The organism is Microbacterium sp. NC79 (assembly GCF_019061125.1).
Lineage (GTDB): Bacteria > Actinomycetota > Actinomycetes > Actinomycetales > Microbacteriaceae > Microbacterium.
In genome coordinates, this window is sequence record NZ_JAHQYI010000001.1 from 1,784,845 (window position 1) to 1,842,308 (window position 57,464).

Annotated in this window: 54 protein-coding genes and 1 pseudogene (2 of these 55 only partly in view); 15 read left to right on the plus strand and 40 right to left on the minus strand. The window is 62.4% G+C overall.

From position 1 onward, the window contains the following. The 5 genes from KTJ77_RS08070 to KTJ77_RS08090 all read right to left on the minus strand — a co-directional run. Positions 1-467: the beginning of a DNA translocase FtsK gene (locus KTJ77_RS08070; RefSeq protein ID WP_217337895.1), read on the minus strand. 2,326 nt of this gene lie to the left of the window's left edge; 467 of the gene's 2,793 nt are visible here — the first part of the coding sequence; it begins with the start codon at positions 465-467; the stop codon falls past the left edge of the window. Positions 468-586: 119 nt separating this feature from the next. Then, a complete protein-coding gene (locus tag KTJ77_RS08075) occupies positions 587-2,263 on the minus strand; it encodes a ribonuclease J (protein ID WP_217337896.1) in 1,677 nt (558 codons plus the stop codon). A 9-nt stretch (positions 2,264-2,272) separates the two neighbouring features. Beyond that, on the minus strand, positions 2,273-3,250 hold the full coding sequence (gene dapA / locus KTJ77_RS08080) for a 4-hydroxy-tetrahydrodipicolinate synthase (protein ID WP_217337897.1): 978 nt from the start codon (positions 3,248-3,250) through the stop codon (positions 2,273-2,275). A gap of 273 nt (positions 3,251-3,523) precedes the next feature. Next, positions 3,524-4,342 carry a DUF559 domain-containing protein gene (locus KTJ77_RS08085; protein ID WP_217337898.1) on the minus strand — a complete coding sequence of 273 codons (819 nt, stop codon included), beginning with the start codon at positions 4,340-4,342 and terminating at the stop codon, positions 3,524-3,526. 230 nt (positions 4,343-4,572) lie between these two features. Continuing rightward, the gene (locus tag KTJ77_RS08090; protein ID WP_217337899.1) at positions 4,573-5,325 is read right to left on the minus strand and encodes an SDR family oxidoreductase; all 753 of its coding nucleotides are present in this window, start codon (positions 5,323-5,325) and stop codon (positions 4,573-4,575) included. 76 nt (positions 5,326-5,401) lie between these two features. Between KTJ77_RS08090 and KTJ77_RS08095 the strand changes: the two genes are divergently transcribed. Genes KTJ77_RS08095 through KTJ77_RS08110 form a run of 4 tightly spaced genes read left to right on the plus strand, consistent with a single transcriptional unit; the run spans position 5,402 to position 7,781 of the window. Then, positions 5,402-5,857 (plus strand): thioredoxin domain-containing protein, encoded by a 456-nt coding sequence (locus tag KTJ77_RS08095; RefSeq protein WP_217337900.1) that lies wholly within the window; start codon positions 5,402-5,404, stop codon positions 5,855-5,857. Continuing rightward, complete coding sequence (locus KTJ77_RS08100) at positions 5,835-6,404, plus strand: DUF4395 domain-containing protein (RefSeq protein WP_217337901.1); 570 nt, start codon at positions 5,835-5,837, stop codon at positions 6,402-6,404. The genes KTJ77_RS08095 and KTJ77_RS08100 overlap by 23 nt, the downstream gene beginning before the upstream one ends. A 56-nt stretch (positions 6,405-6,460) precedes the next feature. Then, positions 6,461-6,886, plus strand: a complete 426-nt coding sequence (locus tag KTJ77_RS08105; RefSeq protein ID WP_217337902.1) for an OsmC family peroxiredoxin — start codon at positions 6,461-6,463, stop codon at positions 6,884-6,886. Further along, complete coding sequence (locus KTJ77_RS08110; protein ID WP_217337903.1) at positions 6,879-7,781, plus strand: DUF1731 domain-containing protein; 903 nt, start codon at positions 6,879-6,881, stop codon at positions 7,779-7,781. Before KTJ77_RS08105 ends, KTJ77_RS08110 begins: the two co-directional genes overlap by 8 nt. 21 nt (positions 7,782-7,802) lie before the next feature. Here the strand turns inward: KTJ77_RS08110 and KTJ77_RS08115 are convergent, their stop codons facing one another. The 5 genes from KTJ77_RS08115 to KTJ77_RS08135 form a co-directional block, all read right to left on the minus strand. After that, positions 7,803-8,249, minus strand: coding sequence for a hypothetical protein (locus KTJ77_RS08115; protein WP_217337904.1), 447 nt, complete (start codon positions 8,247-8,249; stop codon positions 7,803-7,805). Next, a complete protein-coding gene (dapB, locus tag KTJ77_RS08120; RefSeq protein ID WP_217337905.1) occupies positions 8,246-8,998 on the minus strand; it encodes a 4-hydroxy-tetrahydrodipicolinate reductase in 753 nt (250 codons plus the stop codon). The genes KTJ77_RS08115 and dapB overlap by 4 nt, the downstream gene beginning before the upstream one ends. Before the next feature lie 37 nt (positions 8,999-9,035). Continuing rightward, entirely contained in the window at positions 9,036-9,638 is a 603-nt protein-coding gene (locus KTJ77_RS08125; protein ID WP_217337906.1) for a histidine phosphatase family protein, read from the minus strand. 84 nt (positions 9,639-9,722) lie between these two features. Then, complete coding sequence (locus tag KTJ77_RS08130) at positions 9,723-10,769, minus strand: aldo/keto reductase (RefSeq protein ID WP_367948864.1); 1,047 nt, start codon at positions 10,767-10,769, stop codon at positions 9,723-9,725. Between the two features lie 150 nt (positions 10,770-10,919). Continuing rightward, on the minus strand, positions 10,920-13,184 hold the full coding sequence (locus KTJ77_RS08135) for a polyribonucleotide nucleotidyltransferase (protein ID WP_217337907.1): 2,265 nt from the start codon (positions 13,182-13,184) through the stop codon (positions 10,920-10,922). 340 nt (positions 13,185-13,524) lie between these two features. Between KTJ77_RS08135 and KTJ77_RS08140 the strand changes: the two genes are divergently transcribed. Then, positions 13,525-13,689, plus strand: a complete 165-nt coding sequence (locus tag KTJ77_RS08140; RefSeq protein WP_217337908.1) for a DUF5302 domain-containing protein — start codon at positions 13,525-13,527, stop codon at positions 13,687-13,689. A 77-nt stretch (positions 13,690-13,766) separates the two neighbouring features. Here the strand turns inward: KTJ77_RS08140 and KTJ77_RS08145 are convergent, their stop codons facing one another. From KTJ77_RS08145 to KTJ77_RS08155, 3 genes are all read right to left on the minus strand, one after another. Then, positions 13,767-14,219, minus strand: coding sequence for a hypothetical protein (locus KTJ77_RS08145; protein ID WP_217337909.1), 453 nt, complete (start codon positions 14,217-14,219; stop codon positions 13,767-13,769). A gap of 241 nt (positions 14,220-14,460) precedes the next feature. Next, positions 14,461-15,105, minus strand: a complete 645-nt coding sequence (locus KTJ77_RS08150; protein ID WP_217337910.1) for an FMN reductase — start codon at positions 15,103-15,105, stop codon at positions 14,461-14,463. A 3-nt stretch (positions 15,106-15,108) separates the two neighbouring features. Further along, positions 15,109-16,311, minus strand: coding sequence for an LLM class flavin-dependent oxidoreductase (locus KTJ77_RS08155; RefSeq protein WP_217338401.1), 1,203 nt, complete (start codon positions 16,309-16,311; stop codon positions 15,109-15,111). Between the two features lie 151 nt (positions 16,312-16,462). Here KTJ77_RS08155 and KTJ77_RS08160 point away from each other — a divergent pair, with 151 nt between their 5' ends. Then, the gene (locus KTJ77_RS08160) at positions 16,463-17,563 is read left to right on the plus strand and encodes an acyltransferase family protein (RefSeq protein WP_367948865.1); all 1,101 of its coding nucleotides are present in this window, start codon (positions 16,463-16,465) and stop codon (positions 17,561-17,563) included. A gap of 67 nt (positions 17,564-17,630) precedes the next feature. Further along, positions 17,631-18,842, plus strand: a complete 1,212-nt coding sequence (locus KTJ77_RS08165) for an amidohydrolase family protein (protein ID WP_217337911.1) — start codon at positions 17,631-17,633, stop codon at positions 18,840-18,842. An 88-nt stretch (positions 18,843-18,930) separates the two neighbouring features. Here the strand turns inward: KTJ77_RS08165 and rpsO are convergent, their stop codons facing one another. Further along, positions 18,931-19,200, minus strand: a complete 270-nt coding sequence (gene rpsO, locus KTJ77_RS08170) for a 30S ribosomal protein S15 (RefSeq protein WP_147825759.1) — start codon at positions 19,198-19,200, stop codon at positions 18,931-18,933. A gap of 192 nt (positions 19,201-19,392) precedes the next feature. Here rpsO and KTJ77_RS08175 point away from each other — a divergent pair, with 192 nt between their 5' ends. Together KTJ77_RS08175 and KTJ77_RS08180 are read left to right on the plus strand one after the other, a co-directional pair. After that, positions 19,393-20,505 (plus strand): LOG family protein, encoded by a 1,113-nt coding sequence (locus KTJ77_RS08175; RefSeq protein WP_367948866.1) that lies wholly within the window; start codon positions 19,393-19,395, stop codon positions 20,503-20,505. Continuing rightward, a complete protein-coding gene (locus KTJ77_RS08180; protein ID WP_217337912.1) occupies positions 20,502-21,806 on the plus strand; it encodes an MFS transporter in 1,305 nt (434 codons plus the stop codon). Before KTJ77_RS08175 ends, KTJ77_RS08180 begins: the two co-directional genes overlap by 4 nt. 76 nt (positions 21,807-21,882) lie before the next feature. Here KTJ77_RS08180 and KTJ77_RS08185 read toward each other — a convergent pair whose 3' ends face one another. Continuing rightward, entirely contained in the window at positions 21,883-22,251 is a 369-nt protein-coding gene (locus tag KTJ77_RS08185) for an FKBP-type peptidyl-prolyl cis-trans isomerase (protein ID WP_217337913.1), read from the minus strand. Positions 22,252-22,435: 184 nt separating this feature from the next. Then, entirely contained in the window at positions 22,436-23,665 is a 1,230-nt protein-coding gene (locus KTJ77_RS08190) for a PrsW family intramembrane metalloprotease (protein WP_217337914.1), read from the minus strand. Positions 23,666-23,715: 50 nt separating this feature from the next. Here KTJ77_RS08190 and KTJ77_RS08195 point away from each other — a divergent pair, with 50 nt between their 5' ends. Beyond that, a complete protein-coding gene (locus tag KTJ77_RS08195; protein ID WP_217337915.1) occupies positions 23,716-24,582 on the plus strand; it encodes a fumarylacetoacetate hydrolase family protein in 867 nt (288 codons plus the stop codon). A gap of 178 nt (positions 24,583-24,760) precedes the next feature. Here the strand turns inward: KTJ77_RS08195 and KTJ77_RS08200 are convergent, their stop codons facing one another. Then, a complete protein-coding gene (locus KTJ77_RS08200) occupies positions 24,761-25,312 on the minus strand; it encodes a TetR/AcrR family transcriptional regulator (protein WP_217337916.1) in 552 nt (183 codons plus the stop codon). Beyond that, positions 25,305-26,729, minus strand: a complete 1,425-nt coding sequence (locus KTJ77_RS08205; protein ID WP_367948867.1) for an MFS transporter — start codon at positions 26,727-26,729, stop codon at positions 25,305-25,307. The genes KTJ77_RS08200 and KTJ77_RS08205 overlap by 8 nt, the downstream gene beginning before the upstream one ends. A gap of 99 nt (positions 26,730-26,828) precedes the next feature. On the opposite strand from KTJ77_RS08205, the gene KTJ77_RS08210 reads away from it, so the two are divergent. Beyond that, positions 26,829-27,896: an MBL fold metallo-hydrolase gene (locus KTJ77_RS08210; protein WP_217337918.1), complete on the plus strand. Its 1,068-nt coding sequence runs from the start codon at positions 26,829-26,831 to the stop codon at positions 27,894-27,896. 124 nt (positions 27,897-28,020) lie between these two features. Here the strand turns inward: KTJ77_RS08210 and KTJ77_RS08215 are convergent, their stop codons facing one another. From KTJ77_RS08215 to KTJ77_RS08225, 3 genes are all read right to left on the minus strand, one after another. Continuing rightward, positions 28,021-29,535 (minus strand): aspartate ammonia-lyase, encoded by a 1,515-nt coding sequence (locus KTJ77_RS08215; RefSeq protein WP_217337919.1) that lies wholly within the window; start codon positions 29,533-29,535, stop codon positions 28,021-28,023. Between the two features lie 120 nt (positions 29,536-29,655). After that, entirely contained in the window at positions 29,656-29,991 is a 336-nt protein-coding gene (locus tag KTJ77_RS08220; protein WP_217337920.1) for a peptidase, read from the minus strand. Next, positions 29,988-31,370: an inorganic phosphate transporter gene (locus KTJ77_RS08225; RefSeq protein WP_217337921.1), complete on the minus strand. Its 1,383-nt coding sequence runs from the start codon at positions 31,368-31,370 to the stop codon at positions 29,988-29,990. The genes KTJ77_RS08220 and KTJ77_RS08225 overlap by 4 nt, the downstream gene beginning before the upstream one ends. Before the next feature lie 174 nt (positions 31,371-31,544). Here KTJ77_RS08225 and KTJ77_RS08230 point away from each other — a divergent pair, with 174 nt between their 5' ends. Continuing rightward, entirely contained in the window at positions 31,545-33,677 is a 2,133-nt protein-coding gene (locus KTJ77_RS08230; RefSeq protein ID WP_367948868.1) for a S9 family peptidase, read from the plus strand. Positions 33,678-34,094: 417 nt separating this feature from the next. Here KTJ77_RS08230 and KTJ77_RS08235 read toward each other — a convergent pair whose 3' ends face one another. The 14 genes from KTJ77_RS08235 to KTJ77_RS08300 all read right to left on the minus strand — a co-directional run bounded on the left by KTJ77_RS08235 (position 34,095) and on the right by KTJ77_RS08300 (position 49,313). Continuing rightward, positions 34,095-34,898, minus strand: coding sequence for an endonuclease domain-containing protein (locus KTJ77_RS08235; RefSeq protein ID WP_254367702.1), 804 nt, complete (start codon positions 34,896-34,898; stop codon positions 34,095-34,097). Positions 34,899-35,231: 333 nt separating this feature from the next. Next, entirely contained in the window at positions 35,232-36,260 is a 1,029-nt protein-coding gene (locus KTJ77_RS08240; RefSeq protein WP_217337923.1) for an ATP-dependent 6-phosphofructokinase, read from the minus strand. Between the two features lie 213 nt (positions 36,261-36,473). Further along, a complete protein-coding gene (locus tag KTJ77_RS08245; RefSeq protein WP_217337924.1) occupies positions 36,474-38,618 on the minus strand; it encodes a DEAD/DEAH box helicase in 2,145 nt (714 codons plus the stop codon). Between the two features lie 201 nt (positions 38,619-38,819). After that, positions 38,820-41,060 carry a cation-translocating P-type ATPase gene (locus KTJ77_RS08250; protein WP_217337925.1) on the minus strand — a complete coding sequence of 747 codons (2,241 nt, stop codon included), beginning with the start codon at positions 41,058-41,060 and terminating at the stop codon, positions 38,820-38,822. After that, entirely contained in the window at positions 41,057-41,263 is a 207-nt protein-coding gene (locus KTJ77_RS08255) for a heavy-metal-associated domain-containing protein (RefSeq protein ID WP_217337926.1), read from the minus strand. The genes KTJ77_RS08250 and KTJ77_RS08255 overlap by 4 nt, the downstream gene beginning before the upstream one ends. 186 nt (positions 41,264-41,449) lie before the next feature. Then, positions 41,450-42,313: an aldehyde dehydrogenase family protein gene (locus tag KTJ77_RS08260; protein ID WP_217337927.1), complete on the minus strand. Its 864-nt coding sequence runs from the start codon at positions 42,311-42,313 to the stop codon at positions 41,450-41,452. Continuing rightward, positions 42,310-43,752: an aldehyde dehydrogenase family protein gene (locus KTJ77_RS08265; protein WP_217337928.1), complete on the minus strand. Its 1,443-nt coding sequence runs from the start codon at positions 43,750-43,752 to the stop codon at positions 42,310-42,312. The genes KTJ77_RS08260 and KTJ77_RS08265 overlap by 4 nt, the downstream gene beginning before the upstream one ends. A 7-nt stretch (positions 43,753-43,759) precedes the next feature. After that, the gene (deoC, locus tag KTJ77_RS08270) at positions 43,760-44,767 is read right to left on the minus strand and encodes a deoxyribose-phosphate aldolase (protein WP_217337929.1); all 1,008 of its coding nucleotides are present in this window, start codon (positions 44,765-44,767) and stop codon (positions 43,760-43,762) included. Then, entirely contained in the window at positions 44,764-45,693 is a 930-nt protein-coding gene (locus KTJ77_RS08275; protein WP_217337930.1) for a sugar-binding transcriptional regulator, read from the minus strand. The genes deoC and KTJ77_RS08275 overlap by 4 nt, the downstream gene beginning before the upstream one ends. Before the next feature lie 329 nt (positions 45,694-46,022). Beyond that, positions 46,023-46,955, minus strand: a complete 933-nt coding sequence (locus KTJ77_RS08280; protein WP_217337931.1) for a bifunctional riboflavin kinase/FAD synthetase — start codon at positions 46,953-46,955, stop codon at positions 46,023-46,025. After that, a complete protein-coding gene (locus KTJ77_RS08285) occupies positions 46,952-47,365 on the minus strand; it encodes a hypothetical protein (protein WP_217338404.1) in 414 nt (137 codons plus the stop codon). The genes KTJ77_RS08280 and KTJ77_RS08285 overlap by 4 nt, the downstream gene beginning before the upstream one ends. 42 nt (positions 47,366-47,407) lie before the next feature. Further along, a complete protein-coding gene (locus KTJ77_RS08290; RefSeq protein WP_217337932.1) occupies positions 47,408-47,788 on the minus strand; it encodes a hypothetical protein in 381 nt (126 codons plus the stop codon). Further along, positions 47,785-48,684, minus strand: coding sequence for a tRNA pseudouridine(55) synthase TruB (gene truB / locus KTJ77_RS08295; protein WP_217337933.1), 900 nt, complete (start codon positions 48,682-48,684; stop codon positions 47,785-47,787). The genes KTJ77_RS08290 and truB overlap by 4 nt, the downstream gene beginning before the upstream one ends. Beyond that, complete coding sequence (locus KTJ77_RS08300; RefSeq protein ID WP_217337934.1) at positions 48,684-49,313, minus strand: uridine kinase; 630 nt, start codon at positions 49,311-49,313, stop codon at positions 48,684-48,686. Before KTJ77_RS08300 ends, truB begins: the two co-directional genes overlap by 1 nt. A 47-nt stretch (positions 49,314-49,360) precedes the next feature. On the opposite strand from KTJ77_RS08300, the gene KTJ77_RS08305 reads away from it, so the two are divergent. From KTJ77_RS08305 to KTJ77_RS08315, 3 genes and pseudogenes are all read left to right on the plus strand, one after another. Then, positions 49,361-50,272 (plus strand): A/G-specific adenine glycosylase, encoded by a 912-nt coding sequence (locus KTJ77_RS08305; RefSeq protein WP_367948869.1) that lies wholly within the window; start codon positions 49,361-49,363, stop codon positions 50,270-50,272. Positions 50,273-50,359: 87 nt separating this feature from the next. Next, on the plus strand, positions 50,360-51,697 hold the full coding sequence (locus KTJ77_RS08310) for an MFS transporter (protein ID WP_217337935.1): 1,338 nt from the start codon (positions 50,360-50,362) through the stop codon (positions 51,695-51,697). A gap of 223 nt (positions 51,698-51,920) precedes the next feature. Continuing rightward, positions 51,921-52,203, plus strand: a pseudogene (locus tag KTJ77_RS08315) (polyphosphate kinase 2); the annotation flags it as partial. Positions 52,204-52,344: 141 nt separating this feature from the next. Here the strand turns inward: KTJ77_RS08315 and rbfA are convergent. The 5 genes from rbfA to KTJ77_RS08340 form a co-directional block, all read right to left on the minus strand. After that, on the minus strand, positions 52,345-52,779 hold the full coding sequence (rbfA, locus tag KTJ77_RS08320) for a 30S ribosome-binding factor RbfA (RefSeq protein ID WP_217337936.1): 435 nt from the start codon (positions 52,777-52,779) through the stop codon (positions 52,345-52,347). A gap of 107 nt (positions 52,780-52,886) precedes the next feature. Continuing rightward, positions 52,887-55,664, minus strand: a complete 2,778-nt coding sequence (infB, locus tag KTJ77_RS08325) for a translation initiation factor IF-2 (protein ID WP_217338406.1) — start codon at positions 55,662-55,664, stop codon at positions 52,887-52,889. 72 nt (positions 55,665-55,736) lie between these two features. Continuing rightward, the gene (locus tag KTJ77_RS08330) at positions 55,737-56,009 is read right to left on the minus strand and encodes a YlxR family protein (protein ID WP_217337937.1); all 273 of its coding nucleotides are present in this window, start codon (positions 56,007-56,009) and stop codon (positions 55,737-55,739) included. Positions 56,010-56,079: 70 nt separating this feature from the next. Then, positions 56,080-57,069 carry a transcription termination factor NusA gene (gene nusA, locus KTJ77_RS08335; RefSeq protein WP_217338407.1) on the minus strand — a complete coding sequence of 330 codons (990 nt, stop codon included), beginning with the start codon at positions 57,067-57,069 and terminating at the stop codon, positions 56,080-56,082. A gap of 127 nt (positions 57,070-57,196) precedes the next feature. Beyond that, positions 57,197-57,464 carry the end of a TIGR00730 family Rossman fold protein gene (locus KTJ77_RS08340; protein WP_217337938.1) on the minus strand. The gene runs 785 nt beyond the window's last position, so the window shows 268 of its 1,053 coding nt (coding positions 786-1,053); the start codon falls outside the window, past its right edge; the stop codon is at positions 57,197-57,199.

Here is a 57,464-nt window from a genome sequence, read left to right on the forward strand (position 1 = left end):
CAGAACGCGGCAAGAGCGAGGGTAAAGATGCCGAAGCCGATGCCGATTCGACCGTTGTCGTGCACCGACGAGGGGTGCCGGAAAAGCCACCCAGCGAGCAGTACGAGCATGACGGGGAAGACGAACGCGACGCGACCGATCAAGCCGCCAAACGAGAAAGCGCTGATCGTCGCTGCGACATCGTTGCCAATGAAGAACCACTCGTTGACAGCGCCGGCGATCGCCAGGAGTACGAGCAGGAAAGGAAGCCCATCGCGGCGCTGATCCTTCTCAAGAGACTCGGGGCCAAATGCACGAAACAACCCGCCGACGCCGTGAGCGAGACTCGTGAATGCACGTGTCGAAGCCGCAGGCTTCACCGGCTCATCTGCATAGGTCTTCGGTGCGGGTGGTACCTTTTTTGCGCGCGTCGACGTGCTCTTTGTGGGCGCGTCCGCTTTCGCGGCTTGGCTGTTCGTCCTGGCCATGCCTCTACGGTACGTTGGGCCCCCGACATTCCGCGGGATTTCCCTCGGCTAGGCGTCAGAGTGGGTAAACCAGAACGTGCCGCCTTTCCGGGGAAAGACGGCACGTTCTGTGATGAAAACTATGCTTCGATGACGAGCGGAACAATCATCGGACGACGACGAAGTCGCTGGTTGACCCAGCGACCGATCGTGCGACGAACGACCTGGCTGAGTGCGTGCGAGTCCCGCACTCCCGACGCTGCAGCCTCGGCAAGCGCTGCCTCAATCTTCGGCTTGACGTCGTTGAAGACGGTGTCGTCCTCGGCGAAACCACGCGAGTGAATCTCCGGCCCCGAAATCACGGCGCCCGTAGACGAGTCCACGACGACGATAACGGAGATGAATCCCTCCTCCGCGAGGATGCGACGGTCTTTCAGGTCAGCATCGGTGATCGCACCGACGCTCGAACCGTCGACGTAGACCTTGCCGACATCAAGCTGACCGACGACCGTGACGTTGCCGTCTTTCAAGTCCATCACGGTTCCGTTTTCCGCCAGAATCGTGCGTTCCGCTGGAATGCCGGTCTGCTGTGCCAGCTTCGCATTCGCCACAAGGTGGCGGTACTCGCCGTGCACAGGCAGCACGTTCTTCGGCTTCAAGATGTTGTAGCAGTACAGCAACTCACCTGCGGCAGCGTGGCCGGAAACGTGCACCATGGCGTTCGACTTGTGCACCACGTTTGCGCCAAGCTTTGTGAGGCCATCAATCACCCGGTAAACCGCGTTTTCGTTGCCAGGAATGAGGCTTGACGCGAGAATCACGGTATCGCCTGGTCCCGGCTCAATCGCGTGGTCGAGGTTCGCCATACGGCTCAGCACGGCCATCGGTTCGCCCTGCGATCCCGTCGACATGTAAACGATCTGATCTTCGGGAAGATCGCGCGCCTTCTTGTAGTCGATGAGGATGTTATCTGGCACCTTGAGGTAGCCAAGTTCCTCGGCGATGGTCATGTTGCGCACCATCGAACGACCGAGCAACGCGACGCGACGACCGTGCACGGCAGCAGCGTCAAGAACCTGCTGAACGCGGTGGACGTGGCTCGAGAAGCTGGCCACGATCACGCGACGCGGCGACTTGCCAATGACCTGGTCCAAGACCGGGCCGATGCCTCGTTCCGTAGGCGTAAAGCCCGGAACATCAGCGTTCGTCGAGTCGACGAGGAACAGGTCAATGCCCTCTTCACCCAGGCGGGAGAACGCGCGCAGGTCGGTCAGACGGCCATCGAGCGGCAGCTGATCCATCTTGAAGTCACCGGTTGCCAGTGCCATACCGGCAGGCGTGCGGATAGCAACGGCCAGTGCATCAGGGATCGAGTGGTTGACCGCAACAAACTCCAGGTCAAACGGGCCAACCTTTTCCTGTTGCCCCTCCTTCACGACGAGCGTGTACGGGCGAATCTTGTGCTCCTTGAGCTTCGCCTCAACGAGAGCGAGCGTCAGCTGGGAGCCGATCAGGGGAATGTCGGGCTTCAACCGCAACAGGTAAGGAACAGCACCGATGTGGTCTTCGTGGCCGTGCGTCAGCACGACGCCCTCGACATCGTTCAGCCGGTCACGAATCGAGTCGATGTCAGGCAGAATCAGGTCGACACCGGGCTGGTGCTCTTCGGGGAAGAGCACGCCACAGTCCACAACGATGATTTTGCCTTCGTATTCGAAGGTCGTCATGTTGCGGCCGATCTCACCGAGACCGCCGAGAGGGGTTACGCGGAGAGTGCCGGGCTCAAGCGGCGGAGGCGAGTAAATCGTGGTGGGCATGAACGCCTTTCAGCGAGTCGTCCCGTGCACCTTCGGCAGCGCGCCGCCTGCAGCGGCGTTGCGGTCGGGGCGGAAGTTCGAGAAGTCAACGCCAGCGACGTTGCGCACAAGTGCCAGTTCGTCTTCAATCTTGGCGGCTTCCCACTCTTCCGGTCCGACGAGCGGAAGACGGACACGGGGGCTATTAATACGGCCGAGGCCGTGCAGGATGTACTTTGCCGCGACAGTGCCAGGTACGTGCGTCATTGCTGCGCGCACGAGGGGCTCCAAGCTGCGGTGCTGCTCGGTTGCCGCGTGGAGGTCGCCGCGGTTTACGGCGTCCACAATGGCCCGGTATGGAGCGGCGGCAATGTTCGCCGTCACACCGATCAGACCAGATGCACCAATCGACAGGTGCGGAAGAACGTTGGCGTCATCGCCAGAGAAGTACAGCAGGTCCGTCTGGTTGAGCACGCGGCTGACTTCGCTGAAGTCACCCTTAGCGTCCTTGACGGCCAGAATGTTGGGGTGCTTGGCCAGGCGCAGGATCGTCTCGTAGTTGATCGGAACGCCGGTGCGGCCAGGAATGTCGTAAAGAATGACGGGCAGGTCGGTCGCATCTGCCACGAGCCGGAAGTGCGTGAGGATGCCCGCCTGCGTCGGCTTGTTGTAGTACGGCGTGACGATCATGATGCCGTCAGCGCCCGCCTTCTCGCTTGCCTTGTACAGCTCAATCGCGTGCGCGGTCTCGTTGGAGCCACCGCCGGTAATGATCTTGGCGCGGCCAGCGGAGACGCTCTTTCCGACCTCAACAAGCTTCAGCTTTTCCGGGTCAGTCAGGGTCGAGGTCTCCCCCGTGGTTCCGGTGACGACGATGCCATCGGCGCCATCAGTGATGACGCGATCGATGTGCTTCTCAACTGCTGGCCAGTCAACTTCACCGTCGGCTGTCATCGGAGTGACGAGCGCAACAAGAACCTGTCCGAATGGATTGGGGGTAGCGGCCATGCTCCCAGAGTAGCGGTCTGACCAGGTCGCCGCGAAACTCCGCGTGTGCTGGCGTCGGAGATGTGACCTTGTGTTCCCCGACACGCCGCCGTTTTGCCACACCAGTCACAGAGCCTCCGACGCCAGGCAACCCTCACCCCCCTCCGGTTCTGAGGCGTCTGTCGCAACGCTGCTGATGGTTCCGGAACCACGAGAGCCAACGCTGCGAGAGCGGCGGAACCATGAGAGCCAACGCTGCGAGAGCGCCGGAACCATACAGTCACCGTGTTGAGATCACGGGGTGTTAGCCAGCACCGCGAGGATGGCAGCGACGACGCGCGGCCAGTCGTACATGACCATGGCGTAGTCGAATCGAAGCACACGGAATCCTCGCGCGGTTGCGTCTGCGTCACGGATGAGATCTTTATGCCTGCGCGAGTATCCGTCATGGTTGGCGCGGCCATCGACTTCAATAATGAGGTTTCCGATCAGGAAGTCCACACGCCCGACTCCGAGAACGTGCACCTGAGTACGAATAATCAGGCCAACGCGGAAGAGCCTGAGCCGCACGAGTGACTCGAGCCCGCTTTCGGAGTCGCCACGAGCGAAATCGATCAACAGCTGCACTCTGGCGGGAACTCGGTCGCGCACCCAGTCCCGATCCTTACGAGGCAAGAGTCCTTTGTTCCATGCGGACTCGAAGGCGACGAAGAACGCCTCATCTCCCTGACAAGCGGCCAGCTGGACGAGCGCGATACGCACAGACGTGACGCCGAATCCACCCGAGTACTGGTCGTGATGATCGGCGCATTCACAACCGTCATGCGGGAATACGCGCGAGTGCGCGCCCACCCCGACATGAAGGCCGCGTGGCGCAGGCATCAACCACACGCCATGCGTGTCAAGCGCCGACCAGCACGCGACCTGCCCACCGTGAGCTGCCGCTTGCCCGACTGGATCGTCGCGCACACAAGCGATCACGCCGACACGCAACCGGGTGACGTCTTGGTTGCGTATGGCCCGCGCGATCTCGTGCGCCGTCACTCCCAGTTGCCGAAGTTGGCGCGTGCGCGCAACGCCGCCGAGTTGTGCAACGACATCTTGGATTCTCATGCACCCAGCCTGCGCATTGGTTCCGCTCGCGTGAGCCGGCTTCCGCGATCTGCGGACAACTGCGCGATGGTTCCAAGCTGTGTAGGAGTCTCGGCACAGTCGAGCGTGAGGCCTTGGCCCGGGTCGCCCTCGTTGCCTGGCGTCGGGAGTTCTGTGACAGAAGTGACGGTTTCACGGCGTGTTGGGTGACGAGGCGCAACATCTCCGACGCGAGACGACACCGCCGGAACCTAGCGCCCGCGGGACCCCATGCGCGCGAGAGTGCGGTCAGGGAGCACAGCGGTGAGCTTCGCAATCAGTTTGTACTTGAGTGACGGAATCGACACCGCCTTGCCGCGGGCCACATCACGCAATGACTCCGCCACCACATCAGCAGCGTTGAGCCACATCCACCCCGAAATGCCTTCGTGTCCTGGCGCCAACCCCATGCGCTCATGAAAGTTCGTGTGCGTATATCCAGGGCACACCGCCGTCACCGACACATTGTCATAGTGCGAGTTCGCCCACCGCGAGAACGACACCAGCCACTGCTTGCACGCTCCGTATGTCGAACGCGGAATGTACGCGGCAATCGACGCGACGTTCAGAATACGGCCGCCTCGTTCCCGCATCACCTGCAGTGCCGCGTGCGACAGCTGCAACGGGACGGCGACGTGCAGGGTCAAGTGGTCGAGCTCCGCCTTGACGTCGTTGTTCGCAAATTCAAGGGGCAGTCCGAAGCCGGCGTTATTGATCAGCAGATCGATCGGATGCTGCACAGATGACACCCGCTCGACAACCAGTGCAAGACCATCGGGCGTGAGCAGGTCGGCAACGATGACGGTCGCGGAACCACCACGCGCGCTGACCTCGTCGGCCACCGATTGCAGAGCATTCGCCGAGCGTCCGACCAGAACGAGTGCTGCGCCCTGAGACGCGAGCTGTCGAGCGTATTCGGCACCGAGCCCGGAACTGGCGCCGGTAATGAGAGCGGTTCGAGGCATGACCCCAACCTAGGGCCAAACGAAAGATTTGGACACAAAACTCGACTTTGAGAGTGCGCAACGTACTCTTCCTGACGTGGATATTGGATCAGCATTGGTGACACTCGCCGCAGGCGTGGCTGCGGTCACTGTGCTCGGCTTCGCCCTGCGCGCGCGCGACGGTCGCGTCATTGCGACGACCACGAGCGGCGACCTCCTGGATCCTGCCGTGATTGGCGCCGATCGTCTTGCCGAGCACGCCACCCTCGTGCAGTTCTCCACTGAGATGTGCGCACGATGCCCGGGCACCCGTCGCCTTCTCCGCACCATCGCATCCGAGCAGCTCGATGACGTGGCGCATGTCGACGTCGATGTGACCCACCGTGCCGACCTCGCCGCACGCTTTCGGGTGATGCAAACCCCGATGACCCTCATCGTTGACGGCAACGGGCACATTCGTGCGCGTATCGCCGGCACCCCCACGCGCGAGGCCGTCACGGCGCACCTGGCCGCGATGCGAAAGGACCACCATGTCTCGTCCCAACGGAATTGACCCACGCGGCCCGCGCTTCGCAGCCGGAATCACCGCAACGCTGCTCGCCGTCGCCGTTGTGCTCGGCCTCACCGGGCTGAGCGCTGCCCGACTCTCTGGCGACGCCTCATTCGGCTGGTACGCCTATCGACCGCTGGCTGACGCGACATACACCCCGAGCGGATTCATCCTGCCCGCAACGCCTCTCGCTGCTCGCCTGTCCGATCCCGGGTTCATACTCCTGGCGATCGTCATGTTGCTCTTTGCCTGGGGTGTAATCTCGCCGCGCACCGCGCCGTGGGGAGTCCTTTACCGAAAGTTCATCGCGCCGCGCCTCACACCACCGACCGAGCTCGAAGACCCCCGTCCCCCACGTTTCGCGCAGGGTGTGGGGCTCACCGTCAGCGCGATCGGCGTCATCATGCACGTGCTCGGTGTTCCCCTCGCGGTTCCGATCGCCGCTGGCGTGGCCTTCGCCGCCGCGTTCCTCAACGCTGCGTTTAACTTCTGCCTCGGCTGCCAGATGTACCTGCTGCTGCAGCGGCTGAAGCCACGCGCCGAAGCCTAGCCACAGTCACCCAAACCTCGTTAGGCTCAACACGTAGGCCAACGACAGGAGGACCCATGGCGGTAACCAGTGAAGCAACAACAGTGTGGGAAGGCTCCCTGAGCGAAGGCTCCGGAACCGTTGCCCTCGACACCTCGCGGGTCGGCACGTTCAACGTGAACTGGAAGGCGCGCTCGGAAGGTTCCGATTCCACGACAACGCCGGAAGAGCTCATCGCAGCGGCACACGCCTCCTGCTTCAGCATGGCGCTGTCGCATGCTCTGGCTCAGAACGGGACTCCCCCTGAGCGCCTGCAGACCACGGCATCGGTCACGTTCCAGCCGGGCGTCGGCATCTCAGGCAGTCACCTCAACCTGAACGCCACGGTTCCTGGGCTCTCTGAGGAAGACTTCCAGCGCATCGCGGGCGAGGCAAAGGCCGGTTGCCCGGTTTCTGCCGCGCTCGCTGGTATCGACATCACGCTCGAGGCAACGCTTGCCTAACGAGTTCGTTGTTATCGGGGGTGCGTCCGGCTCGATCGGGCGCGCCCTCGTCACATCCTTCGAGAATGACGGCATTCGCGTCGTGCGCCTCGTGCGCCGCGAGCCGGCCGGCGCGGATGAGGTGCGGTGGCTGGATGGCACTGAACTTGATCCATCGGTGCTGCGAGGTGCCAGCGCCGTCATCTGCCTCAACGGCTCGTCGGTGGGCTCACTGCCATGGACGAAGAAGAAGCGCAGTGAGTTTCGACACTCACGCGTCATCCCCCGCCACCTCATCGCCAGAGCACTCATGCAGCTTGGGGATGATGCGCCGCACTTCGTGCATGCGTCGGCCGCAGGCATCTACGGTTTTGACGCGGGTGTTGTGACGGAACAAGACCCAATCGGAACAGGATTTACCGCAGAGCTTGCCGACGTTACCGAACAGGCAGCGGCTCTCACAACCACCCCGACGACGCACGCGCGCATCGGTGTTGTGTTGCATCCGGAGAGCGTGCTGAAACCGATCATCCCGCTCACGCTGATAGGCCTGGCTGGTCGCCTCGGTTCAGGCACGCAAAGCTGGCCGTGGGTGTCGCTTGACGACGCCGTTGCTGGCCTTCGTTTTGTCGCCGAACACCGACTCGCGGGCCCGGTCAATCTCACGGGTCCCACCCGTGCGACGGCCACCGATATCACCTTCGCTGTCGCCCGCGAGCTCAACAGGCCGTATCTGGTTCCGGTTCCCGCTTTTGCGCTTCGCGCGGTCATCGGCGCCGAAGCCGCCAACAATATGCTGCTCATCGATGCAGAGGTGCGACCGCAACGGCTCCTCGATGCTGGCTTCCGGTTCCGGTACGAGAGCGCAGAAGAGGCGATTCACGATTCCCTTGCGCCGCTGCGGTTGGACGCATAGCGATCGGAACCGCTTGGCGGGTTACGCTGCCGGGTGTTTTTCGATGGCGATCGCTTTGCGAATCGCCTGCCGCGCACGAGTTCGATCGCCTGCAGCGTTGTAAACCAGCCCAAGGCGATACCAGCAACGCCAATCATCGGGGTGCGCTTCAACCTCGGCGCGATAGCGCGGGAAGAGCTCGTCTCCCGCCTCTTTGCGCGGCCGACCGCTGGGGTAGACGGCGACGTCTTCCTGTGGCAATGCGCCCTCGGCTTCAAGAACCCGGCCGAGCCGATCAGCGTGCCTGCCGAACTGCACTTCACGCCACAGCGCCCATGCCCCAATCACCGGGAGCACGAGCAGCGCGACGCCCATCGCGATAGCCACGGGCTCGCCAGTTGACAGCATGATCACGCCACGTTGTGCAACGAAGACGATGTACAGCGCGAGCACCGCCGCCATGATGGCGGCGCCAATGCGATTGCTCACGACCGGTCTCCCGCTGGTGCGCCGATACCGATGTCGATGAAGTTTTCCAGACCCACCACGATGCCGGAAATATCAAGCGCCGACCGCACAGCGATCGCGATGCCTGGCGCGTAGGCGGCCGCTGAGTCAATCGTGTCGTGGGTGATGGTGACCGATTCGCCCTGGCCAGACAAAATGACATCCTGACGTGCGATCACGCCTGGCCGACGCAACGAGTGCACCGGAATCGACGCCACCTGCTGGCCGCGCGCACGCTGGTCAACGTGTGGTGCGGCAACCGGAATTCCTCGTGAAGCCGCAATCATTTCCGCGGTACGAACCGCGGTTCCGCTCGGGGAGTCGACCTTCGTGTCACGGTGCGCCTCAATGATTTCGACCGAGTCAAAGAGTCGTCCGGCTGCCGCTGCCAGGGCGGTGGCGACAATCGAGCCAAGCGAGAAGTTCGGGATGAAGACGAGGCCGATTCCGGCTTCGGCTACCGCTGGACGCAAAGCCGCGATGCGATCGGCGGACCAGCCAGACGTGGCAACTAAGACGTTCACTCGCGCAGCAATGGCTTCGCTCACGACGTCGGCACTCACGACGGGATGAGTCGCATCAACGACGAGGTCCACCTCGGAGAAGGAGGCGAACGTGTCGCGCGATCCGAGCGCGTGCGTCACCTCAATACCGTCGAGTCCGTCGATCACGCGACGAATAATGGTTCCGAGCTTGCCTGAGGCACCAACGAGGGCAACGCGGGTGGTCATGATTCCATCCTAAATCGCCGCGGAGCGGCGCGACATGTCAGACGAGAGTGTTCTCGGGGAGACCCGTGCGGTCTTCGAATGGAAGGTGTGCGAGGTCGTTGTGGGTGATCAGAGTCCACGGGCGGCTCTGCTTCTGGGCCAGGATCGTGAGCCCGGCGTTGGCCTGATTCAGGGTCAGCCACCGCCAGGCAGGCGCCCCGAGCACCTCGGTGACGAAGCGCGCGATCACGAAGTTGTGAGTAATTAGCAACTCGTGCACGTCGCCAGGCTTGTGGCCAAGAAACTCCACGAACGCGTCTGACATTTGCGCCCTGCCTGCTTCAATTTCTTCTCCGGTAATAGAACCAAAGAACGGTTCAAAGACTGAAGGAGTATCTGCTTCCATCCCAGTAGGGATGCAATCAAAGAGCAAAGCGTGCGGCTGCGGCTCAATCGCGGGCAAGCGTTCTGCCACAATTCGTGCAGTTTCGCTGGCGCGCTCAAGCGGCGAATGCCAGACAGCATCGAGGGGCACGCCGGATAAGCGGTCAGCGATCGCCTCTGCCTGCCGGACACCGCGTGGGGATAGCGGTCCGTCGGGAAGCCCGTGCTCGGCGCCCTGTTGCTCGCCATGCCGGACCAGGTAGATGTAATGCGTCACGAATCGCTCGTCTCTTTGCCGGATCACATCCACCCTACCGGCCGCAGCGCGCAGCCGGGTTAGCCCATAGCGGATGCGGTGAGGTCAGTTCAGTGCGCGGTTGAGCTCGGCGAGGTGAGCGCGGCCAAGCGATACTCCGACACCCTGCAACAGCTCATCGACGTGAGCCGTGGCATACACGTTTGCGATGGGCGCAGCGATGAGCCGTTGTGCACGTAGCCATGCAATCGCGATAGCCGCGTCAGGTACGCCCAGCTCGGCGGCAATCGCGTCGAGCGCGCGCAACAGGCGAGTACCCCGGCGGTTCAGGTTTGTGCGTAACTGATCGCCCCGCGCGCCCGGCTGTAAGCGAGCACGTGAGCGATAAGCGCCTGACAGGAAGCCATGCTCAAGCGGGTGCGACGGCGTGACGGCGAGACCCTGCGCTCCGGCGACAAGGCGCAGGTTGGCATTGAACTCATCACGACGAACCATGTTGTACGGCACATCGATCACGGTAATGCGTGGGTACCCGGCCGATGCGAGAATGCGCGATTCGACGAGGCGTTCTGCACTAAAACCGTGTGCGCCAATCGCCCGCACCTTACCCGTCTCAACCAACCATTCAGCAGTCGCGAGGGTATCTTCCGCTGCCGCACGAGTGTCAGTGCCATCGAGGTACAGCACGTCAATGTGGGTCGTCCCTAACCGGTGAAGCGAGGCTTCAACCGCTCGGACGAGATTGGTGGAACCAAGTCCGGGGTTGTCGGGGTGGCCTCCGACGCGGGTAGCAAGAATGACATCGTCGCGGATCGCGCGAGATGCCAGCCACTGCCCGATGATCAGCTCGCTTCTGCCTGCCGCAAAACTGTCGGCGGTGTGCACCATGTTGCCGCCCAGATCGAAGAAACGATCAAGAATCGCGTTGGAGTGCTCCTGGTCGACATTCCAGCCGAATTCTCCGCCACCGAGGATGACGGGAAAGATGGAAAAACCCGTTTCACCAAGCGGCACGCGAATGTTGCTACCGAGGGACTTTCCCTGGACCGGGATTGGCGCGGACGGGTGGGTCTCCGGAGCGAGCACAACCGAGGGATGAGCGATTGCTTCCCCGCTGGTCATGATGTGCCTGCTTCCGATTTCTTGCGTCATGCCCCCTGCATGTTGCAATTCATCTCTTATGAGAGTAGAGGGCGTTGGTGCGAAAAATCGTGTGTGACGCGAATTTTTCCCGAACACCCCATAACATTCCGGTCACAACACAAAGGGCCCATCCCGAAGGATGGGCCCTTTGCTCAGCGATTAGTCTTCGGCGGGAGCCTCAGCTGCTGCTTCGCTCTCATCAGCAACCGGCTCGAGCGACAGCTTGCCGCGGTCGTCGATCTTGGTGATGCGAACGAGAAGCTTCTGGCCGACGGAGACAACGTCTTCGACGTTCTCGACGCGCTTGCCACCGGCGAGCTTACGAACCTCGCTGATGTGCAGCAGTCCGTCCTTGCCCGGGAGAAGCGAAACGAAGGCGCCGAAGGTTGCGATCTTGACGACCGTACCCAGGAACTGCTCGCCAACCTCAGGGTTGGTCGGGTTGGCGATCGCGTTGACCTGCGCACGCGCAGCCTCAGCCGACGGTCCGTCGGTTGCACCGATGTAGACGGTTCCGTCTTCCTCGATGGAGATCTGAGCGCCCGTCTCGTCCTGGATCGAGTTGATCGTCTTGCCCTTCGGGCCGATCAGCTCACCAATCTTGTCAACCGGGATCTGAACCGAGATCACGCGCGGCGCGGTCGGTGCCATCTCGTCAGGCTCGTCGATCGCGGCGTTCAGAACGTCGAGGATCGTGTTACGAGCATCGTGTGCCTGCTGCAGCGCAGCCGACAGCACCGACGACGGGATGCCATCGAGCTTCGTGTCGAGCTGGATAGCGGTGATGAACTCACGCGTACCAGCGACCTTGAAGTCCATGTCACCGAGGGCATCTTCCGCACCGAGGATGTCGGTCAGCGCTGCGTAGCGCGTCTCGCCATTAACCTCGTCCGAAACCAGACCCATAGCGATACCGGCAACAGCAGCACGCAGCGGCACACCGGCGTTCAGCAGCGACAGCGTCGATGCACAAACCGAACCCATCGACGTCGAGCCGTTGGAGCCGAGAGCCTCGGATACCTGACGGATCGCGTACGGGAATTCTTCGCGGCTCGGCAGAACCGGAACCAGGGCACGCTCTGCGAGGAAGCCGTGGCCGATCTCGCGACGCTTCGGGCTACCAACGCGGCCGGTCTCACCGGTCGAGTAGGGCGGGAAGTTGTAGTGGTGCATGTAGCGCTTGCTCGTCGTCGGCGACAGCGAGTCAATCTGCTGCTCCATCTTGAGCATGTTCAGCGTGGTGACGCCCAGAATCTGGGTCTCGCCGCGCTGGAAGATGGCGGAACCGTGAACGCGCGGGATAACCTGAACCTCGGCGTCAAGCGGACGGATGTCTGCCAGGCCACGACCGTCGATACGAACGCCCTCAGCGAGGATGCGACCGCGAACGATGTTCTTGGTGACCGACTTGTAGGCGGCCGAGAACTCGAGCGTGGCAACGGCGGGGAGCTCGCCTGCTTCAACAGCAGCGATCAGCTCGGCCTTGACGCGATCCTTGATCGCGTCGTCAGCGTTCTGGCGCTCCTGCTTGTCAGCGATCTGGTACACGTCGACGAGCTCGGCGTATGCCTTGCCGTTAACGAATGCGAAGGTCTCTTCGCTGTACGGCAGGAAGACGGGGTAGACGCCCGGCTCCTTCGACGAGTGCGCAGCCATCTCAGCCTGCGCCTCAACGAGCTGCTTGAGGAACGGCTTTGCAGCCTCAAGACCAGCAGCAACGATCTCTTCGCTCGGCTTGGTAGCGCCGCTCTTGATGAGATCCCAGCTCTGCTCGGTTGCTTCGGCTTCCACCATCATGATGGCGACGTCTTCGGTACCGTCGTTGTTCTTGACAACGCGACCGGCAACCATGAGGTCGAAGACAGCCTGACCGACCTGCTCCTGGTTCGGGAACGCGACCCACTGGTCTTCGTGCGCGCCCATACCCGGGATCAGTGCGAGGCGAACACCAGCGATGGGGCCGGAGAACGGCAGACCCGAGATCTGGGTCGATGCGGAGGCCGCGTTGATTGCCAGTGCGTCGTAGTACTCGCCAGGAGCGATCGACAGCACGGTGACGACAATCTGAACCTCGTTGCGCAGGCCGTCGACGAACGACGGGCGCAGCGGGCGGTCGATGAGACGGCAGACCAGGATGGCCTCCGTCGAGGGGCGACCCTCACGGCGGAAGAACGAACCGGGGATCTTGCCTGCTGCGTACGAGCGCTCTTCAACGTCGACGGTCAGCGGGAAGAAGTCAAAGCCCTCACGCGGGCTCTTCGATGCACTCGTTGCCGACAGCAACATGGTTTCGTCATCGAGGTATGCAGCTACGGCACCCTGCGCCTGCTGTGCGAGGCGACCGGTTTCGAAGCGGATGGTGCGCTTGCCGAAGCGTCCGTTGTCGAGGACGGCTTCCGCAGCGGTGATTTCAGGACCTTCCAAGAGGTCTCTCCTTCTTTGTTTTGACTCGCGCCTCCGTGTGAGGAGCGAGTTTCGTGAAGGAGCGGAACAGCAGAAAAGAGCGTGCATCATCGATGCGAGCCGCTAATGCTGGCCACCAGTAGAAGACCACTCGGCGATCTGACGAGGAACCCACCACAGGGGACCAGCTTTCTGCCCAGTCCGCTCCGCTGATATTTAGTTGTCAGCTCATCGCAGATGAACCTTCATGATGCTATCAGTCGCGCCTGACAATCTGCGGTTTCTGGTCCGATCAGGCAGAAGCGAGACGGCTTGGGGCCGGAACCTGGTGTCCCTCAGCGCGCGCCGGTATGCTGACCGCATGTCTGACAATAATGAGGATATGAAGGCGAAGTTCCGTGAGGCACTTGCCAAGAAGAACGCCCAGGCGCGCACCGGCGAAGCGCACGAAGACGCCCGCGGCGCCGTGACAGGCACGCATGACGTTGCTAACCACAAGCGCGAGTTCCGCCGTAAGAGCGGATGAAACCATCCGCGTATGCGGAGAACAGCATTGAAGGGGTGCGATCCACACGGATCGCACCCCTTCGTCGTTGCGGCCGGCTATGCAGCGGTCGGAACCGGGGCTGCGGCTCGGCGAACCGCTCGCGTTACCCAGATGATGAGCAGTGCCAGGAGGGCAACGTCGGTGGCGATGTACACGTAGTGCAGCACGGATTCACCCGGGTCTCCCCCGGCAATAATGATGTCGCTGCGCGCCGTGAGTGGCGGGCGCACGATGAAGGTCTGTGTGGCCAGGACCACCCAGATGAGGGCCAGGTTGATGATGTCGCCGCGCGTGATGCCGCGCAGACTGACGAGTGTCGTGGAGATCAGGAGCGTCCAGCCAGCAATGGCCATCGCAACGAACGTCAGCCGGCCAATACCCAGGCCGAGTGGCGTCGTAATGCCTGGTGCCTGGAACTTGAGGATTGGTTCTATAAACGACAGCGCAATGATCATGCCGAGCCACAGCGTCGGGATCATGATGCGCCACAGCGAAAGCATGCGGGTCATGATTCAACCGTAGATCGCGCCGAGGTAGGTGGCGCCACGTTTCACCGGTTTTATCGCAACGTGCGCCCCCTTGTACCGCCTCCCGCGGTTCGGCTTCTGCGGTTCTGCTTCCTTTGGTTCCCTTCCCGCGGTTCCGCATGCGCTGGTTCCGCCGTCTCCGCCCCTTGGTTCCGCCTGCCCTGGTTCCACGGCAAAGGGGCGGGATACCCGAATGGATACCCCGCCCCGTGCCGTGTGAGAGCTACTCCCCCGTCAAGCCACCAAGGAGGTGTCCGAACGACTTACCTTCGCCGAGGTAGTTGGCGGGATCAAACGGGTCGCTTGAGCGCACCGGCTCGTTCGCGGCAATGCGGTCCGCGAGCTCACGAGCACCCTTGTCAATGCGTCGGCCGAGCGGGGCCACGTCATCGGCGTTCGCACCCCAGTCGCTTGATGCGGCAAAGACACCCGACGACACCGTGTCGGCGTGAAGGTAGGCGAACAACGGACGAATCGCGTAATCGATCGCGAGCGAATGCCGCGCGGTGCCAGCGTTCGCGCCAATCAGCACCGGCTTACCGGTGAGCGAATCCGGGTCGAGCACGTCGATGAACGACTTAAACAATCCGGAATAGCTCGTCGAGAAGATGGGTGTGACCGCGATGATCGCGTCAGCATCGGTCACCTGCTGGATCATCGCTTCCAGCTCCGTGGGCGCGAAGCCGGTGAGCATGTTGTCGGTGATCTGGTGCGCATAGTCACGCAGCTCAAAGGTCTGTACTTCGCTGTCAATACCGCGCTCGGTGAGCTGGTTCACGGTTGCCGCAGCGAGGCGATCAGCGAGCATGCGGGTTGATGACGGGTTGGAGAGTCCTGCCGAAATGACGACAATACGACGAGCGGTCATGATTTACTTTCGCGTTGCTGCGGAACCGAAGGCACTGCCAGCCTTCGGCGCGGAGTCTTGGTAGGGGCTGGAACCAACGGTGAGGTTGTCACCGCGGTTCGCGTTGGGAACCGCCACGCGCGGGCCCGCGTCGCCGTACTGTGCCTTCACGCGCCGCGCGTGCGTGGGGGCGTCAGGCACATTGGCCGGGCGATTGACGGCCAGCTCCTTGCGGAGCACCGGAACCACCTCTTCACCCAGAATGTCGATCTGCTCAAGAACGGTCTTCAGCGGCAGGCCAGCGTGGTCCATCAGGAACAGTTGGCGCTGATAGTCACCGAAGATTTCGCGCATGCCTGCATACCGATCGATAACCTCCTGCGGCGAGCCCACGGTGAGCGGGGTCATCTGCGTGAAGTCTTCCATCGACGGGCCGTGACCATAAACGGGTGCGTTGTCGAAGTACGGCCGGAATTCGTTCTTTGCATCCTGCGAGTTCTTGCGGATGAACGCCTGACCGCCGAGACCGACAATCGCCGTCTCCGGGGCACCGTGACCGTAGTGCTCCCAACGCTGACGGTAGAGACCGATCAGGCGCTGGTAGTGCTCGGCTGGCCAGAAAATGTTGTTCGCGAAGAAACCGTCACCGTAGTACGCGGCTTGTTCGGCAATTTCCGGCGTGCGGATGGAACCATGCCACACGAACGGCGCGACACCGTCAAGCGGGCGCGGGGTGGAGGTGAAGCCCTGCAACGCGGTGCGGAACTTGCCTTCGAAGTCGACAACGTCCTCACGCCACAGGCGGTGCAGCAAGCCATAGTTTTCGATGGCGAGCGGCAGCCCCTGGCGAATGTCCTTGCCAAACCACGGGTACACCGGGCCAGTGTTGCCACGGCCCATCATCAGGTCCATTCGACCGTCAGAGAGGTGCTGAAGCGTCGCGTAGTCTTCAGCGATCTTGACCGGGTCGTTCGTCGTGATCAACGTGGTCGATGTCGACACAATGATGCGCTCCGTCTGCGCAGCGATGTACGCAAGCGTGGTGGTCGGCGATGAAGACCAGAACGGCGGGTTGTGGTGCTCACCAATCGCAAAGACATCGAGGCCAGCGTCTTCAGCATGCTTGGCCATCGTGACAGCCGCCTTAATACGCTCGCCTTCGGACGGCGTGCGCCCCGTCGTGGGGTCTTGCGTGATGTCAGAAACGGTCATCAAGCCGAACTGCATAGCCGGGAAAGTCTGTGAAGTGCTCATGCGATCGCTCCTTGCGATTTATATGCAACTGAATATACATGATGTAACCGCGTCCAAACGAATCTATTCCCGTACCACAGCCACCTCACTTGCATTCCCAGCACAGACCCGTAAATTGTGCCTCGTGACAGCGTTCAGTCAAATGTCGTCGAAGAAGACGCGAGACCCGTTCTGGGACAATGCCAGATTCATCTGTATCGCGCTCGTGGTTGCCGGGCACGCACTCCAACCCATGTCTCGGGTGTCTGACGTTGCGTACGCGGTGTACCTCGTCATCTATACGTTTCACATGCCCGCGTTCGCCATCATGTCCGGCTACTTTACGAAATCTGGGGCCCCCACCCGCACCAGCCTAAAGCGCGTGATCACCGACCTTGTGGTTCCGTATCTCATCTTTGAAACCATCTGGTCGCTCCTCTCCTTCGCCATCAGCGGCAAGCTCAACCTCAACTACGCATCCGTGTCTTGGACTCTCTGGTTCTTGCTTGCCCTCGCCGTCTTCCGCGTCATCATTCCGTACCTGGCGTTGCTTCGTTGGCCGGTGAGCATTTCGATCGTGATGTCGGTTGCGGCCGGCTACATCCCGGCCATCGACTCCACGTTTGCGATGGATCGCATCATCGCCCTGATGCCCTTCTTCGTGATTGGTTGGGCTCTCAAGGACCGCGGCATCTTGAAGCGCGCGGACTTCTTCGCGCCCCGCCACCCGGCCGTTGTCGTCGCCGCCACCGCCCTGATCGCTTCAGCACTCACGTTCGCGCTCATCCTCGCCGCGCCCCTTCGCACCGACAACATGCAACGCTGGTTCTTCTTCCGCGAGAGTTACGTTGACCTATCGCTGCCAGACAACATTGATCCCCCGATTTGGGGCGGGCTCGTTCGCCTCGGCATCATCGCCATCGCGCTCATCATGTGCTGGGCTTTCTTTACCCTCGCGCCGCGACGCGAATACCGCTGGACGAAGCTCGGCGCATACACGCTGTATGTCTATCTTCTGCACACCTTTGTGCTTTTCCCGGTACGTGAAGGAAAGCTGCCTGGCCAGTCGCACACGATCACCGCCGGGCTCCAGCCTGATTGGCTGTGGGTCATCCTGCTCATCGCAGGTTCGATCGGCGTCGCATTCCTCCTCTCCTCGAAACCGGTTCGCACTCTTACCCGTCCACTCGTTGAGCCGCGCGTCACCTGGCTGTTCAAAGAAAGATCAGAGGAACGAAGCGCATAGCCACGACAGGTGCCATTCTTGTAGAGCGACGAGCGCACCGACCGCCCGGCTCAACCGAGAGGAAACCATGCTGATTCGCAACGTTCGTCCGTGGGGCGGCCCTGCCCACGACGTCTCCATCACGGACGGCACTATTGCCAGTCTGCAGCCCCATGACGCCCTGGCTCCACTCGCCGACGGCGATGTCGACGGCCGCGGACGCTTGCTGTTGCCATCGTTCAGTGACGTGCACGTTCACCTGGATTCCACCCGAATCGGTCTCCCCTTTCGTCCGCACACCGGAGCGCCGGGCGTGTGGGGAATGATGATGAACGACCGCAACAACTGGCGCACCGCCGAGATTGACCTGCCGACACGTGTCGCCGGCACTCTTGAGACGATGATTGCCCACGGAACCACGAGGGTGCGTAGCTATGCGCAAGTTGACGTCGACTGCAAATTGGAAAAGTTTGATGCGGTGATGGCTGCGAAAGAGCGCTTCAGCGAGCACGCCGATGTGCAGGTGATGACATTTCCGCAAGCGGGTATTCTGCGCGAAGCCGGAACCATCGATTACTTGGAAGAGTCCCTGCGTCAGGGAGCAGATGTGATGGGCGGAATTGACCCGTGCCAGCTCGACCGTGACCCGGCAAAACACCTCGATATCGTTTTCGGTTTGGCTGAGAAGTATCAGGTCGAGGTCGACATTCACCTGCACGAGCCCGGCGAGCTTGGCGTTTTCAGCACTGACCTGGTGATGGAGCGCACGCGCGCGCTCGGCATGCAGGGCAAGGTCACGATGTCGCACGCGTACGGCCTCGGCGGTGTGAGCGAAGCGGTCAGCCGCCGCCTCATCGAGGAGTTTGCTGAACTCGACATCTCGATGGCAACGATCGCTCCGTCGACGTCGACGCACCTCTCCCCCATCGCGCTCACCGAAGCGGGCGTGCGCCTGGGTCTTGGGCAGGATGGCCAACGCGACTACTGGAGCCCCTATGGCAACGGTGACATGCTCGATCGCACATGGCAGCTGGCGTTCACCAACGGCTTCCGTCGCGATGACCACATCGAGCTTGCACTCAGTATCGCGTCTTTGGGTGGTGCGTCAATGATGTCGTCGAGCGCGCCGCGAGTGACCGGCATTGGTCAGCACATCGGAACCGCAGTGGGCGACCGCGCAGATCTGTTGCTTGTTGACGGCGAGACACCGACGAGCGCGGTGATGGATCGCGGCACAGATCGCACCGTCATTCACAACGGTCGCGTCGTCGCCGATCAGCTGCAGGTCGCGCCGCTCTAACCAGGAAGCAGCCCGGACAAAAAACGAGAGCCGCCCCACACCAGGGGCGGCTCTCCAAGAATGTTTTGCGCGATTGAACGCGAGCTGCTTAGCGACGCAGACCGAGGCGCTCGATAAGCGAGCGGTAACGGTTGATGTCAACATCCTGCAGGTAACCCAGCAGGCGACGGCGCTGACCGACGAGCAGGAACAGACCACGACGCGAGTGGTGGTCGTGCTTGTGCTCCTTCAGGTGCTCGGTGAGGTCCTTAATGCGCTGCGTCAGCATTGCAACCTGCACCTCGGGGGAACCGGTGTCACCGGGGTGCGTTGCGTACTCTTCCATGATCGCCTTCTTGACGTCTGCTTCGAGTGCCATAGAACCGATCCCCTCTCTGTTAGCTGCGCGGCGCTCGTCACATATTGTGCGAGCTCTCTTTATCCGCGGCCGATCAAACGGCAACCTCAAGAGTCTATCGCATTCTCACGGCGCTGAACGCCACTGCCGCTCGATGAGACAACCCCACCGCTAGGCTCAAGGAATGGCTGTGCGCGAAAGGTCGTGGCAATAGTGACACGACATCACATTGATGTGGAGACCCTCGCTGACTTTGACCATCTGCTCGCGCATCGCAACACGCTGAGCGGGGTGACGATGCAGTCCATCGATCTGCGTGGCCGCACCGCTGATCTTGACCGTGTGAGCGTGCTGGGTGCACTGTTTCTCGGGTGCGAGCTCGCGCCCGGCGTGAGCGGGTCACTCCAGTCTCGCGGCGCACTGGTCTTTCCGGAGATTCCCACGGTTCCGTTCGACCCCTATCGTGCGGAACCATACACCGCTGATGAGCTCTTCGACACGGCCTCATACGCCGACAGCTTCGACGCCCGCGTGTACGCGTGGAGCCGCCAGCATCACCAGGTGCATAGCGTTGTGGGTTCCATTGCCAGCGCCCTGCACGATCACGCCATGACGGAGTGCCTCACCGAGGCGCTTGCCGCGGTTCCGTTGCACCGCCGACTGGGCGTGATGGGAGGCCACGGTTCACCCCGCGGATCGGCAAACTATGCGCAGGCCGCGCATCTGGGACGCGCCCTCGCCCGTGCCGGATACACCGTCTTCACTGGCGGCGGCCCGGGAGCCATGGAAGCAGCGAACCTCGGCGCTTGGCTCGCCCCACATGACGATGAGGCCCTGCCGCGAGCGCTCGATATGCTCGCCGGCGCCGCCTCATTCACTCCCGATATTGATGCATGGGCCCAGGCCGCGTCGGCGGTGCGCTCGCGGTGGCCACGCCTCGACAACGTTGTGCGTTCCGTGGGGATCCCCACCTGGTTTTACGGGCACGAGCCGCCGAATCAGTTCGCCTCAGTGATCGCAAAGTACTTCGCCAACCCGCTGCGCGAAGCGACCCTCCTTGAGCGTTGCCACGGCGGCATCGTTTACCTCCCGGGAGCAGCCGGCACCGTCTCGGAAATCTTCATGGACGCATGCGAAAACTATTACGCGGCTCCGGAGAACATCGCACCAATGGTGTTGGTTGGCCGGGAACAGTGGATGAGTGCGCTTCCCGCATGGTCGCTACTCCAGGCTCTTGCCGGCGAACGAGAGATGAACGCGCACATTCACCTCGTTGACACGGTCGATGACGCCATCCGCCTGCTGACCGGAGACCTGCCCCGATGAGTGCACATCGCGGCGCATTTATCGACCTGCGTCCCTTCACAGTGAGCCGCGCTTTCACGCGCATGTGGGTGGGTTCCACGCTCGCGGGCCTCGGTGGCCAACTCACGCTCGTAGCGGTCATGCTGCACATGTACGCACTGACGGAATCCACCTTCGCAGTATCGATGATTGCGGTTGCCGGGCTCATTCCCATGGTTATCGCGGGCCTGTATGGCGGCATGCTGGCCGACGCCTTCGACCGGCGCACGGTCGCCCTGCTCGCTGCCATCGTCACATTTGGTTCCACAATTGTGCTCGCGGCATTGGCCTGGTCTGGCCACACCACCGAAGCGTCGCTGTACATCCTGTCGGTGATCAACTCGGCGGCCAACTCCATTGTGATGGCGACGCGCGCCGCTATCGTGCCCCGCCTCATCCCCCGCGATCTCCTGCCGGCAGCGTCAGCGCTCCAGGGAATCACGGTCGGCATCATGGTGATGGCCGGGCCCGCGCTCGGCGGTGTGCTGGTGGCCCTCACCGACTACGCATGGACATACACGATTGACGTCGCGCTGATGTCATTTCTTTTCCTCGGGCTGTGGACACTCCCCCATCTGCCGCCCGAGGGGGAAACGGTGAAGCCGGGCTTGCGCGCACTCGCCGATGGCTGGACCTTCATTCGCAGCTCACCAAACATTCGCATGCAGTACATCATGGACATCATCGCGATGACGTTCGGCAACCCGGTTGCCCTCTTCCCCGCGGTGGGGGCAGTCATCCTCGGCGGTGGTTCCGTCACCGTCGGCATTCTCACCGCATCGATCGCCGCCGGAGCCTTCCTCTGCAGCATCTTCTCCGGATCGCTGGGGCGCGTGCGCTGGCAGGGTGTGGGCATCGCGCGCTCCATCCTGGTGTTCGGCGCCGCGACGACGCTTTTCGGCGGTGTGCTGTTGCTCGCCCATTTTGAGGCGTTCTCGCCCGGAACGATCGACGATACGCACGCCAACATTGTGCTGATCGTGCTCGCATGCGTCTTCCTGGCGATTGCGGGCGCGGCTGACAATGTGAGCGCGATTTTCCGCAACACCATGATGCAAGCGGCGGTTCCTGACTCCATGCGTGGGCGCCTGCAGGGTGTCTTCACGGTCGTGGTAACCGGCGGCCCCCGCCTCGGCGCGCTCTACATGGGAACGCTCGCGACGATCGGCGCGATCTGGGTGCCGCCGCTCCTCGGCGGCCTCGTCATCATTGTGCTGATTGCCACGCTATTGCGCGCGAGCGCCTCGTTCCGCGCGTACGACGCCCGCGACCCGAAGCCGTAGTTACAGCTGCGGACAAAACAACCCCCGGCAGCGAACGGACGAATCCGCTGTGCCGGGGGTTGTTGTGAAAGGAGACTTAGCCGACTGCGACGAGGTCGATGATGAAGATCAGCGTCTTGCCGCCGAGGAAGTGGCCGGAACCAGCCGGACCGTAGGCGAGGTGCGGAGGGATCACGAGCTCGCGGCGACCGCCGACCTTCATGCCCGGGATGCCGTCCTGCCAGCCCTGGATCAGGCCGCGCAGCGGAAACTGGATCGTCTCGCCGCGGCCCCACGACGAGTCAAACTCTTCGCCGGTCTCGTACTCAACGCCAGCGTAGTGAACGGTGACATTGTCACCGGGCTTGGCCTCGTCGCCATCACCAACAGTGATGTCGCGAATGACAAGCTCGGCGGGCGCGGGGCCCTCGGGAGCGTCGAACTCAGGCTTCGTAAGGTTTGTCATGTCTTTATCCAATCGTGTGTGAACCCTGCGGTCAAAGCGTTGACGGCGGTTCACACCAAAAACTGGGAAAGCCTTGACTTTACTCCGGGGCGGGCGCATTCTGTTGGCAGATCAACTCAGCACCCGGAAGACTTGCAGGCCTCGCCGCAGCACCGGGTGCTGAGTCTTTTGATCAGTAGCTTTCTTAGTGCGCCAGCAACTGGTTCCGCGTCGCCATCGTGCGCTGCAGCAAGACGTGCTCATCGATTCCTGCCTGTGGGTCGCGACCGGAAATGGCGCGCTGGCGAGTCGCCGCGAGCTCGTTGGCATCGGCGATGAATCGCTTCATAATCGGCGCCCGGTTACCCGGCAAGGAGCGCGCCCAGTGCATCGCGGTGGCGCGGCCGGGCTTGGTGGCCAGCATCTCCACCTCTTGCGGAGTGAACCACCCTGCCATTGCGTAGTCGCCAAGGCGTGCGCGCGTGAGCCGGGCTTCTTCGATCTTGAGCCAACGGATGACGAAGATGAAGGTGATGAAAAGCGGGAACTGAACGACCGCATACAGCAGGTAGAACGTGCTGATGTCACCGACAAAGGTGGAACCATTCCATAGTGCGTGCAGAGCGATGGCGGCAAGAAGGCCGACAAGAAAGTGGGGCATAACGTCGATGCCGCGGCGGCCCTTGCGGGCTGCGAGACCCAGCGCGTATCCGGTGCAGGCGGTGAACATCGCGTGGCAGAACGGCGACATGATGCCGCGCATGAAGAAGATTGGGCCGAGGCTTTCTGCGCCACCAGTCGCGAACTGAACGCCGAAGTATTGAATGTTCTCGGTAAAAGCAAAGCCAGCGCCAACGAGCGCGCCGTAGACGACGCCGTCAACAGGGCCATCGAGTGCGCGCTTGCCGAGCACCATGATCAGCAACAGACCGAGACCCTTGGCGATCTCCTCGACAATGGGGGCTCGAATTACGCTGGCGATGAAGATGCCGTCAAAGCCGCGCGGCAGGAAGTCGTCAGTGACGAGCGCCACCAGCAAGGTCAGCGCAATGCTCACAATCCCACCCCACGCAAGCGCAAAGATCATCAGCCGCAACGGTTCCGGCTCCCACCGGTCGATGAGATAGACGCCGGTGATCACAATGGCGAGCGGAACCAGTGCCAGGATGAAACCGAGGGTTGAGGCGCCCTGCCCAAGTCCGGCTGTGAAGTACGCCACTACCAGGAGCAGCACGAAACCGAGGATCACCCAAATCCACCACGGAACATGGCGACCGGGCTTCATCGTCACGTTTGCGAAAACGTTGACCTGATGAGGTGGTGCCTGGGTGATGGTCGCAGGGTGCCCCCACTGCGGTTGCGCCATGGGAGATGCGTACTGAGGCCGATAGCCATAGTCCCCCGATGGCGGTGTCAAACCATTGCCATACGTCATGGCACAAACCTACAGCCCCTCCCGCGTATTCACCGCGATAGATTAGAAGAATGCGTTTTGCCAACCTGACCGGTATCTCCGGTGCAGATCCCCAGTTGTGCGCGCTGATCAATGACGACACGGCCATCGTCGTGTCGCAGCTGTTCAGCGGAGCCCCGTCCACACTCAATGACCTCATCGCCGGGGGTGACGACCTGCTGGCGCGTATCCGCACAGCAGCCGACACCGCACCTAGGGTTCCGCTTGCTGGCCTCGGTTTTGCCGCAGCTGTCCCCGCACCCCCTGCCGTACTTGCCGTCGGTCTGAACTACGCCGCGCACTCCTCCGAGCTCGGATTGAAGACTGACACGGCACCGACTGTCTTCACCCTGTGGCCCAATTCACTCACCGGCCACCAGCAGACCACGACCTGGCCACGCCGCCTCAGCGAATCGGTGGACTACGAGGCCGAACTCGGCGTCGTGATTGGCCGCCCTGCACACAATGTCAGCGCAGCGGAAGCACTCGATTACGTGTGGGGCTACACCGTGGTCAACGACATCACTGCGCGCGATATTCAGTTCGCCGAAGCGCAGTGGTCGCGCTGTAAGTCTTTTGACGGGTTCACGCCGAACGGCCCCGTGATTGTCACGCGGGATGAGATCGCTGACCCGCAAGATCTCCACATCTGGACGGTGGTCGATGGACACACCGTGCAAGATGCGTCAACGGACCAGATGGTGCGTTCAGTTGCGACGCTGATCGCGCATCTGTCGCAGTCAGTCACGCTGTTGCCTGGCACGCTGATCTCAACGGGAAGCCCGGGAGGTGCCGGCTATTCGCGGGACCCTCAGATCTTCCTGCGTGACCGTTCGACCGTAACCGTCGGCATCGATGGCATCGGCGAGCTCACCACGCACTGCCGCATTACCGACTAATTCTTGCCACGCAGGTCTGCGCCAAAAAGGATCGACGCAGACCTGCGATGCAAGGGCATGCGTTTAGCGTGAGCTGAGCCCTGTCAGCTGCTTGAACGTTCCTGACGCCAGCTGCTCACGTTCGAGATCGGTCAGTGGCAGCGTTTTCAGTACCGGCCCCTTCTTCATTTGTCTGCAATCAGTCGCCTGCAGCGCGATCAATGACCTGCTGGACGAGTTGGGCGTAGTAACGCGTCAGTGCATCAGCTGCTTCATCGTCGGCCGCAAAGCCAATCGTGCGGAGTCCCTCGGCGAATCCAATCAGCAAGCAGGCAACCGCCGTGGCATGAATGGTTCCGGCGCTTCGATCATCAATTCGCTCAGCAATCGCAGCGGCCCACGAACGTGCAATTCGCGCACGCTCGACCTCCGGTTCGAATGAGTTGCGGATCGTGTTTGAAGGGCTAGTCCAAGGCTCAGGCACCCCACTCTTGCGGCGCCGTTCAATGCGGCGGACATACGCCAGCCCAAGTTCGGAAAGCGGCAGGTCGAGGTCACCAATCGGCACCTCGAGCAGACTCACTTCGGCATAGAGATCGGCCTTGCTGGCACACAATTTCATGACGAGGGCCGGCGAGACGTTTGCATCAGCGGCAATTTGCCTAATCGTCACCGATCGATACCCGCGCGCCGCAAACAGCGTGCGAGCAGAGTCGACGATGCGCGATCTGGCGTCTGTTGGTTCAGCCACGGCGCTCCCCCGGTTGCGAACCGCCCGCTACGTTCGGCGCTGGCAGCATCAGGCTCAGAATAAGGGCAAACACGCAACTGAGTCCGATGGCAATGAACGCAAAGCTAAGACCGGTGCGATCTAAGAACTCGATACCGTTCGAATCGACCGAATGCGCGGAGAGTAAGAGCGCGAACCCGGCGGTCGCTACCGCACCAGCCAAGGTACGAATGAGCGAGTTAATACCGTTCGCCGCCGCCGCCATTTCACGCGGTACATAGCTCATAATGAGCACCGGCATGGCGGCAAAGCTCAGCGCTGTGCCGATACCTACCGTTGTTGCTCCCACCACGAGCGCGATGATCGTGCCATGGGCAAACAGGCGAAACAGGAACGCGAGAGCGATGATCGTCGCACCGATCGCGAGCAGGGGACGCCCACCAAACCTGTTCATCAGGCGTCCTGCCACCGGCGCGATCGTGATCATCGCTATTGCTGCCGGAACCATCATGAGCCCCGCAAGCGTCGGACTCATGCCCAGCCCGCCAGCGGACTCGACCGGAGCCTGCGCTTCGTGCACGGTCAGCAAATGGTTGCCGAACATGCCCATTCCGACGAAGAACGAGGCCACGTTGGTCTGCCAAACGGGCCGACGAAAGGACACACGTAGGTCAACGAGCGCGTTTTTGTTGCGCAGCTGTTGTGGCACCCACACACCGATCGCCCCTACCCCGACGATTCCAAGAATGACCGTCAGCGTGCTCGTCCACCCCCAGCTGAATCCCTTCGAGATCACCAGCAATATGCAGGTCAGTGCGCCCGCCAGAATTAGCGCTCCGACGATATCGAATTGCCCGCCAGTGCGGCCAGGGGACTCGCGAACGAAAGCGAGCACGCACACGATCGCGATGGTTCCGGCGATCACTGAGAACCAAAACAGAGAGGCAACACCGAAGGCTTGTAGCAGCGGCCCTGAAATGAGCAGTCCCACCGCCGACCCCATACCGAGCGTCGAACTCATCAGCGCAACAGCGGAGTTGGCCCGCGCCGCGGGAACCTGATCACGCAGCAGGCTAATTCCGATCGGGATGATCGATGACGCAAAGCCCTGCAACCCACGGCCGACGAGAACGCTCACAAAGTCAAGACCGATCGCGGCGATCAACGAGCCCAAGATCAGCAGGCCGATCGCGACAATCAGCATGCGTCGTTTGCCATACATGTCGGCCATGCGGCTAAGAATGGGCGTGCCAACGACGCCGGTGAGAAGAGTGACGGTGACGAGCCAGGAACCATCGCTCACCGACACGCCGAGGGCCGCTGATACTTCGGAGAGTGCGGGGACGAAGAGCGTGAACTGTAGGGAGTTGACCATGCCGCACGCCGCGAGCACCGCGGTTGCAAGGCCAGGGGAAACAGATCGCTGGTCGCCCGCCATATGCTCTTTTCCGTTCCTAGGTCCATCATGGTGAACAAACGTTCACCATGACATTATCGAGGACGCCAATACATAACAAGCGCTTGCTACAGTGACGGTATGAGTAGCAATGACGCGAATCAGATTCGTCCCACAAGCCCGTCACAATACGCGGCGGTGGTGGAGCGTCGCCTACCCGTACCCGAGCTCGTCGCGGACCGCGTCTGGGCGATCGCTGCCCCCATGCCTGCCGGGAAGCTTACTCATACCCTGAGTTACGTCTTGCTCGATGACGATGGGCATTTCCACATCATCGATCCCGGTTGGGATTCCACTGAGAACCTCGCCTCGCTGCACGAATCTCTCATGCACATTGGGCTCGACTTCACGAACCTGACCACGATCATCGCAACTCACCACCACCCGGATCACCTGGGTATCGCAGAAAGGCTTCGCCGCGAAACTCATGCCCGACTGATCATGTCGCGTGCGGAAAGCGCGGTGTTGAAGCACCAGGTGAGCCGTGTGTTTCGCGATGCCACCACGTATGCGAAACGGCTCGAAGGATGGGGAGTTCCGCAGGCGCGTCGCACTGAGCTCCTCTCCTCATTCGCGCGGTTACCCGACTTCACCGACGTGGCCCCGGATGCAGTGGTCGATGATGGCGACGAGATTGTCCTCGGCTCACACCGGTTGCGGGTGCTGGTGTCCCCCGGGCACACGGGGGGCCACCTTTGCCTCATCGACGACGAGCGCGCGCTCCTGTACAGCGGCGATCACGTGCTGCCGCAGGTATACGGAGGGATCGGCCTCGGCGCGATGCCCGGCTCGTCGCCGCTTGAGGACTACATCACCTCACTTGAGGCGCTGGAGGCATATCACGACTATCAGGCCCTGCCTGGCCACGAATATCGATTCGCGGGAATTCGCGAACGTACTCATCAGATCGCCGCTCATCACTTGCGCCGCACCCGCGCCATCGTCGCCTTGGCTGATGAGCTCGGCGATGCTCCAATTTGGGAGTTCGCGAAGCGGCTACCGTGGACCGGCGGCTGGGAAGACCTCGGCGGATTCTTCTTGCACTCCGCGCTCGTCCAAACAGAAATGCACTACGCACTAAGCCAGAGCGGCAATGCCGCTGCCGCGCTCGAACGCTACCCCGACCCGGAGTACTGCGAAACCACATAGCGTGACGAGCGCCATGGGACGGCTGAGCGAGCCGCTCTGACGCAAAACGGAACCATAGGTGCGGTTTGCACTCATGGTTCCGTTCGCGAGGTGCCGAGGTCGAGGACTCGGGCTGGAGCTCGTGTTACTTCTGGACGTCGTCGCCCGAGATGATGTTCTCCGCAGGCTGGACAACCGGAACTGCTGCTGTGATCGTCTCGAGACCTGACAGGCGTGCCGGCGAGATCTGCTTCATGACTTCTTCACGCGACATCAGGCCAGCTTCCACAACAAGATCGGCGATGTTGTGGCCGGTCATCAGCGCGGTCTTCGCCAGCGCTGCCGCCGAGGAGTAGCCAATGAACGGCGTCAACGCGGTGACAACGCCGACAGACGAACCAACCATGGCACCCAGGCGCTCGCGGTTCGCGGTGATGCCGTCAACGCAATTGACGCGCAGCGTCCACATTGCTTGGCGCATCCAGGTGATCGACTGGAAGATCGAGTGTGCGATGACCGGTTCGAAGGCGTTGAGCTGAAGTTGCCCACCTTCGACAGCCATGGTCACCGTCACGTCGGCACCGGCGACCGCAAAGGCCACCTGATTGACGACCTCAGGGATGACCGGGTTGACCTTTCCTGGCATGATCGAAGAGCCAGCCTGACGAGCAGGCAGGTTGATCTCACCAAGGCCCGCCTGGGGGCCAGAAGACAGCAGGCGCAGGTCGTTGCAGATCTTCGAGAGCTTGATGGCATTGCGCTTGAGTGATGCCGAGAACGACATGAATGAGCCGGTGTCGCTCGTCGACTCGACGAGGTCGGTGGCCGTCTCCAGGTCAAGCTTGGTGATCTCATTGAGGTGCTTCAACACGACGGCAGCGTACTGCGGGTGCGCGGTGATACCGGTGCCGATGGCTGTGGCGCCCATGTTGATTTCCGTAAGCAACTTCGCGTTCTCCGACATGCGGCTGTAGTCCTCGCCGAGTGTCGTCGCGAAGCCGTGAAACTCCTGGCCGAGGGTCATCGGAACCGCATCCTGCAGCTGGGTACGACCCACCTTGAGAATGTCGTGGAACTCGACCGCCTTGTCGAGGAAGCTCTTGCGCAAGAGTGCGAGCTCCTCAAGCAGGCTCAGTAGCGTCAGCGACAGCCCGATCTTGATCGCGGTCGGGTAGACGTCGTTGGTCGACTGGCTACGGTTCGTGTCGTCGATAGGTGAAAGGAAGGCGTAGTCCCCCTTTTCACGCCCAGCCATCTCCAGCGCAATGTTGGTGATGACCTCGTTCGCGTTCATGTTTGATGAGGTTCCGGCGCCGCCTTGGATGACACCCACCGTGAACTGATCATGAAACTCACCGTCAATCACGCGCTGTGCGGCGGCGTCGATGAGGTCAGCCTTTTCCTGCGAGAGTGCGCCAATTTCGGCGTTCGCGCGAGCAGAAGCCTGCTTGACCATTGCCAGCCCGCGAACCAGATCGGGGTAAACCGAGATCGGTCGCTTGGCGATCGGAAAGTTTTCCTGCGCTCGCGCCGTATGAATGCCCCAATAGGCGTCGGCGGGGATCTCCAGGGATCCGAGAGAATCAGATTCGGTGCGAGTGCGCATCGTTGCGTCCAATGTTGCTTCCTTGTGGGTCGCGGCCAATGTGGGGAGGGTCATTCCAGCCTAGCCCGGTATTGCCGCCCAAGCCATGTCATATGCGCGCGCTGAGCACTATGAGTGCTTTCCACGCAAAAGTGCCACGGTGTTGAGGACACCGTGGCACTTTTGCTGAGTTTCTTAGTGGTTCAGCACGATCAGCCCGATCGCGAAAAGCACCGCTGCCGCGCAGACGGCGAAGCATGCGTACGCCCCAAGAAGAGCCACCTTCTTCTGACCGTCCGTGAGCGGACTACGCTTGGCAGCCTTCGCGGCCGCCTTGGCAGCACGCTGGCGGTCCTTCTCGGAAATGACGGCGATGGCATCGGTGAACTCTGCAGGGCCCACCACCGGAGCGCGACCAGCACGCACCAGCAGGCGCAACCCCATGGCGTAGAACGACACCAGCACCGAGGCACCGATGAAGGCAGCGATGAAAACCTGGAGGAAGGCATCCCAGTCAATGGCGATGTTCATCGTGCGCCTCCGTTTTCGTCGCTCGCGGACGCAGCGTTTTTCTCGGCAGCCTTTTGGGCTGACTTCTTCGCCTTGCGCTCCAGGTCAATCCGCTCCTTCTCGCGAAGGACATCGGCGGTGTGGTGCTTGTCGATGGCGCGCTTTTCGGCCTTCTTTGCCGCCTTCTCCGCCTGAAGAATCATGCGCTGACGACGCGTGGGCGGCGGGTTCTTCTTGACCTTAACGGCGGCACCTGAGTCAGCAACTTCGCTCATCGCGTTGTTCGCGTGAACTTCGTCACGGCGTGAACGCAAGAAGATGCTCAGGATGACACCGACAGCGATGAGCGCGTCGATGACGACGCCCCAGGTGCCGAGCCAAACAACGACGAGAGCGGCCAGCGCGCCAACGCCACCGGCAGCCGGAAGAGTCAAGACCCAACCCACCATGATGCGGCCTGCTGTGCCCCAGCGAACCTTGGATCCGCGACGGCCGAGGCCGGATCCGATGACGGAACCAGAAGCGACCTGGGTGGTTGACAGTGCGAACCCGAGGGCAGACGATGCGAGGATCGTGGCCGACGTGGACGACTCCGCAGCGAAGCCCTGCGCAGGCTTGACGTCCGTCAGGCCCTTACCCAGCGTCCGGATGATGCGCCAGCCGCCCATGTAGGTTCCCAGTGCGATCGTCAAGGCACACGCGATGATGACCCACAGTTCAGGGTTGTGGTGTTCAGCCGACTGCCATCCGACAGCGATGAGTGCGAGGGTGATGACACCCATCGTCTTCTGCGCGTCGTTGGTTCCGTGTGCCAGCGCAACGAGGCTCGATGTGAAGATCTGGCCCCAGCGGAAGCCGTCACGACCGTCCGGCTTGCCGTCGTATCTGCGGGTCATGCCATAGGCGATCTTTGTCACCACAAACGCGATGATTCCTGCGGTCAAAGGCGCGATCAGCGCGGGCAGAACAACCTTCGTAATGACGATGCCGAAGTCGATCGCCATGGCGCCTGCACCAACCAGGGTGGCTCCGATGAGACCACCGAACAGTGCATGCGATGAGCTGGACGGCAGGCCAAGCAGCCAGGTGAGCATATTCCACGTGATGGCACCGATAAGGCCAGCGAAGATAAGCGAGGGGAAGAGCGTCGCGGCATTGTTGCCGGACATAAGAGCCTCTTCCTTGATCATGCCGCCGGAAATAGTCTTGGCAACCTCGGTCGAGAGGAAAGCGCCGACCAGGTTGAGAAGAGCGGCGAGAATGACCGCGGTTTTGGGCTTGAGTGCGCCCGTTGCGATAGGCGTAGCCATCGCATTCGCGGTGTCATGAAATCCGTTAGTGAAATCAAAGAACAGTGCCAGCAGGATGACCAGCACAACAATTAGGGCTGCGGTTTCCACCGTTGACTTTCGTGGGGGGATGAAGAGGAACAGGCGTCGAAGATTCCGACATGACGAACGAAGAGTTCACCGTTTTTTCACGAACCGGCAACCGGCCGATCAAATCTTTTCATCCCCTAGCGATTCGGTCAACTCAGCACTGGACCTTTGGCTACCAGCGGGTAGCGTGGAGAAGTGACTGAACCACTCTCTGCGCCGCGTGCGCGCCAGCACCCTCAGCCCCGAACCCACCACGGCGACACCTTCATGGATCCCTACGAATGGTTGCGCAACAAGGAAAGCGACGAGGTCATCGCGCACCTCGAGGCAGAGAACGAGTTCACCGAGCAGGAGAACGCGCACCTCGCACCACTGCGCGAGACGCTCTTTCAAGAGATCAAGTCCCGCACCCAAGAAACTGACCTGTCGGTTCCGACTCGCAAGGGTGACTGGTGGTACTACGGCCGCACACTTGAGGGCAAGCAGTACGGCATTCAGTGCCGTGCCCCGCTCGCGTCAGCCGACGATTGGACGCCACCTGTCCTCTCACCAGACACCGAGGTTCCGGGCGAGCAGATCCTGTTCGATGGCAACGTCGAAGCCGAGGGGCACGAATTCTTCTCGCTTGGCAGCTTCGATATTTCGCGCGACGGAACCCGCATGCTGTGGGCGACGGACGTCACGGGTGACGAGCGGTATACGGTGCGCGTGCGTGACCTCACAACCGGGCAAACGTTCGCTGATGTCATCGAGGGAACCGCAGGCGGTGCCGAGCTCACCCCCGACGGCCTCGCGATCGTGTACACGACGGTGGATGAGGCATGGCGTCCCGACACCGTGTGGCTACACACCATCGGCGGCGACATCAACAACCCGACGCCGTTGTTCCACCAGCCAGACGAGCGCTTCTGGGTTGGGGCTGGCTTCTGCCGATCCGACCGTTACCTCATGATCGGACAGAGCACATCCATCACAAGCGAAGTACTGCTGCTCGACGCCGACGATTTGTTGGCGGAACCACGGGTGGTGTGGCCGCAGGCGGAGGGCGTCGAGTACAGCGTTGATCACGCGGTGATCGACGGTGAAGACGTGCTCTTCATCGTGCACAACGAGAACGCACTCGACTTTGAGCTCGTGCGTGTCGCCGCCAACGACCCGCAGGGCGCACGCGCCGTCGTCATGCCGCACACGCCTGGCACCCGCATTCTCGACATCGATTGCTTCCGCGATTTCACCGTCGTCGAATATCGGCGCGAGGGTCTTGCCCGCATGGCAAAGCTCGATCACGCGACCGGCGCGGTCAGTGAAGTCGAGTTTGACGAGCCGTTGTTTGCCGTTGGTGTGAGCGGAAACTCCGAATGGGCACCGCAGCTCATTCGTTTTGGGTATGCCTCGTTTGTGACGCCAAGCTCGGTCTTTGACTGGGATCCGGTGTCCGATGAGAAGTTTCTCCGCAAGCAGCAGCCGGTTCTCGGTGGCTACGATGCGGCCGACTACGGCCAGTCTCGGGTCTGGGCGCGCGCTGACGACGGCACCGGGGTTCCGGTGTCCCTCGTCTGGAAGCGCTCATTTGGTGAGCCTGGTGACGCAGTGCGGCCCGTGCACCTCTACGGCTATGGTTCGTACGAACACTCGATCGACCCCGGATTCTCGACCATGCGGTTGTCGGCGTTGGATCGTGGCGTCATCTTTGCCGTTGCGCACATTCGTGGCGGCGGCGAAATGGGTCGCGCATGGTACGAAGACGGCAAGCTCATGGCGAAGAAGAACACGTTCTCCGACTTCGTCGCCGCGGCTCGTCACCTTGTTGATTCGGGCATCACCGCTCCGGAACGCATGGTCGCCGAAGGCGGCAGCGCAGGCGGTTTGCTGATGGGTGCCGTTGCCAACCTCGCGCCGGAACTTTTCGCTGGAATTGTGGCGTCGGTTCCGTTCGTCGACGCGCTGACGACGATTCTCGACCCGTCACTCCCCCTCACCGTCATCGAGTGGGACGAGTGGGGCGACCCCCTGCACAACGCCGACGTGTACGAGTACATGAAGTCGTACACGCCGTATGAAAACGTCTTTGATGGTGTGACATACCCACGCATACTCGCGGTGACATCGCTCAACGACACCCGCGTGTACTACGTGGAACCCGCCAAGTGGGTGGCTCGTCTGCGCGATGTCGGCGCCGATGTGCAGTTGAAGTGCGAAATGGTTGCCGGCCACGGCGGTGTCACGGGTCGCTACAACTCGTGGCGCGAACGCGCATACGAGTTGGCATGGCTGTTCGATGTGCTCGGCGTTGCCGATGTGCAGCCCGACGCGGAAAACGCGCACTGAGGTGAAGGCTCCGATGCTGATCCCGAACCCGATAAGGGGTCAGGAGCTGTAGGACACGGCTATCACCGTGCGTGACACAGGTGACAAGGATCGTGCCTGCATAGCCCTCGAGGCATAACGCTTCGGAATCAGAACTTTCGGACTTAAGACCGGGCCAGAAGCCGCGGGTGCTTCAACGCCCGCGGCTTCTGCTGCCCCTCTGGTTCCTTGGTTCCGTTGTTCCGTTGTTCCGTTGTTCCGTCGTTCCATGGTTCCGTGGCTCCGTGGTTCCGTCTCTTGACGTTCTTCTGACTCACCAAATGTCGAACGCCTGAGTGCGACACGCCGCAAGTTGGGCCCGTCCGGAGCTCGGGCCGTTGCGTCGTTCGACATTTGGTAACCGACGGCGGAACCACGGCGCGCGGCCGTGGGGCAGGTTCAGATCACGGCGAGGATAGCGTCGCGCACGAGTTCCCACTCGTACACGACCATCGCGTAGTCAAACCGAAGCGTCCGCCATCCTCGTCGCGCCGCGCGGGCATCGCGCACGAGGTCTTTGTGACGTTGCGATGGCCCGTCGTGGTTCTCCCGGCCATCGAGCTCAATCGCCACGTTGCCGATGGCAAGATCTACGCGTCCAACGGTGGCAATTCGCACCTGCGAGCGCGCGGCAATCCCGAGCCGAAACAGGCGTAGACGCACGAGAGACTCCAACCCACTTTCCGCATTGGTACGGGCGAAATCGACGAGCGCAGCCAACGCGGATGTCACATGAGAACGAATCCATACGCGATCCTCGCGAGTGATGAGCCGGAGGTAGAGCGCCGATTCGAGAGCGGCGAAGAATGTCTCCTCCCGCAGGCATCGAGCGACCTGAACCAGCGCCACCCGCAGCGGAACCACGCCAAACTCTTGGTTATGGCGAGAGCGATGGGCGATGCACGAACAACCAACGTGGGGATGCGTGCGTCCGCGGAGCTGCACGCCAACGTGCAGCCGCTTGGCGTCATCCAGCAACCACACGCCATACGCACGCACCGCATTTGCGCACGCCATGGTTCCGCCATGTCGCGCGGCGTCGGCCGCCGGATGGCTGGCGTCAATGCAATAGATGCCCTGCCGCAGACGCAGGAGCCGATTCGTAGCAAGTGCCTGCCGAATCGCGAAGGCCGTGTAACCAGCCCTGGTGAGGTCAGATGTACGGCAGACTCCGCCAGCCGCCGCGATCACTTGTTCAATCATCACCTCGCAATCGTGCGAGTGTCATGAGTCCCGGGCCCTCCCGTCCCACCGGATGTGGAGAATCTCTCTCGAACGCCGGTCTGTGAAGGAACGGTGACTCACCAAATGTTGAACGCCTTCCCCCGACACGCCGTAAAACCATGGGCTCCGCGGACACCTGCGGCCAAGAGTTCGACATTTCGTAACTCACGGCCACGGAGATCAACGGGCCGCAACGCAGAAACCGCCGCCCCACGAGCGGGGCGGCGGCTTCCAGCAGGCTTGCGGAACCTGCGGCGCGGAACCAGGTGGCCGAAACAGGAGCCGGAACAAGGGGGCCGGAACCCGGGAGGGTTAGCCGAAGAGGGCTGCGGCTTCGTCGTAGCGGTACTGCGGCACAGTGTTGAGCTCGACGAGGGCTTCGGAGAAGGGGACGCGCACGATGTCGGTGCCGCGCATCGCCACCATTTCACCCCAGGCTTCGTCGACGATCGCGTCGGCAGCGTGCAGGCCAAGGCGCGTGGCAAGCACGCGGTCAAAGCCCGACGGCGAGCCACCGCGCTGGATGTGGCCGAGCACGGTCGAGCGGGTTTCGATGCCGGTGATGCGCTCGATCTCGGGGGCGAGGATCTCGCTGATGCCGCCAAGGCGCGGACGGTTGAACGCGTCGAGACCCTTGTCGCTGAACGCTTCGTCCATGCCCTTGAGCTTGAAGCCCTCAGACACCACGACGAGCGGCGCACGACCGCGGTCATGTGCCGACCGCACAAGTTCGGCGATCTCGTCAAGCGACATCGGGTTCTCGGGGATCAGAATGGCGTGCGCGCCTGCGGCCATTCCGGCGTGGAGAGCGATCCATCCGACGTGACGTCCCATGACCTCAGCCACCATGCAACGCTGGTGTGAGTCACCGGTGGTACGGAGGCGATCCATCGCCTCCGTTGCAATGTTGACCGCGGTGTCGAAACCGAACGAATAATCGGTGGCACGGAGGTCATTGTCGATGGTCTTGGGAACACCAATCACCTTGATGCCGTCCTTTGAAAGACGGTCAGCCGCGGCCAGTGTTCCTTCACCACCGATCGCGATAATGCCGTCGATGCGGTGCCCAAACAGGGTTTTGGCAATGTTGTCAGCGCCACCGCGGTCGCCCTCATAAGGGTTAGTGCGGCTCGTTCCGAGGATCGTACCCCCGACCTTGGATAGTCCCTTCACTTCGTGACGCGTGAGCGGAACGAAGTCGCCTTCGACGACGCCACGCCAGCCGTCACGAATGCCCACGAACTCAAGGTCGTACGCAGTCGTACCCTTGAGCACAATGCCGCGGATAACCGCGTTGAGTCCGGGGCAATCGCCGCCGGACGTCAGAATGCCGATCTTCATGGTGCCTGCTTTGCTGGGGGGGAAGGATAAGGGGGATCGGGCGACGCTGCCTTTCTCGACCATAGTGGCCTAAGCAATAGATTTCCATTCGAAGGCGCCGATTTTCACGATTCTTACGCCAACATTTCGGACCGAAACAAAAAGATTCCCACTTCCTGCGGAGAAATCGAAGTTTCTACGCTAAGAAGTGGGAATCTTCACGTTTGTTTACGCCTAGCGGCTGAGCGCTTCCCGTAGCAGGTGCATCAGGGCAGACAGTTGCACAGAGTCTTGCGAGCCGGGTTCGACCGATACGCCATCGAGCGCGCGCAGAGCGAGGCCCTGCTTCTGGTCGATGAGTTCGGCAATCTTGGTATCCAGAGTGTGCGCGGCGATGATACGCCATGCGGTGACCGGCTCATCCTGACCGATGCGGTGCACGCGGTCGATCGCCTGCGTCTGCTCGGCCGCGGTCCAGCTGAGCTCGGCCAGCACAACGTTCGACGCTGCCTGCATGTTGAGGCCAACACCGGCTGCGGTGAGCGAACACACCGCGATTGAAACGTCGGGGTCGTTATTGAACGCGTCAATGGCGGCTTGGCGCGCTGTTGACGTCTGGTCACCGCGCACCGAAACCGACTTCAACCCGTTTGCCGCGAACAGCGCCTCGGCCTGGTTCATGACGTCGATGTGCTTCGCGAAGAACACGACCTTGCCCACGGAACGCTGCAACTGCACCGCGTAGTCCGCGGCGAGGCCAGCCTTTGCCTGACCAATCTTGCGCACCATGGTGAAGACGTTGTCGCCACCGGCGTCAGCATTCTTCGACTCTTCAAACTCGTGCTGCGCGACGAGGCGCACGATGTCTTCATCGATGCCGCGGGTCTCTCGGCCACGCGCATCAATGATGCGGCGGTACTTGGTAGCCATACGCTCACCCAGCTCACGCTCGGCGGCACGGATCGAACGACCAAACTCGTCGTCAAGCTGCACAGGCATGTCGGCCACGAGCTTGTCCGGCAGGTCGGCGGCGACGTCCTTCTTCTTGCGCCGCACGATACCCATCGAGATCACGGCCTCGCGAGCCTCCGGGTAAAACGCCTTGTCTGCGGGTGTGAGCCCCGTTGCGTCCAACTTCTCGGCGAGCTCCGGGCCCGGCTTTTCGCCGTTCGTCCACCCAAGGAAACGCCAGATTGCGTCAAAGTCTTCCACGTCGTTGATGAGCGGCGTACCGGTCAACGCGATCATCAGCGGGTCGCCCCCAGGCGTCTGCTCACGAACACGGCTGGCCAGCGCGAGCACGTTCTGCGAGCGCTGTGACGACAGGTTCTTAATGAAGTGCGCCTCGTCAACGACCATGCCACGCAGGCCAATCTTACCGAGCCACGAAAGGTGACGATCCAAAATCTCATAGTTGACGATGAAGATGTCGGCGAACGCATCGATCGCGTCGCCGTCACCCTGAATCACCGTGGCACGGCGCTGCGGAGTCCACCGTTCGACCTCACGCGCCCAGTTCATCTTCACGACATTCGGAACCACGACAAGCAGCGGGTAGGCGTTGGCGACGGACGCGGCAATCACCGATTGCGCTGTCTTGCCGAGACCGGGCTCGTCAGCGAGCAGGAATGAGCGGTGGCCAGCGCGCACCGATTCCAGGAACCGTGCCTGGTGCGCCATCACCTCAAGCCCCTTGGGCGAAAGATGATCAAATTCGGGTAGCGGCGGCAGTTCCATCGAGGCGACGGAGCCACCAGCACCCTGCTCGAACGCCTTGTACAGCGGGCCCATCAGGTCCCAGCCGTCGAGGCGACGGCGCGGCGTCTCCTTCGCAACCACGCGGGAGAAGTCGGGGGCCAAGAACGGGTTCGACTCAATGCGCGACTCAACTGCAGGCGGAGTCACCTGCTTTTCAGCAAGGGCTGCCGGAACCACGGGGGTTACGGCGACGGGAGCAACGTCGGTAATGATCAGTTCGTCTGGCGCAAGCTCCGCACCCGACTCCAGCAGCCAGTCACGGCGCATGCGCTTGGCGACCGGGCTTGTCGCCTGGTCTGCCTCAAGCAGCGGAATGATCGAGGTGTCGCGGGCTGCCGTCTTCGCGAGAATCTGCGCGACACCGTCGAGGCGCTTGAGCAGCTCCGCACGAGTCGAGTCACTGATCTCGGTGTCCGCCTTGACCCGAGCGCGTTCTTCGCGCACCAGGAAGGCGATCACCTGGAACTTCACACGGTTCGTCGGGCCGAGCTTTCCCTTTTGGGCTTTTGCTTCAACCTCGCGCACCTTGCGGGCGAGAATCGGGATGATGGGGGCGTCGTCGTCGCGACGGGACGACGACTTGCGACGCCGTGATGATGATGCTGTTGCCGAGCTCGGCATGCTTCTCCTGTGCGTGAGTGGAGCAAAAACTACGGAGCGTTCAACGAATGGTTGAACTGTATGGGGCGCCCATCTCACATGCGGGATCGGGCGAGATCTTTCGCTGCCCATCTGCAGACTCCGCTTCAGCGGAAAGCATGATGGGGCGAGAGATTCCCCACGCCCCATCCTAGGCCAAACATTCCCAAAGGTCAGCGCTTGTTAGCGAAACGCACGAAGTCGCAGACTGTTGAGCACAACAAACACGCTGGAGAACGCCATCGCGGCGCCCGCAAGCATCGGGTTCAACAGCCCGAGTGCCGCCAGCGGGATGGCCGCAACGTTGTATCCGAATGCCCAAAACAGGTTGCCGCGAATCGTTGACATCGTCTTGCGCGAAAGCCGAATCGCGTCGGCGGCGGCCGACAGCGACTGCCGCACCAACGTGATGTCGCTCGCATGCATCGCGGCGTCGGTTCCGCCGCCCATTGCCAACCCCAGGTCGGCGGCCGCAAGAGCGGGTGCGTCATTCACGCCGTCTCCCACCATCGCGACCGACTTGCCTGCCGCCTGTGCCGCGCGCACGGCATCGATCTTGCCTTCCGGCGTGACACCAGAGGTGATGTGGGCAATGCCCACCGCGGTCGCCGCGCGCTGCGCTGCCGCCTCGTTGTCACCCGTGAGCATGCGAACTTCGACGCCAAGCTTCTGCAGCTGCTGCACCGCGAGTGCGCTGTCGTCGCGTACCGCGTCGGCGACAAACAGCACGCCTTCGATCGTTTCGGCGTCATCGCTCAGTCGCCCGGCAACGATTGTCGTGGTTCCGGCGGCCCGCACCGCGGCCGCAAGGTTCTCCGGCAGCGTCTCCAGCTCCCCCGCGTCCAACCGGCGAGCAAAAACGCGCACGCCTTCGACGGTTCCGCTGACGCCGCGGCCGGCAACCGATGTGAAATCGGTGGCGACCGGAACCTCGGTTGCGGCTGCCACGATCGCTCGCGCAACAGGGTGCTCAGAAGAGGATTCAACCGACGCTACGCTGCTCACGAACGCACCAGTGTCGACGCCGTCGACGGTGGCAACCGAAACCAGCGTCATGGTTCCGGTGGTGATGGTTCCGGTCTTGTCGGCAAACAGCGTGTCGATGCCTCCGGCCGACTCGATGGCTTCTGGCCCAGTGATCAGAATGCCCATTTGGGCGCCACGCCCGGTGCCGACCAAAATCGCGACCGGAGTCGCGAGCCCCAGGGCACACGGGCACGCAATAATCAGCACGGCCACGGCGGCGGTGAAGCCGGCGGCAACGGAACCATCAAACACCAGCCATGCAATGAGGGTGACGATGGACAGCACAATGACGACCGGCACGAAGACGCCCGAGATGCGGTCGGCGAGGCGCTGCACGGCGCTCTTACCGGTCTGCGCTTCTTCCACCAGGCGAGCCATCGCGGCCAGGCGTGTGTTCTCCCCCACGGCTGTTGCTTCAACGACGAGGCGGCCATCGGTCGCGATCGTGCTGCCTGTCACGAAGGAACCAGCGCTCACGGCGATGGGTTCACTTTCGCCGGAAAGCATGCTGGCGTCAACCGCGGCGGATCCAGAAACCACGACACCGTCGGTGGCAATCTTCTCGCCGGGGCGCGCGACGAAGCGGTCGCCAACCTGAAGGTCATCGATCGGCACGGTGGGGCCGTCGGCCCCGGCGACCGTCGCGAGCGTCACGGCCTTCGCGCCGAGGTTCATCAGGGTACGCAGGGCATCCCCCGCACGACGCTTCGAGCGATGTTCGATCCAGCGCCCGAGTAGCAGGAAGACGGTGACGCCTGCGGCAACTTCGAAGTAGACGAGCGACGTGGCATCGTGCACCGGACCAAACAGCACGACGTCGTGCGTCATGCCGATCTCACCCGCTGTACCGAAGAACATCGCCCAGACACTCCAGATCAGCGCGGCAGAGGTGCCCAGCGTGATGAGAGTGTCCATTGTGGCGGTGAAGTGGCGCGCGTTTTGGAAGGTGGCGCGGTGGAACGGCCAGCCGCCCCACATCACGATCGGCAGGGTCAGGATCATGGCCATCCACTGCCAGCCCGGGAATTGGAGGGCCGGAACCATGCCGGTTGCGATGACCGGGATAGCAAGAATGGCAGAGACAACGAGCCTGGTGCCGAGTTTGGTGCGGCCTTCGTCGGTGTGGTCGTGTTCGTCCATGGCGGCAGGCTGAGAGCCCACCGCACGGACGCGTGCGCCGTAACCTGCCGATTCAACGGCGGCGATGAGGTCATCATCGCTCACGCCGACCGGAATGGAGACCTTGGCTGATTCGGTCGCGAGGTTGACGGCCGCCTGCACACCCGCGACCGAGGAAAGACGCTTTTCTACCCGAGCCACACAGCTCGCGCAGGTCATTCCCTCGATGTCGAGAGTCGCGGCGCGAAGCTCGTCATCGGTGTGCAGTGCCGTACTCATGCGCGGCCTGCGAAGGTGTATCCAGCCTCGGCGACAGCCGCGGCCACTGCTTCGTCGCTCACGGCACCCGTCACGGTGACGGTCTTCGCGTCGAGGTCGACAACCGCGTTTTCCACACCGGCGACGCCGGATACTTCTGTCGTGACCGATCCTGCGCAGTGTCCGCACGTCATGCCTTCAACGCGGTAAACCTGGGTGGTCATGATGCTCCTTCTGAGGTCATTTCGTCGCGATGGGCTATCGCTCACTAGAGTCAAGTGTATACCCCCCTGGGGTATTCCCGATTGGTAGAAATTTTTCGAATCTCCGCGATTGCACGCTCGCGCTCCGGTTACGAGAACCACAAAAGCCCGGGAAGGCGGTGGCCTATCCCGGGCTTTCGTCGCGATTCAAATCATCGACTTGGTGTGCCACACGGTCTTCGTCTCGGTGAAGAACGTGATGCGCGACAACGAGGGTGCCGCAGCCGTCGCGCCGCGCTCGGGCGAAGACACCCGCTTGAGTGTTTCAGCGGCGCGCTGTTGCAGGTCGACCCAGTCCAGACCGTCGGCACCGACGAGGTCGAGCGCGTTGACGTCTTGGTGCGAAGCGAGCCACGGCGCCATTTCGGCTGGCGAACCGGTGAGCACGTTGACGACGCCGCCTGGCACGTCACTCGTGGCGAGCACCTCGGCAAACGAAATCGATGACAGCGGATACTTCTCGCTCGCGATGACGACAACGGAGTTGCCGGCAACCAGAGCGGGAGCCACGGCAGATACCAGGCCAAGAAGCGCAGAATCCTGCGGGGCGACAATAGCCACGACGCCCGTGGGCTCCGGAACCGAAATGTTGAAGTATGGGCCAGCGACCGGGTTAGCGTTACCGGTCACCTGAACGTACTTGTCACACCAGCCGGCATACCAAACCCAGCGGTCAATGGCTTCGTCCACCTGCGCGCCGGCAACGGCGGCAGTGACGCCCTCCTGCTGCACGATCTCGTCGACGAACTGCGCACGACGGCCTTCGAGCACTTCGGCGATGCGGTACAGCACCTGGCCGCGGTTGTAGGCGGTCGCTCCTGACCAGCCCTTCACCGCGGCGCGTGCTGCCTTCACCGCGTCGCGAGCGTCCTTGCGCGATGCCAGGGCCGCGTTCGCGAGAAACTCGCCGCTCGGGGAGGTCACCTCGTAGGTGCGCCCTGACTCGCTGCGCGGGAATGCGCCGCCGATCGCGAGCTTGTAGGTCTTCGGAACCGTGAGTCGCTTGCTCATGCGGATGCTCCCTTCAGGTACGCGGCGAGGCCGTGACGGCCACCTTCGCGGCCGTAGCCCGACTCCTTGTAGCCACCGAACGGGCTTGCGGGGTCGAAGCGGTTAAACGTGTTGGCCCAAATGACGCCGGCGCGCAGGCGGTCGGCAACGGCCAGAATGCGTGAGCCCTTGTCTGACCAAATGCCGGCCGACAGGCCGTACGGCGTGTTGTTCGCCTTCTCGATCGCCTCCGCCGGTGTGCGGAACGTCAGGATCGACAGCACCGGGCCGAAGACCTCTTCGCGCGCGATGCGGTGCGAAGCCTGCACGCCGGTGAAGATCGTCGGGGCGAACCAGAATCCGTTGTCGGGAATCTCGCACGCCGGGCTCCAGCGTTCGGCGCCCTCAGCCTCGCCAACCGCGCTGAGCTCGCGAATACGGTCCAGTTGCTCGCGGGAGTTGATCGCACCGATGTCGGTGTTCTTGTCGAGCGGGTCGCCGAGGCGCAGGGTCTCAAGGCGCGTCTTCAGGCGATCAACGACCTCATCGTGGATCGACTCCTGCACGAGCAGGCGGGAGCCCGCGCAGCACACGTGGCCCTGGTTGAAGAAGATGCCGTTGACGATGCCTTCGACAGCCTGGTCGAGCGGCGCGTCGTCGAACACAATGTTCGCGGCCTTGCCGCCAAGCTCCAGCGTCAGGCTCTTGTCGGTGCCTGCCACCGTCTTTGCGATTTCGCGGCCGACCGCGGTCGAACCGGTAAACGCCACCTTGTTGACGTCCGGGTGGCGCACGAGCGCCGCACCCGTGGTTCCGGCACCTGTCACGATGTTGACGACACCGGCGGGCAGCCCGGCTTGCTGCACGATTTCGGCAAACAGCAAGGCGGTCAGCGATGTGGTTTCGGCCGGCTTCAGCACGACGGTGTTGCCAGCGGCGAGCGCCGGCGCGACCTTCCACGCGAGCATCAGCAGCGGGAAGTTCCACGGAATGACCTGACCGGCAACGCCCAGGGCCTTGGGAATCGCGCCGAGGCCCGCGTAGTCGAGCTTGTCAGCCCAGCCCGCGTAGTAGAAGAACCAGGCGGCGACGAGTGGAACATCGACGTCGCGGCTTTCCTTAATCGGCTTGCCGTTGTCGAGGGATTCCGCGACGGCGAGCTCGCGAGCGCGCTCCTGAATGATGCGGGCGATGCGGAACAGGTACTTGCCGCGGTCGCGTCCGCTCATCTTCGACCACGTCTTGTCGAACGCGGTGCGAGCGGCAGCAACCGCCGCATCGACGTCGGCCTCATCGGCCATCGCGATCATCGCGATTTTTGATTCGTCTGCCGGGTTGATGCTGGCGAAACTGGTTCCGCTGCCCTCACGGAATTCGCCGTTAATGAAGAGTCCGTATTCGGACTGCAGGTTCAGCACCGAGCGCGACTCGGGCGCGGGTGCGTATTCAAGAAAGCTCATGCTGGCCTCACGCAATCGTCAGGTAGTCGGGGCCGGAGTAGTGTCCGGTGGTCATCTTCTGGCGCTGCATCAGCACGTCGTTCAGCAGGCTCGAGGCGCCGAAGCGGAAAAGGTGCGGAACCAGCCACTCCTCCCCCAGCGTTTCAGCGACGGTCACGACGTACTTGATCGCGTCCTTTGAGGAGCTAATTCCACCGGCCGGCTTCACGCCAATCTTCTCGCCGGTGAGCTTGTGCCAATCGCGCACGACCTCAAGCATGAGCAACGTCACCGGAAGCGTGGCTGCTGGCTGCACTTTGCCCGTTGATGTCTTGATAAAGTCGCCGCCTGCGAGAATCGCGAGCCACGAAGCGCGCTTGACGTTGTCGTACGTGTTGAGCTCGCCGGTCTCCAGGATCACCTTGAGCGACGCGTAGGATCCGTCGTCGCGGCGGCACGCTTCTTTCACCTGCACGATCTGGTCGTACACAAAGGCGTAGTCGCCGGCGAGGAAGGCACCGCGGTCAATCACCATGTCGATTTCGTCGGCACCGGCGGCAACGGCCTCAGCCGTGTCTGCCAGTTTGATCGCAAGCGATGAGCGGCCGGAGGGGAACGCCGTCGCTACTGCCGCGACGGAAATCTTGCCGTCGTCGGGGTCGCCGTGCATGGTTCCGAGTGCGGCAACAGCGTGCGGAACCATATCGCCGTACACGCAGACAGCGGCAGGGCGCGGGCAGGTGGCGTCAGAAGCGTCAGGGTGCAGCGCCTTCGCGACGAGCGAGCGCACCTTGCCGGGGGTATCGGCACCCTCGAGCGTCGTGAGGTCGATCAGCTCGATGATGCGATCAAGCGCCCACGCCTTTGACGTGGTCTTGATCGAACGGGTGCCGAGGGCAGCGGCGCGCTGCTCGAGGCCGACGGCGTCGACTCCTGGAAGGCCGTGCAAGAAGCGTCGCAACGCTTCGTTGCTCGGCTCGCCGCCGAGAATTTCGACTGCCCGCGCGCGCAGCGCCAGGTCAGTAGTGGTGTTCATTCGTTCTCCAACAGGTCACGGGCAGTGCCCTCGTCTGTAATGAGGATGGAGCACAGGCCGTTCACAACGACGGCCCGGGCAATGTCGCGCTTCGCTTCACCCGACACCACGAAGATGCCGCGTTCCGCGTTGCGCAGTGCGTCGAGTTCGAGGCCCAGGGTGCGGGCGTCGAGAGAGGGGTCAACGATGTTTCCGTTCGCATCGATATAGCGTCCGGTGATGTCACCAACTGCCCCCTTGCTGGCGAGCACGGCAACGTCGCTTCCGCGCAGGTAGCCGCTTTCGATGAGCGCGGAGTGCGAGTCATCGACGCCGGCCGAATACAGGTAGGCGTCCGCGCGACGGGCGAGATCGAAGACTTCGGCGACCGTACGGTCGGCCATGATTGCTTCTTTCGTCTCGCGGCGTTCCAGGATGGCGGGGCCTGGCAAGAGCACAACCTCGCCACGCCCCTTCTGCGCGATCGTCGATGCGAGCGTTGCCGCCGTGCCAGCGCGACGATTCAGCGTCACGCCACCGTTGATTTGCACGACGGTCACACCCGTTGCCCACGCTTCAGGCAGCCGGTCAGCAACGGCGGTGAGGGTACGCCCCCAGCTCACGCCAAGAATCTTCGGCACCGGACGCATGGCGGCGAGATAGTCGGCACCGGCTTGCGCAACAGCGCTCCCGGCATCGGTGCCTTCTGGCCGCGGAACCACGACGGCGTCCGCAAGGTTGAAGCGTTCGCGCAGATCGCGTTCCAAGCCGAGGCGGCGTGCGCGCGGGTGGATGATCTCGATCCGCACAATGCCCGCTTCGCGGGCAGCGGTCAGCAGGCGTCCCACTTTCCAGCGTGAGATGCCCAGGAGGGCGCCAACCTCATCTTGCGTCTTGTTCTCTTCGTAATAGAGTTCAGCGACGCGCACGGCAAGTAGCTCGTCCATCCCTTAAACGGTAGCCCCGCGTCGCGCGCGATTCAACATTAGTTGCGCACTTTGCACATATGAGCACCCCGCCCTGCGCACGCGCGCACCAGCGCGACCATCCCCTCCCCGGCCGCGCACGTGGTTCCGCCCCCACCAATTCGCGAAACACATTCTGGTCGGCGAAACCCCACCGGGCCGCATGTTTCTCGCCGACCAAAGTGTGTTTCGGCGGAGAAGGAGGGGGCCACGGAACCAGGGGGGCGGAACCAGGGCGCGGGTTGGGAGCGCCCGGAACCAGGGGGCAGGACCAGGAGGCGGGTTGGGAGTGGCCGGAACCAGGCGCTGGGTTAAGAGAGGATCTCGCGGGTGCGCGTGACGTCGTCAGTCATCTGCTCGATGAGTGCGGGAATGCCACGGAAAGCGACCATGCCACGAATCCGGTCGACGAACTCAACGACGACGTGCTGTCCGTACAGATCGAGATCGGTCTCGTCGAGCACATAGGCCTCAACCTGACGCATTTCGACGTCATCAAATGTGGGGTTAATCCCCACCGAAATCGCGGCACGGCGGTGCACACCGTCGGCTGCGCGAAGCCAACCCGCATAGACGCCATCGGCCGGAACATCGCCCTGACTCTGCGGGGAAAGGTTGGCGGTCGGAAAACCCAGTTCGCGACCGCGCTTGAGCCCATGAACAACTTCGCCCTCGACCGCGTGCGGGCGGCCGAGCAGACGGCCAGCGGCGGCAACATCGCCCTCAGCAAGCAGTTCGCGAATACGGGTGGACGACACGCGGTCGCCAGCATCTGTCACATCACCAACCGCATCGACGGTGAAGCCGAAGACCGTGCCCATGCGGCGAAGCAGCTCAGGGTCTCCTGCGCCGCGGTGCCCGAAACGGAAGTCGTGGCCGACCAGCACGGTCTTAGCGTGCAGGGTACCGACGAGAATTCGTTCGACGAACTCTTCGGCAGGTACGCGCGCCATGGCCTCATCAAACGTCAGAACCAAGACGGCGTCGATGCCGGTTCCGCCAAGCAGCTCAATTTTCTGGGCGAGACTAACCAGCTCTGTCGGGCACAACTCGGGACGCAGAATCGCAAGCGGGTTGCGGTCAAAGGTGACGGCGACTGTCTTCGCCCCCTGCGTGCGAGCATCAGCGATGGCCTTTTCCAGCACGAGACGATGGCCGGTGTGCACACCGTCGAACTTGCCGATTGCGACGACCGACGGACCAAAGTCTGCGGGAATCTCGTTCGGGTCGGTAAAGACGATCATGCCGCCACCCGTTCCGATGCCGTCGTGGCTGGTGCAGGTTTGTGTGTGGTGAGCCACCAGAGACCAAGCACCGGAAGAACCAGCGGAATCCAAACATATCCGCGGCCGTAGTACGACCACACGGTGTCGTGCGCGAACAGGTCTGGCATGACGATGCTGAGGGTGCCGATGACGAGCACGCCAACAAGTTCGAAGACAATCGCGATCCAGGCCACGATGTACCACCCGGAGCGGCCAGCAAAGATGAGGGCAAGCGTCGCCAGGATGTACACAATGGCTGATGCCGCCGACAGCGCGTACGCGAGCGGCGCATCGTTAAACTTCTCCGCAATCTGAACGAACGAGCGCCCGCTGGCCCCGAGCGCCATGATCGCGTACAGGATCACAAGGACACGACCGATACCGGTCATGCGCCGGCTTGCGGGCGTCAGTTCAGAAGTCACTAGACAATCTTAGGCTCCAGCAACGGACGCCCCGACCGTCCAGATGACTTCCATGCGCCACACCATGATCGCGACGGCCATGGCAACAACGCCCATGATGACGGTCGACCACTTTGTGCGGTCAACAAACGCCCACACCACGCCACCAACCGGCAACAGGACGGCCGAGATCAGGTACGTCCAAAACTCGAGCAGGCTCCCTGCCGGAGAGTTGCCAACGAACGGGGCAATGATCGCGATCACGACCTGGACGATCAGCAACAGCTCAACGACGACGATCGCTCCAACGGTGAGGTCGCTGGGAACCTTGCCGATCAACCCCATCACGATGCAGATGACTGCCGCGAGCGCCGCGATACCGATCAACGCGAAAGTAAACCCTGTGATCACGCCTGAACCTCCGGCATATTCATGATGCTTTTGATGGTGTCGGCACGTTTGTCGACGATACCGATGAGTTCGCCTTCTGGGTCAACAGCAGCGGCGGGATAGGTTGCCGAGCGGTCTCCCCCCGCAATCTTCTTCCCTTGGCGCAAGTCTCGCGCCTCGTCTGCGGTCGTTACCACGGTCGCCATCACGAGGCCCGCGGCTGTGGCAGGAGTGAGCGAGACGGAACCAATGGTGTCGGCATCGCTTGCCCCGCTCACGTCGAAAGGGCCGACGTGGGTGCGCCGCAATGCCGTGAGGTGGCCGCCGACTCCCAGCGCGTCGCCGAGGTCACGGGCGAGGGCGCGAATGTAGGTTCCGCTTGAGCAGTCCACGACGACGTCGAGGTCGATGAACGCGCCGTCGCGGCGCTCGGCGAGCACATCGAAGCGTGAAACGGTGACCTGACGCGACTTCAGTTCGACCTGCTCACCTGCGCGGACGAGGTCGTAGGCGCGCTTGCCGTCCACCTTGATGGCAGAAACCGAACTCGGAACCTGCAAAATGGTTCCGCTCAGTGCAGCAATGCCATCGGCAATTGCGTTGGCCGGCACACCTGACGCGTCAGCTGAGGTTGTGACCTCACCTTCCGCGTCATCGGTGGTGGTCGCTTGGCCGAGGCGAATCGTCGCCTCATACGTCTTGTCGAGCCCAACCAGGTACGTGAGCAGGCGCGTGCCGCCCTCGACGCCCAGAACGAGCAGGCCGGTGGCCATCGGGTCCAGTGTGCCTGCGTGACCGATCTTGCGGGTTCCGACCGCGCGGCGAGCGCGGCTGACGACATCGTGACTCGTCATTCCGCCCGGCTTATCGACCAGCACAATCTGCGCCGCAGGACGCGGCTTGTCATTCGTTAGCATCAGCAGAAGTCTCGATAAATCTGAACCGGCGCCGCAGCGTCAGTGTTGTCGACCATGACGGAAGCGGCACCCGCGGGCTTCGCGTTCTTCAGGTAGGTAAATTCCGCCTCTGTGTATGGCTGTTCGCTCGAGCGGCCCGCGCGGCGAGCAAGGGTGCCTTCTGCCGTCTCCAGCCAGATCGACCAGTTCGCCATGCCGCGAAGTTCCGGTGCCAGCACGCCGGTTCCGCTCACAATCAGCACCGCGTCTGACGGCGCCGTGACCCAGCGCGACTCCAGTGGAGCATCGCGATCGGCATCCCACGTGCCGAGCTGAAATCCACTCGTCGCCGAGTCCAGCGAGCCGCTCCGGAACGGATCGATCAGCGCACGACGCAACGCATCTTCATCAACGGTGACGCCGCGCTCAGTTTGCTCGGCGCGCGAGAGATGAAAGTCACGCAGACGGGCGTGAAAGGCAGCCGTGTCGGCCTCGTCAACGACCTCAGCAAAGAGCGATGCAAACGAATCCACGGCGGGCGCATCGATGCCGTCGATGAAGACAATGATGCGACCGGCCGGGTACAGCTGGCGCAGTTCACCGCGGAGCTCACGCATCAGCGTGGTCACGGGGTTAATGGGCAGACGCATGTTCCTAGCCTACGGCCCTCTGCGGGTCTCGCGCCTACAGTGGAAGGGTGCATCCTCTCGCTTCTCCGCTCATCGACTGGTACCGCGAGAATGCGCGCGACTTGCCGTGGCGTCACCCGGAATTTGGCGCTTGGGGCATTCTCGTCAGCGAGTTCATGCTGCAACAGACACCGGTGACCCGCGTGATTCCTCGACTCGAGGAATGGCTCACCCGGTGGCCGACGCCGGCAGATCTTGCTGCCTCTCCCCCGTCTGACGCAGTACGCGCATGGGCGAATCTCGGGTATCCGCGGCGCGCGATGTGGCTGCATCAAGCGGCGGTGGAGATCACCGACCGCCACGACGGCGTCGTACCGTGCGACGTAGACGCGCTGCTCGCACTCTCGGGCGTCGGCGACTACACCGCGCGCGCCGTCGCCGCCTTCGCGTATGGCGAGCGGGTTCCGGTCGTCGACACGAACACCCGCCGCGTGCTCGCGCGCGCCGTTGAAGGCAAGAGTCAGCCCGGCCCCGCCGCTAAGCGTGATCTCGCCGCGATGTCGGAGATCTTGCCGGCGGAACCGGTGGCTGCGCAACTGGTGAACGCTGCGGCGATGGAATTGGGCGCCGTGGTGTGCACCGCCCGCGCCGCACGTTGCGAACAGTGCCCACTGACGGCGCAGTGTGCCTGGCGCGCTGCTGGCTACCCCGATACCGGTGACACGCGCCCGAAGCAGGCCAAGTACGAGGGTTCTGACCGCCAAGCCCGCGGTGCTGTGCTCGCCGTGCTCCGCCGCACCCATGGTTCCGGCGTTCTCGTCGACGCCATCATTGCTGACTGGCCCGACCCCACCCAACGCGACCGCGCCATTTTGTCGCTGCTCGCCGACGGACTCATCGAAACCGACGGCGATATGGCCCACCTCGCCGGCGACGCGCCTCAAGCACGCGACACTGCGCCAGCGAGTGTGCGAGCGTAACGACGAAGACGACATCTCTCCGGCACGCCACCACACTCGACAACCACGGTGGTCTTGCGGTTGACCGCGAGGCGCAAGAATAGGGCGGTGACCTCACCCTCCGCTCAACGATCCGCGGCGCGCACATGGCTTGCCATGGTTCCGATGCTCCTCGGCGTTCTCATCGGGGCGCTCGCCATCAGCGCGACAACGACGGCGCTGCCTGCCATGCGTCAAGACCTCCACATGACAGACGCGGCCGCGATCTGGATTGTCGACATCTATCCCCTCGCACTCGCCGTCACCCTCGTGATCGCGGCCCGTGCTGGTGACCAATTTGGTCGACGCACGGTGATGGTTGTGGGTCTCGCTGGATTCGCACTGTTCAACCTGATCGGCGGAATGACTGACTCCGCGATCGTGCTGATTGCGATGCGAGCGCTGCTTGGCGCCAGCGAGGCAGCGGTCATCGCGAGCGTCGTCTCCACGATCGGAGCGGTTTTTCATCCGGGCGAGCGAGTGTTGGCCTACGGACTGTGGACGGCAACCTTCGGTGCCGGAAGCGCTTTCGGTCCTGTTGCTGGCGGAATCCTCGCGGCGGGCCCCGGTTGGCGGTGGACGCTTTACGGTGGTATCCCCCTCGCCATCGTGGCTCTCATTCTCGCGCTCCTTTTGGTTCCCAACACCCGAACCACGCGGCCGCCGCACTGGGATCCGCTGAGCATCGTGACGTCGATCATCGCGCTCGGCGGCATCGTGTATGCCCTGCAGCATGTGGCAACCCAGCCGCTGCCTGCGATCGCGATGGGCGTCGTCGGCGGTGTCTCTGGCGTTGTGTTCGTACGCCGCCAGCTCCGGCTCCATGACCCGTTCATCGACGTGGGGTTGTTTCGGATTCGTAGCTTTTCAGTCGCTTACCTTCGCATCATCGCGAGCACCGGAGCGTCGGCTGCGACCGTCTATCTGGTCAGCCTGCACCTCCAAGATGCACGTGGTGAAACCGCGCTGATGGCCGGCTTCGCGCTTCTGCCGCAGGCCATCATGATCGCACTCGGCGGCGTGCTTGCGCCGACTCTCCTGCGCTGGATGAGTAGCAATGCGCTGACGATCGTCGCCCTCGCCATCCAAGCCATCGGCTTGGTGTGGCTCGCCACTGACCCCGCAAGCCTCATGGTTCCGCTCCTGCTCGCTGGCTTCGGCTACGGCGTTATCGGCACGCTCACCGCCGCTGCGCTGTTCGACGCGACCGAGCCTGAGCAGGCCGGCCAGGTGGGCGCCATCCAAGAAGTCGGCTTTGCGCTGGGTAGCGGGCTGGGCGTCGCTGTGCTCGGAACCATTGCGGTTGTGAGCGGAACCATGAGATTTGCCTTCGCGCTCGGGGTCGGAGCCGCACTGGTCGGCATCGCTGCCGTGCTTGACCCACGCTTCACTCGAAGCTCAGGCTGACGGGCTGGCGGTACGGGTGATGTTGCCGCGTCCAGTTCGGTGCTCAGCAGTGATGACACTCCTGCACAAAACACCGCCCGACCTGATCAATTCTCCGTGGTTAGTAAAAGGATTAAAGGAGCGTTACCAGCGATATTGCGAAGGATCGTCATGAAGAACGAACCCACAAAGACACCCGAGTTCGACATCGCTGAGAGTGGCGCTGTCGACGTAACACCGGAGCGTCGTGGCTCTCGAAGTACCGACCGAGCGTGAGCTCTCGCAGTGGTCCTTTCAGCGCTATGTTGCCCACCTGCCCACCGGCGGCGAAAATCGTGTTGTTCGACCGCTCTTGGTATAACCGTGCCGGTGTCGAACGCGTGATGGGATACTGCTCACCGCAGCAGTACCTGGAGTTCACTCGCTCTGCGATTGAGTTTGAAGAGATGCTCGTGAACTCCGGTATTCACCTCATCAAGTTCTGGTTCTCCGTGGGTAAGGCAGAACAGCGCGCTCGCTTCGCCTCGGTTTACGACGACGGAGAGACGCCGACGGGTTCATTCCCGATCATCGGTCACTGAGATCACACAAGGGCCGCCTCGATAACATCGGGGCGGCCCTTGTGATGCAACCCGAGCGATTGCTATCGCTGCGCGGTCACGGCGTTCTTAGTCTTCGTCAGCGTCTTCGCGCGGCTTGAGATACGGGTCTTCGTCACCGGCGTACTGAGCCTTCGCGGCAAGACCCGCCACTTCGGCGTCGCGTTCGCGAGCCTCCCGAAGCAGGGCCGAAATGTGATCGGCCGTCTCCGGAAGCGCGTCGGAGATGAACTCCAGCGTCGGAACCAGGCGCACACCGAGGTGCTTGCCCACCTCCTTGCGGAGCATGCCCGTTGCCGCCGTGAGAGCCTCCGCACTTGACGCACGTTCTTCATCGGTGCCAAGCACCGTGTAGAAGACCGACGCGTGCTGAAGGTCGCCCGAGACGCGCACTTCTGTAATGGTCACGAAGCCGAGGCGTGGGTCGCGCAAACCCTTGTCGAGGCGTTCCGCAAGAATGACGCGGATGCGGTCGGCCAATCGTCCTTGACGTTCACCAGCCATGGTGTCCTCCTCTTGTGCCGCATGTGGCAACAGATCTGTTCGGAGCGTACTGCATGAGATGACGAGGCCGCGTGAGCCTTTCGACTCACGCGGCCTCGCATTAGACATTAAGCGCGGGGCTTCTCGACCATTTCGGTGGTCTCGATCTCGTCGCCAATCTGAATGTCGTTGTGCTTGCCAAGACCGATACCACATTCGAAGTCCGTACGAACCTCGGTGACATCGTCCTTAAAGCGACGCAGCGATTCGATCGCCAGGCCGTCTGCAACAACAACGCCATCGCGGATGACGCGTGCCTTTGCGTTTCGGGTAATGGTTCCCGAGCGCACGATAACACCGGCGATGTTTCCGAACTTGGAAGAACGGAAGACCTCGCGGACCTCTGCGACACCCGACTGAACCTCTTCGAACTCCGGCTTGAGCATGCCCTTAAGCGCGCTCTCGATGTCATCGATTGCCGAGTAGATAACCGAGTAGAAGCGGATGTCGACGCCTTCGCGCTGTGCGCGCTCGCGAGCTTTGACGTCCGGACGGACGTTGAAGCCAACGATGATGGCGTTGTCGATCGTCGCCAGGTCAACGTCGCTCGCCGTGATCGCACCCACACCACGGTGCAGAATGCGCAACTGAACGGAGTTGTCGACCTCGATCTTCAGGAGCGACTCTTCAAGGGCCTCAACAGCACCAGAAACGTCACCCTTAATGATGAGGTTGAGCGACTCGACCTTGCCCTCTTCGAGAGCACGGGTGAAGTCTTCAAGCGAAATACGCTTACGAGCCTTCGCGAGCTGAGCGTTACGGGCAGCAGCTTCACGCTTCTCAGCGATCTGACGTGCCGTACGGTCTTCCTCGGTCACGATGAACGTGTCACCGGCGCGCGGCACAGAGTTCAGACCCTGCACCTGGACGGGACGCGACGGGTATGCCTCGTCGACAGCCTCGCCGTTCTCGTCGATCATGGCGCGAACGCGGCCATAAGCGGTACCAGCAACAATGGCGTCGCCGACGCGCAGGGTTCCGGACTGGATGAGCACGGTTGCCACCGAACCACGGCCCTTGTCGAGCTTGGCTTCAATAGCGACACCACGGGCGTCCTTGTTCGGGTTTGCGCGGAGGTCAAGACCAGCGTCAGCCGTCAGCAGGACAGCGTCAACCAGTTCCTGGATACCGATGTTGTTGCGCGCCGAGACGTCAACGAAGATGACATCTCCACCGTATTCTTCGGCAACCAGACCATACTCGGTCAGCTGCTGACGAACCTTGGCGGGGTTTGCCTCTTCCTTATCGATCTTGTTGACTGCGACCACGATCGGCACATTAGCTGCCTGAGCGTGGTTCAAAGCCTCAACCGTCTGCGGCATGATACCGTCGTCGGCCGCGACAACGAGGATCGCGATGTCAGTGACCTGAGCACCACGAGCACGCATAGCGGTAAACGCCTCGTGACCCGGGGTGTCAATGAACGTCACTGCACGTTCGATGCCTTCGTGCTCGGTCCAGATCTGGTACGCACCAATGTGCTGCGTGATGCCGCCGGCTTCGCCCGAGACCACATTGGTCTGGCGAATGGCGTCGAGCAGGCGGGTCTTACCGTGGTCAACGTGACCCATGACGGTGACAACCGGCGGACGAATCTCGAGATCTTCGTCGTCTTCTTCAGCCAGCTCGCTGTCAAGGTCAAGACCGAAGCCCTCAAGGAGCTCCTTGTCTTCGTCCTCAGGCGAAACCATGTCGATCTTGTAGCCGAGCTCAGCACCCAGTACTTCGAACGTTGCCTCGTCGAGCGACTCCGTTGCGGTCGCCATCTCACCGAGGTTGAAGAGAATCGTGACGAGGGTACCCGGCTGAACCGTGTAACCCGTCAGGGCCTCAATCTTGTCTGCGAAGTCAGAAATCGACGAGCCGCGACGCAGGCGGATCGTCTCGCCGTTACCGCGCGAAACGTTGACACCACCGACGAGCGGCGCATCCCGCATTTCAAACTCTTGGCGCTTTGCGCGACGCGACTTACGCTGCTTCGACTTGCCGCCACCCTTACCAAAGGCGCCAGCTGTGCCACCGCGACCACGGCCGCCGGGGCCAGGGCGACCGGCGAAGCCGCCGCCACCACCGGGACCACCGGTTCCGCCTGGACGCTGGAAACCGCCACCGCCACTACCGGGACGACCGGCACCACCAGCGCCACCAGGACGCTGCTGGAACGGTGCACCGGGACGACCGCCGCCACCACCGGGACGACCTGCGCCAGCGGGGCGCGGGGCACCCGGACGCGGGGAGCCGGGGCGCGGAGCCTGCGGACGCGGGATGTTACCCGGCGTCGGGCGCTGGCCCATGCCCTGTGCGGAAGCAAAGGGGTTGTTGCCTGGACGGGGACCAGCGGGACGCTGACCCATACCCTGCGAAGAAGCAAACGGGTTATTGCCTGGGCGTGGAGCACCACCGGGACGAGGTGCCGGTGCCGGAGCCTTCGGTGCCGGGGCACCGGGCTTCGGTGCGGGCTTCGCAGCCGTAGCGCCACCTTCGGTCGCCGGCTTTGCAGCAGGCTTAGCCGCGGGGGCTTCAGCAACAGGCGCTTCAGGCGCAGGTGCCGACTTCGGCGCGGGCTTGGGGCCAGGCTTCGGGCCAGGCTTAGCTGCGCCTGCGGCGGGCTTCGCTGCGGCGGGCTTCGCAGCCGCCGGCTTAGCCGGAGTCTTAGCGGCAGCATCAGCTGCCGGAGCGGGAGCGGCGGACGCCGCGGCGCCCTCCGCCTCGAGCGCAGCGCGAAGCTTACGCGCGACGGGGGGTTCGATCGTTGAAGAAATACTCTTCACGAACTCGCCAAGTTCTTTCAACTTGGCCAATGCATGCTTACTGTCTACTCCGAATTCGGAGGCAATTTCATGCACGCGTGGTTTGGCAGCCACTGATTCTCCTGTCTGGGTCTACCCAGGCAGGGCAGACCTATTGGCGGACGGGTCTCATTTCGAGCCGTTCACTTTGTTTCCATAGCCGTTCAGCCGTTTCTCGATGGTCTGTGTGTCGGGCGAACCCGATACTCGCAGTGCCCGCACGAACGCTTTGCGTTGGATGGCCTTGGCGAGGCATTCGGCCTCGTCATGCACCCACGATCCTCTCCCGCCCAGCGCCTTCCGCTCGTCGATGACGAGGCGGTTTTCGTGGATGGTGACCCTCAGAAGCGAGGAGCGAGAATCGTGTGATCGGCATCCGACACACGTTCGTACGGGTTCCATCTTACACCTCCCCCGCGTTTACTCGCGCGCCGCCAGCGGTGCGGCGGGGCGCGAGGCGCGGATGCGTGGGCTAGTTCTCGTCGAGAATCGAGTCCGGCTGGATGTCGATCTTGGCGCCGGTGAGCTTAGCGGCCAGACGTGCATTCTGACCTTCCTTGCCGATGGCGAGAGAAAGCTGGTAGTCCGGAACGAGGGCGCGAACGGCCTTCGTCTGTGCGTCCAGAATGAAGGCGCTCGTAACCTTGGCGGGCGAAAGCGCTTGCGCGACGAAGGCAGCAAGCTCGGGGTTGTAATCGATGATGTCGATCTTCTCGCCGGAGAGTTCTTCTGTGACGGCACGCACGCGGCGACCCATCTCACCGATGCATGCACCCTTCGCGTTGATCGACGAGTCCTTGGCGACGACGGCAATCTTGGTACGGTGGCCGGCTTCACGAGCGAGCGACACGATCTCAACGAGACCCTGCGCGATTTCCGGAACCTCGAGTGCAAAGAGCTTGCGGACGAGACCCGGGTGGGTGCGTGACACGGTGATCTGCGGACCCTTGTTGCCCTTAGAAACGCTCGTCACGTACACACGCAGGCGCGAACCGTGAGTGTATTCCTCCGTGGAGACCTGCTCTTCTGGGGGCAAGATCGCCTCGACCGTGCCGAGGTCGACGTGGATCATCTTGGGGTTCGGGCCCTGCTGAATGACACCGGCAACGATGTCACCTTCCTTGGCACGGAACTCACCGAGAACCGCGTCGTCAGCAATGTCGCGCAGACGCTGGCTGATGACCTGCTTGGCTGCGAAGGCGGCGATGCGACCGAAGTCAGCTGGCATCGTCTCTTCTTCACCAATGACCGCGCCCTCTTCGTCGGTGACAGGAATGTACACCGCGACGTGGCCGGTCTTGTGGTCAAGCGATGCGCGAGCGCCGTCGGGAAGTTCGTCGTCTGGCGACGTGTGCTTGGCGTAGGCGGTCAACACGGCCTGCTCAATAATGTGCGCAAGCTCAGCGAAGGGAATTTCCTTCTCACGCTCGATCGTGCGTAACAGCGAGAGATCAATGTCCATAACGGCCTCCGTATTTAGCTCTGGCCCTGGTGGGGGCATCGAACTATTCTAACGGATGCCTCCGCACTCGAAATCTCCACACCCTTCCCATGGCATCTCTCTGGCTCCACACGACCTCCTGGAAGGGTTAGGCACCGATAGACGGGAGCTGATTAATTGCGTTAACGAGTTGGAAGAGCGACCCGACCTTGAACTGGTTAAGTACCAGCGCGATTCGCGGCAAATCAAGCTTGTCGCGGTCTGCCTTCTCGGGAGCAAACGGTGCCACTCGGCGAATCGCACCCTCCTTGAGCAGAAACCCGAAGCGTTCGTTGAGATCGGCGATCTCCGCGTCCGTCGGTTCATGCTTCAGTCGCAACACGAGCGTGTCGCCGACCCAGCGGAGTGAGTCGTAG

Bases quoted from the DNA above. Each gene is read 5' to 3' on its own strand.
- KTJ77_RS08075 (WP_217337896.1), bottom strand. From the start codon at position 2,263: ATGCCCACCACGATTTACTCGCCTCCGCCGCTTGAGCCCGGCACTCTC.
- dapA (WP_217337897.1), bottom strand. From the start codon at position 3,250: ATGGCCGCTACCCCCAATCCATTCGGACAGGTTCTTGTTGCGCTCGTC.
- KTJ77_RS08085 (WP_217337898.1), bottom strand. From the start codon at position 4,342: ATGAGAATCCAAGATGTCGTTGCACAACTCGGCGGCGTTGCGCGCACG.
- KTJ77_RS08090 (WP_217337899.1), bottom strand. From the start codon at position 5,325: ATGCCTCGAACCGCTCTCATTACCGGCGCCAGTTCCGGGCTCGGTGCC.
- KTJ77_RS08100 (WP_217337901.1), top strand. From the start codon at position 5,835: ATGTCTCGTCCCAACGGAATTGACCCACGCGGCCCGCGCTTCGCAGCC.
- KTJ77_RS08105 (WP_217337902.1), top strand. From the start codon at position 6,461: ATGGCGGTAACCAGTGAAGCAACAACAGTGTGGGAAGGCTCCCTGAGC.
- dapB (WP_217337905.1), bottom strand. From the start codon at position 8,998: ATGACCACCCGCGTTGCCCTCGTTGGTGCCTCAGGCAAGCTCGGAACC.
- KTJ77_RS08130 (WP_367948864.1), bottom strand. From the start codon at position 10,769: ATGACGCAAGAAATCGGAAGCAGGCACATCATGACCAGCGGGGAAGCA.
- KTJ77_RS08140 (WP_217337908.1), top strand. From the start codon at position 13,525: ATGTCTGACAATAATGAGGATATGAAGGCGAAGTTCCGTGAGGCACTT.
- KTJ77_RS08145 (WP_217337909.1), bottom strand. From the start codon at position 14,219: ATGACCCGCATGCTTTCGCTGTGGCGCATCATGATCCCGACGCTGTGG.
- KTJ77_RS08150 (WP_217337910.1), bottom strand. From the start codon at position 15,105: ATGACCGCTCGTCGTATTGTCGTCATTTCGGCAGGACTCTCCAACCCG.
- KTJ77_RS08155 (WP_217338401.1), bottom strand. From the start codon at position 16,311: ATGCAGTTCGGCTTGATGACCGTTTCTGACATCACGCAAGACCCCACG.
- KTJ77_RS08165 (WP_217337911.1), top strand. From the start codon at position 17,631: ATGCTGATTCGCAACGTTCGTCCGTGGGGCGGCCCTGCCCACGACGTC.
- rpsO (WP_147825759.1), bottom strand. From the start codon at position 19,200: ATGGCACTCGAAGCAGACGTCAAGAAGGCGATCATGGAAGAGTACGCA.
- KTJ77_RS08180 (WP_217337912.1), top strand. From the start codon at position 20,502: ATGAGTGCACATCGCGGCGCATTTATCGACCTGCGTCCCTTCACAGTG.
- KTJ77_RS08185 (WP_217337913.1), bottom strand. From the start codon at position 22,251: ATGACAAACCTTACGAAGCCTGAGTTCGACGCTCCCGAGGGCCCCGCG.
- KTJ77_RS08190 (WP_217337914.1), bottom strand. From the start codon at position 23,665: ATGACGTATGGCAATGGTTTGACACCGCCATCGGGGGACTATGGCTAT.
- KTJ77_RS08195 (WP_217337915.1), top strand. From the start codon at position 23,716: ATGCGTTTTGCCAACCTGACCGGTATCTCCGGTGCAGATCCCCAGTTG.
- KTJ77_RS08205 (WP_367948867.1), bottom strand. From the start codon at position 26,729: ATGGCGGGCGACCAGCGATCTGTTTCCCCTGGCCTTGCAACCGCGGTG.
- KTJ77_RS08210 (WP_217337918.1), top strand. From the start codon at position 26,829: ATGAGTAGCAATGACGCGAATCAGATTCGTCCCACAAGCCCGTCACAA.
- KTJ77_RS08215 (WP_217337919.1), bottom strand. From the start codon at position 29,535: ATGACCCTCCCCACATTGGCCGCGACCCACAAGGAAGCAACATTGGAC.
- KTJ77_RS08220 (WP_217337920.1), bottom strand. From the start codon at position 29,991: ATGAACATCGCCATTGACTGGGATGCCTTCCTCCAGGTTTTCATCGCT.
- KTJ77_RS08235 (WP_254367702.1), bottom strand. From the start codon at position 34,898: ATGATTGAACAAGTGATCGCGGCGGCTGGCGGAGTCTGCCGTACATCT.
- KTJ77_RS08240 (WP_217337923.1), bottom strand. From the start codon at position 36,260: ATGAAGATCGGCATTCTGACGTCCGGCGGCGATTGCCCCGGACTCAAC.
- KTJ77_RS08245 (WP_217337924.1), bottom strand. From the start codon at position 38,618: ATGCCGAGCTCGGCAACAGCATCATCATCACGGCGTCGCAAGTCGTCG.
- KTJ77_RS08250 (WP_217337925.1), bottom strand. From the start codon at position 41,060: ATGAGTACGGCACTGCACACCGATGACGAGCTTCGCGCCGCGACTCTC.
- KTJ77_RS08255 (WP_217337926.1), bottom strand. From the start codon at position 41,263: ATGACCACCCAGGTTTACCGCGTTGAAGGCATGACGTGCGGACACTGC.
- KTJ77_RS08260 (WP_217337927.1), bottom strand. From the start codon at position 42,313: ATGAGCAAGCGACTCACGGTTCCGAAGACCTACAAGCTCGCGATCGGC.
- KTJ77_RS08265 (WP_217337928.1), bottom strand. From the start codon at position 43,752: ATGAGCTTTCTTGAATACGCACCCGCGCCCGAGTCGCGCTCGGTGCTG.
- deoC (WP_217337929.1), bottom strand. From the start codon at position 44,767: ATGAACACCACTACTGACCTGGCGCTGCGCGCGCGGGCAGTCGAAATT.
- KTJ77_RS08275 (WP_217337930.1), bottom strand. From the start codon at position 45,693: ATGGACGAGCTACTTGCCGTGCGCGTCGCTGAACTCTATTACGAAGAG.
- KTJ77_RS08280 (WP_217337931.1), bottom strand. From the start codon at position 46,955: ATGATCGTCTTTACCGACCCGAACGAGATTCCCGCAGACTTTGGTCCG.
- KTJ77_RS08285 (WP_217338404.1), bottom strand. From the start codon at position 47,365: ATGACCGGTATCGGTCGTGTCCTTGTGATCCTGTACGCGATCATGGCG.
- truB (WP_217337933.1), bottom strand. From the start codon at position 48,684: ATGCTAACGAATGACAAGCCGCGTCCTGCGGCGCAGATTGTGCTGGTC.
- KTJ77_RS08300 (WP_217337934.1), bottom strand. From the start codon at position 49,313: ATGCGTCTGCCCATTAACCCCGTGACCACGCTGATGCGTGAGCTCCGC.
- rbfA (WP_217337936.1), bottom strand. From the start codon at position 52,779: ATGGCTGGTGAACGTCAAGGACGATTGGCCGACCGCATCCGCGTCATT.
- KTJ77_RS08330 (WP_217337937.1), bottom strand. From the start codon at position 56,009: ATGGAACCCGTACGAACGTGTGTCGGATGCCGATCACACGATTCTCGC.
- nusA (WP_217338407.1), bottom strand. From the start codon at position 57,069: ATGGACATTGATCTCTCGCTGTTACGCACGATCGAGCGTGAGAAGGAA.